Source organism: Alteromonas sp. AO-Serp (assembly GCF_017849675.1).
GTDB lineage: Bacteria > Pseudomonadota > Gammaproteobacteria > Enterobacterales > Alteromonadaceae > Alteromonas > Alteromonas macleodii.
In genome coordinates this window covers 1-57671 of the sequence record NZ_JAFLMX010000083.1, presented here as the reverse complement: position 1 = coordinate 57671, position 57671 = coordinate 1, and the positions used below count along the sequence as shown (strand labels likewise).

At 44.3% G+C, this 57671-nt stretch carries 47 protein-coding genes (1 of these 47 running past the window's edge); 32 read left to right on the top strand and 15 right to left on the bottom strand.

What is annotated here, in order from left to right; all coding sequences use genetic code 11:
- Both fadJ and QVA83_RS06865 read left to right on the top strand, forming a co-directional pair.
- Window positions 1-1771: the 3' portion of a fatty acid oxidation complex subunit alpha FadJ gene (fadJ, locus tag QVA83_RS06870; protein ID WP_156078088.1), read on the top strand. The gene continues 371 nt to the left of window position 1, outside the view; only the last 1771 of its 2142 coding nucleotides appear in the window; its start codon lies beyond the left edge, outside the window; it ends in the stop codon at window positions 1769-1771.
- Window positions 1772-1978: 207 nt separating this feature from the next.
- Window positions 1979-2176 (top strand): hypothetical protein, encoded by a 198-nt coding sequence (locus QVA83_RS06865; RefSeq protein ID WP_136780893.1) that lies wholly within the window; start codon window positions 1979-1981, stop codon window positions 2174-2176.
- A 100-nt stretch (window positions 2177-2276) separates the two neighbouring features.
- Here the strand turns inward: QVA83_RS06865 and QVA83_RS06860 are convergent, their stop codons facing one another.
- The 3 genes from QVA83_RS06860 to QVA83_RS06850 all read right to left on the bottom strand — a co-directional run bounded on the left by QVA83_RS06860 (window position 2277) and on the right by QVA83_RS06850 (window position 10270).
- A complete protein-coding gene (locus tag QVA83_RS06860; RefSeq protein WP_168532690.1) occupies window positions 2277-2444 on the bottom strand; it encodes a hypothetical protein in 168 nt (55 codons plus the stop codon).
- A gap of 299 nt (window positions 2445-2743) precedes the next feature.
- Window positions 2744-7297 carry an EAL domain-containing protein gene (locus QVA83_RS06855; RefSeq protein ID WP_156078089.1) on the bottom strand — a complete coding sequence of 1518 codons (4554 nt, stop codon included), beginning with the start codon at window positions 7295-7297 and terminating at the stop codon, window positions 2744-2746.
- Window positions 7298-7522: 225 nt separating this feature from the next.
- Window positions 7523-10270 (bottom strand): insulinase family protein, encoded by a 2748-nt coding sequence (locus QVA83_RS06850; protein WP_156078090.1) that lies wholly within the window; start codon window positions 10268-10270, stop codon window positions 7523-7525.
- 171 nt (window positions 10271-10441) lie between these two features.
- Here QVA83_RS06850 and sixA point away from each other — a divergent pair, with 171 nt between their 5' ends.
- Both sixA and QVA83_RS06840 read left to right on the top strand, forming a co-directional pair.
- Entirely contained in the window at window positions 10442-10957 is a 516-nt protein-coding gene (sixA, locus tag QVA83_RS06845) for a phosphohistidine phosphatase SixA (RefSeq protein ID WP_014976012.1), read from the top strand.
- Between the two features lie 121 nt (window positions 10958-11078).
- A complete protein-coding gene (locus tag QVA83_RS06840) occupies window positions 11079-11273 on the top strand; it encodes a hypothetical protein (RefSeq protein WP_014978722.1) in 195 nt (64 codons plus the stop codon).
- 37 nt (window positions 11274-11310) lie between these two features.
- Here the strand turns inward: QVA83_RS06840 and QVA83_RS06835 are convergent, their stop codons facing one another.
- Entirely contained in the window at window positions 11311-12606 is a 1296-nt protein-coding gene (locus QVA83_RS06835; protein WP_014948817.1) for an HlyC/CorC family transporter, read from the bottom strand.
- Window positions 12607-12781: 175 nt separating this feature from the next.
- Window positions 12782-13573 carry a cytochrome C assembly family protein gene (locus QVA83_RS06830; protein WP_014948818.1) on the bottom strand — a complete coding sequence of 264 codons (792 nt, stop codon included), beginning with the start codon at window positions 13571-13573 and terminating at the stop codon, window positions 12782-12784.
- Between the two features lie 298 nt (window positions 13574-13871).
- On the opposite strand from QVA83_RS06830, the gene ffh reads away from it, so the two are divergent.
- From ffh to QVA83_RS06795, 7 genes are all read left to right on the top strand, one after another.
- Window positions 13872-15311 (top strand): signal recognition particle protein, encoded by a 1440-nt coding sequence (gene ffh, locus QVA83_RS06825; protein WP_014948819.1) that lies wholly within the window; start codon window positions 13872-13874, stop codon window positions 15309-15311.
- Window positions 15312-15498: 187 nt separating this feature from the next.
- Window positions 15499-17565, top strand: a complete 2067-nt coding sequence (locus QVA83_RS06820; RefSeq protein ID WP_156078091.1) for a YncE family protein — start codon at window positions 15499-15501, stop codon at window positions 17563-17565.
- A 351-nt stretch (window positions 17566-17916) separates the two neighbouring features.
- The gene (locus tag QVA83_RS06815) at window positions 17917-21633 is read left to right on the top strand and encodes an ATP-binding protein (RefSeq protein WP_287498269.1); all 3717 of its coding nucleotides are present in this window, start codon (window positions 17917-17919) and stop codon (window positions 21631-21633) included.
- On the top strand, window positions 21630-22265 hold the full coding sequence (locus QVA83_RS06810) for a condensin complex protein MksE (RefSeq protein WP_014978725.1): 636 nt from the start codon (window positions 21630-21632) through the stop codon (window positions 22263-22265). Before QVA83_RS06815 ends, QVA83_RS06810 begins: the two co-directional genes overlap by 4 nt.
- Window positions 22262-23479: a phosphoenolpyruvate carboxylase gene (locus QVA83_RS06805; RefSeq protein WP_156078093.1), complete on the top strand. Its 1218-nt coding sequence runs from the start codon at window positions 22262-22264 to the stop codon at window positions 23477-23479. Before QVA83_RS06810 ends, QVA83_RS06805 begins: the two co-directional genes overlap by 4 nt.
- Before the next feature lie 468 nt (window positions 23480-23947).
- The gene (locus QVA83_RS06800; RefSeq protein WP_039227263.1) at window positions 23948-24340 is read left to right on the top strand and encodes a TerB family tellurite resistance protein; all 393 of its coding nucleotides are present in this window, start codon (window positions 23948-23950) and stop codon (window positions 24338-24340) included.
- Between the two features lie 34 nt (window positions 24341-24374).
- On the top strand, window positions 24375-25631 hold the full coding sequence (locus QVA83_RS06795) for an alpha/beta hydrolase (RefSeq protein ID WP_061094604.1): 1257 nt from the start codon (window positions 24375-24377) through the stop codon (window positions 25629-25631).
- 206 nt (window positions 25632-25837) lie between these two features.
- On the opposite strand, the gene QVA83_RS06790 is transcribed toward QVA83_RS06795, so the two are convergent.
- The 3 genes from QVA83_RS06790 to QVA83_RS06780 form a co-directional block, all read right to left on the bottom strand.
- On the bottom strand, window positions 25838-28954 hold the full coding sequence (locus QVA83_RS06790) for an efflux RND transporter permease subunit (protein ID WP_061094605.1): 3117 nt from the start codon (window positions 28952-28954) through the stop codon (window positions 25838-25840).
- A complete protein-coding gene (locus tag QVA83_RS06785; RefSeq protein WP_156078095.1) occupies window positions 28947-30005 on the bottom strand; it encodes an efflux RND transporter periplasmic adaptor subunit in 1059 nt (352 codons plus the stop codon). Before QVA83_RS06785 ends, QVA83_RS06790 begins: the two co-directional genes overlap by 8 nt.
- A 131-nt stretch (window positions 30006-30136) precedes the next feature.
- Window positions 30137-31945, bottom strand: a complete 1809-nt coding sequence (locus QVA83_RS06780; protein WP_156078096.1) for an ABC transporter transmembrane domain-containing protein — start codon at window positions 31943-31945, stop codon at window positions 30137-30139.
- 191 nt (window positions 31946-32136) lie between these two features.
- On the opposite strand from QVA83_RS06780, the gene QVA83_RS06775 reads away from it, so the two are divergent.
- Window positions 32137-32811, top strand: a complete 675-nt coding sequence (locus QVA83_RS06775) for a DsbA family protein (protein WP_156078097.1) — start codon at window positions 32137-32139, stop codon at window positions 32809-32811.
- Between the two features lie 25 nt (window positions 32812-32836).
- Here QVA83_RS06775 and QVA83_RS06770 read toward each other — a convergent pair whose 3' ends face one another.
- Window positions 32837-33331 (bottom strand): hypothetical protein, encoded by a 495-nt coding sequence (locus tag QVA83_RS06770; protein WP_039227272.1) that lies wholly within the window; start codon window positions 33329-33331, stop codon window positions 32837-32839.
- Window positions 33332-33719: 388 nt separating this feature from the next.
- Between QVA83_RS06770 and rpsP the strand changes: the two genes are divergently transcribed.
- From rpsP to QVA83_RS06745, 5 genes are all read left to right on the top strand, one after another.
- A complete protein-coding gene (rpsP, locus tag QVA83_RS06765) occupies window positions 33720-33971 on the top strand; it encodes a 30S ribosomal protein S16 (RefSeq protein ID WP_014948832.1) in 252 nt (83 codons plus the stop codon).
- Between the two features lie 23 nt (window positions 33972-33994).
- Complete coding sequence (rimM, locus tag QVA83_RS06760; RefSeq protein ID WP_014948833.1) at window positions 33995-34516, top strand: ribosome maturation factor RimM; 522 nt, start codon at window positions 33995-33997, stop codon at window positions 34514-34516.
- Window positions 34517-35278: a tRNA (guanosine(37)-N1)-methyltransferase TrmD gene (gene trmD, locus QVA83_RS06755; RefSeq protein ID WP_156078098.1), complete on the top strand. Its 762-nt coding sequence runs from the start codon at window positions 34517-34519 to the stop codon at window positions 35276-35278.
- An 18-nt stretch (window positions 35279-35296) separates the two neighbouring features.
- On the top strand, window positions 35297-35656 hold the full coding sequence (gene rplS, locus QVA83_RS06750) for a 50S ribosomal protein L19 (RefSeq protein WP_024015986.1): 360 nt from the start codon (window positions 35297-35299) through the stop codon (window positions 35654-35656).
- Window positions 35657-35785: 129 nt separating this feature from the next.
- The gene (locus QVA83_RS06745) at window positions 35786-36415 is read left to right on the top strand and encodes a trimeric intracellular cation channel family protein (protein ID WP_014948836.1); all 630 of its coding nucleotides are present in this window, start codon (window positions 35786-35788) and stop codon (window positions 36413-36415) included.
- Between the two features lie 97 nt (window positions 36416-36512).
- Here the strand turns inward: QVA83_RS06745 and QVA83_RS06740 are convergent, their stop codons facing one another.
- Complete coding sequence (locus QVA83_RS06740) at window positions 36513-37229, bottom strand: enoyl-CoA hydratase/isomerase family protein (RefSeq protein ID WP_156078099.1); 717 nt, start codon at window positions 37227-37229, stop codon at window positions 36513-36515.
- A 429-nt stretch (window positions 37230-37658) separates the two neighbouring features.
- On the opposite strand from QVA83_RS06740, the gene QVA83_RS06735 reads away from it, so the two are divergent.
- The 7 genes from QVA83_RS06735 to QVA83_RS06705 all read left to right on the top strand — a co-directional run bounded on the left by QVA83_RS06735 (window position 37659) and on the right by QVA83_RS06705 (window position 44777).
- Complete coding sequence (locus QVA83_RS06735) at window positions 37659-38747, top strand: 3-deoxy-7-phosphoheptulonate synthase (RefSeq protein WP_014948838.1); 1089 nt, start codon at window positions 37659-37661, stop codon at window positions 38745-38747.
- 76 nt (window positions 38748-38823) lie between these two features.
- Window positions 38824-39978: a bifunctional chorismate mutase/prephenate dehydrogenase gene (tyrA, locus tag QVA83_RS06730; protein ID WP_014976023.1), complete on the top strand. Its 1155-nt coding sequence runs from the start codon at window positions 38824-38826 to the stop codon at window positions 39976-39978.
- Window positions 39979-40023: 45 nt separating this feature from the next.
- A complete protein-coding gene (locus QVA83_RS06725) occupies window positions 40024-41316 on the top strand; it encodes a pepsin-like aspartic protease (protein WP_156078100.1) in 1293 nt (430 codons plus the stop codon).
- A gap of 25 nt (window positions 41317-41341) precedes the next feature.
- Window positions 41342-42112, top strand: coding sequence for an SAM-dependent methyltransferase (locus QVA83_RS06720; protein WP_156078101.1), 771 nt, complete (start codon window positions 41342-41344; stop codon window positions 42110-42112).
- Window positions 42112-42615 (top strand): GNAT family N-acetyltransferase, encoded by a 504-nt coding sequence (locus tag QVA83_RS06715; RefSeq protein ID WP_014948842.1) that lies wholly within the window; start codon window positions 42112-42114, stop codon window positions 42613-42615. Before QVA83_RS06720 ends, QVA83_RS06715 begins: the two co-directional genes overlap by 1 nt.
- 171 nt (window positions 42616-42786) lie before the next feature.
- Window positions 42787-42999, top strand: a complete 213-nt coding sequence (locus tag QVA83_RS06710) for a hypothetical protein (RefSeq protein WP_014978742.1) — start codon at window positions 42787-42789, stop codon at window positions 42997-42999.
- A 17-nt stretch (window positions 43000-43016) separates the two neighbouring features.
- Window positions 43017-44777 carry a GGDEF domain-containing protein gene (locus QVA83_RS06705; protein ID WP_014976026.1) on the top strand — a complete coding sequence of 587 codons (1761 nt, stop codon included), beginning with the start codon at window positions 43017-43019 and terminating at the stop codon, window positions 44775-44777.
- 42 nt (window positions 44778-44819) lie between these two features.
- On the opposite strand, the gene pheA is transcribed toward QVA83_RS06705, so the two are convergent.
- The 3 genes from pheA to yciH form a co-directional block, all read right to left on the bottom strand.
- On the bottom strand, window positions 44820-46073 hold the full coding sequence (pheA, locus tag QVA83_RS06700) for a prephenate dehydratase (protein ID WP_170870493.1): 1254 nt from the start codon (window positions 46071-46073) through the stop codon (window positions 44820-44822).
- 283 nt (window positions 46074-46356) lie between these two features.
- Window positions 46357-47157 carry a response regulator gene (locus QVA83_RS06695; protein ID WP_014948846.1) on the bottom strand — a complete coding sequence of 267 codons (801 nt, stop codon included), beginning with the start codon at window positions 47155-47157 and terminating at the stop codon, window positions 46357-46359.
- Window positions 47158-47220: 63 nt separating this feature from the next.
- Window positions 47221-47553: a stress response translation initiation inhibitor YciH gene (yciH, locus tag QVA83_RS06690; RefSeq protein ID WP_014948847.1), complete on the bottom strand. Its 333-nt coding sequence runs from the start codon at window positions 47551-47553 to the stop codon at window positions 47221-47223.
- A 171-nt stretch (window positions 47554-47724) separates the two neighbouring features.
- Between yciH and QVA83_RS06685 the strand changes: the two genes are divergently transcribed.
- The 8 genes from QVA83_RS06685 to QVA83_RS06650 all read left to right on the top strand — a co-directional run bounded on the left by QVA83_RS06685 (window position 47725) and on the right by QVA83_RS06650 (window position 56657).
- Window positions 47725-48030 (top strand): STAS domain-containing protein, encoded by a 306-nt coding sequence (locus tag QVA83_RS06685; protein WP_014948848.1) that lies wholly within the window; start codon window positions 47725-47727, stop codon window positions 48028-48030.
- Between the two features lie 43 nt (window positions 48031-48073).
- Entirely contained in the window at window positions 48074-49750 is a 1677-nt protein-coding gene (locus QVA83_RS06680) for a fused response regulator/phosphatase (protein ID WP_014976030.1), read from the top strand.
- Window positions 49751-50001: 251 nt separating this feature from the next.
- Complete coding sequence (locus QVA83_RS06675) at window positions 50002-50442, top strand: tellurite resistance TerB family protein (protein WP_156078102.1); 441 nt, start codon at window positions 50002-50004, stop codon at window positions 50440-50442.
- A gap of 181 nt (window positions 50443-50623) precedes the next feature.
- Window positions 50624-52696 (top strand): putative bifunctional diguanylate cyclase/phosphodiesterase, encoded by a 2073-nt coding sequence (locus QVA83_RS06670; protein WP_156078103.1) that lies wholly within the window; start codon window positions 50624-50626, stop codon window positions 52694-52696.
- A 298-nt stretch (window positions 52697-52994) separates the two neighbouring features.
- Entirely contained in the window at window positions 52995-53276 is a 282-nt protein-coding gene (locus tag QVA83_RS06665; protein ID WP_223866688.1) for an EF-hand domain-containing protein, read from the top strand.
- Window positions 53277-53336: 60 nt separating this feature from the next.
- A complete protein-coding gene (locus QVA83_RS06660) occupies window positions 53337-54734 on the top strand; it encodes a sensor histidine kinase (protein WP_061485238.1) in 1398 nt (465 codons plus the stop codon).
- Between the two features lies 1 nt (window position 54735).
- Window positions 54736-55320: a hypothetical protein gene (locus QVA83_RS06655; RefSeq protein WP_156078104.1), complete on the top strand. Its 585-nt coding sequence runs from the start codon at window positions 54736-54738 to the stop codon at window positions 55318-55320.
- Window positions 55317-56657, top strand: coding sequence for a sigma 54-interacting transcriptional regulator (locus QVA83_RS06650; RefSeq protein ID WP_014948857.1), 1341 nt, complete (start codon window positions 55317-55319; stop codon window positions 56655-56657). Before QVA83_RS06655 ends, QVA83_RS06650 begins: the two co-directional genes overlap by 4 nt.
- Window positions 56658-56740: 83 nt before the next feature.
- Here the strand turns inward: QVA83_RS06650 and QVA83_RS06645 are convergent, their stop codons facing one another.
- Window positions 56741-57226, bottom strand: a complete 486-nt coding sequence (locus QVA83_RS06645; protein ID WP_156078105.1) for a GAF domain-containing protein — start codon at window positions 57224-57226, stop codon at window positions 56741-56743.
- Between the two features lie 124 nt (window positions 57227-57350).
- A partial coding sequence (locus QVA83_RS06640) for a DUF72 domain-containing protein (protein WP_287498268.1) occupies window positions 57351-57671 on the bottom strand: 321 nt, incomplete at its 5' end.

The window sequence follows — 57671 nt, the reverse complement described above, 5'->3', positions numbered from 1 at the left end:
AGCATTAGCGTGTCACTACCGTGTATGTACCGATTCACCTAGTACTCAGGTAGGTCTACCGGAAGTGCAGCTTGGCTTGTTGCCAGGCAGTGGTGGTACTCAGCGCCTTCCTCGCCTAATTGGCATTCAGCAAGCGATGAAAATGATGCTTACTGGGTCTCCAGCACGCGCTAAGCAAGCTAAAAAGTACGGTATCGTAGATGATGTGGTACCTCACAGTGTTTTGCTAAAGGTAGCTGAACAGTTTGCGCTTAAACGCAAACCAGAAAGAGAAGCGCCGCAAAAGAGTGTGATGGACAAAGTGTTAGAGAAAACCGGCCCGGGCCGTAACATGATGTTCAAAAAAGCGCGCGAAGCGACATTTGCCAAAACCAAAGGTAATTATCCAGCGCCAGGTTACATTATTGATGTAATTGAAACGGGCATGAACGAAGGGATGAAAGCGGGGCTTAAAGCCGAAGCTGAAGCCTTTGGTAAGCTTGTTATGACGCCGGAATCTTTCCAGTTACGTCAGATTTTCTTCGCTACGACAGAAATGAAGAAAGAAAACGGCGTTGAAGGTGTTAAACCTGAAAAAATGAAGAAAGTCGGTGTGCTTGGCGGTGGTTTAATGGGTGGTGGTATCGCCTATGTAACGTCGACCAAAGCCGGTGTACCTGTCCGTATTAAAGACGTGCGTGCTGAAGGCATAGCCAATGCAATGAAATATAGCTATGACATCTTAAACAAAAAGGTGAAGAAGCGTTTCATGCGCAATAGTGAAATGCAGAAACAGTTGGCGCTTCTTACCGGTACGCTAGATTATAGTGGCTACCAAGATGCTGATATCGTGGTTGAGGCGGTTTTTGAAGATTTAGATCTTAAGCAAAAAATGGTGGCGGATATTGAAGAGAACTGCAAAGAAAGCACGATCTTCGCGTCTAATACGTCGTCTATTCCAATTACACAAATTGCAGCTAAAGCAGCACGACCTGAAAACGTGATTGGTCTACATTACTTCTCGCCAGTAGACAAAATGCCGTTGGCCGAAGTTATTGCTCACGATAAAACGTCTGACCAAGTCATTTCATCTACGGTAGAGTTTGCTAAAAAGCAAGGCAAAACGCCGGTAGTTGTTAAAGACGGTGCGGGCTTCTACGTAAACCGTATTTTAGCGCCGTACATGAATGAAGCGGCAAACCTCATTCTTGACGGTGAGCCTATTGAGCACATCGATAAGTCATTGGTTAAGTTTGGCTTCCCTGTAGGCCCTGTGAAACTACTCGATGAAGTGGGCATTGATGTTGGTACTAAGATTATCCCATTCCTTGTAGAGGCGTTCGGCGAGCGCTTCACTGCGCCAAGTGCTTTCGATAAAGTACTTGCAGACGGCAGAAAGGGTAAGAAAAACCAAAAAGGGTTTTATTCTTATGAAGGCAAAAAACCAGGTAAAGAAGTGGATGAATCAATCTACGAACTACTAGGTCTTTCACCTTCTGCTAAGTTAAGCGAAAAAGAAGTAGCGGAACGCTGTGTATTAATGATGCTTAATGAAGCAGCGCGCTGTTTAGACGAAGGCGTTATCCGTAATGCGCGCGACGGCGACATTGGCGCTATCTTCGGTATTGGTTTCCCTCCATTCTTAGGCGGCCCGTTCCGCTATATGGATACACTGGGAATTAAACACGTTGTTGCTCGTTTAAACCATTATGCTACTGCTGTAGGTGATAAATTTGCACCTGCTGAAGTGTTAGTAAAAATGGCAGAAAACGATCAAAAGTTTTACAGCTAAGTTTATAAAATGTTAAAAGCCGGGCGTTGCCCGGTTTTTTTATGTCTAATGGGTATTTTTGCTGGTTTATTGTTCTATTTTGGGTAGAATTCCTGCGGTTAAAAAATGAACGTGTCAAATTGTTGGCGTCAATTATCAGTAAGTTAAATTGAATAATTGATGGGGACAAGTAACCCCACGTAACTAGGTCAAACAGGCGGAGGCAGTGTGATTTCACTCGTAGTATTAAGCGTTATCTTTTCTCTATATTTTTATGTAGAAGCGTTTAAATGGGGAATGAGCGCGAAAAAGTGGGCGATAGCTGGTTTTGTGTTAGGTCCAATCTTACTACCCATGTTTTCCATCTCTCGCCATATACATTGGCGCAATGCGGTGGGGTTTAATAACCTTTACATTGCGGCGTAGTCTTTCCTAGCGGTCTGCTGAAATAAGTAAGTGTGGCGTAAAATACAGGTATAAAAAAAGAGAGCGTTGCTCTCTTTTTTTGGAAATTCTAAGGTATCTCTTAAAGACCAATACCGTAACCGCCACCACCCGTCTTAGGGCGAACTGTTTGTGGTTGAGTTACTGTCTCTTTTTGCGACTCAGGAGCTTGTTTAGCGCCTTCTTGCTTGTCGGCAGCAACTGGGGTAGCGGTAGAAAGTACTAGTGCAACTGCGTACTCTTTTAACATGTTAATTTCCTCTGATTATTTTGAACGAACAAACAAAACCGATTTTTTATATTTGTCATCGGTATCTAATACTTAGCTAAATGTGTGCCAAAAATAATATTTTTTAAAATATCCAATATAATCAGGTGGTTAGCTTTTCGTTTTAATGCGGAGGATTGTCGATGTTCACAAGCGCCATTTTAATGGCACTAAAGTCTAATAAACTAAGGTTGAATAGGCATGACTTTGCCTAAAGCTGCAATGAGTGGCATGAGGCAGGGGAAAGTACGCGCCTAAACGCGAATAAAAGGTAAGGGCTATTAAAAGTTAGAGTGGCCAAGCAGTGTATGAAGCTTTTGATTCTCGGTAAGAAGCTTCTCGAAGCGCTCTGCATTTAATGGTCGGCTGTACAAGAAGCCTTGCAACATTTCGCAATCGTAGCGACGTAAAATATCTAGCTGAGCTTCTTCTTCAACGCCTTCCGCTACAACTTTTAAGCCTAGATTGTGGGCGATATTTATAATGGCAGCCGCCATATGACGATCTACATTACTTTTTGCAATATCGTCAATAAATGCTTTGTCAATTTTTAGCGTGTTTAGCGGGAAACGCTTTAAGTAGGCTAGAGACGAGTAACCTGTACCGAAATCGTCTAGCGCTAGGTGAATACCTCTTTCGCGAAGGCGAGTCATCATTTGAAGGCCGTTTTCAGGACTTTCCATTAGCGTACCTTCAGTTATTTCGCACTCTAAATGTAGTGGTGACAAACCGATATCGCTTAAAATCTTGTTTATTCTGTCGTCTAAGTCAGGTAATTCGAACTGCTTCGCAGATATATTCACAGCTACACGACCACTAAACAAACCTTGGTTTACCCAGCGTTTGGTATCTGCACAAGCCTTTCTTAGCACTTGTTCACCAATTTCTATAATCTGGCCTGTTTGCTCTGCCAGAGGGATAAATTGCCCAGGGCTTACTATGCCTTTTTGTGGGTGCTCAAAGCGCACCAAAGCTTCCATGCTAACTAGCTTACCTGAGGCTATATCAACTTTCGGCTGGTAGTAAACCGTAAACAAGTCATCTTTAATACCTTGTCTTATAAGGTTTTCGATTTGCAGTTGCCTAACGGCGTTTTGATTCATCTCTCCGCTAAAGAACTGGTAGCTGTTACCGCCATTGTTTTTAGCGAAATACATGGCTGTGTCGGCGTTTTTCAGCATTTCTTGGGGAGAAGTGCCGTCGTCAGGGAAGAACGCGATACCAATACTGGCACCCAATACAAACTCTTGCTTATTAATGATAAAGGGGCGAGATAATGTGTCTAATAGATTCTGTGCGTAATGCGTTACCGTGTGGATATCGGCATTGTCTTCCATTAACACGCTAAACTCATCACCACCTAAGCGATAGCAGGTCGCACTCTTACCCGTAATTCTCTGTAGGCGCTTTGCTATTTGTTTAATTAATATATCGCCCGTTTGGTGACCTAAAGAGTCGTTTATTTTCTTAAAGTTATCCATATCCAAACAGAGTAGGGTATGTTGTGCCCCTTTCCGCACCAAGTTCTGGTGGCTAGCTTGGAAGAACGAACGATTCGGAAGCTCTGTGAGCGGGTCAGTATTAGCTAGTTTCAATAGTTCTTTTTCAGTACTTTTTCTTGACGTGATATCACTAAATACGCCTACAAAATGGCTTATTTTTCCGTCATCGTCATGGACGGCGTCTATATTTAATTCCATTTCATAGCGCTCGCCGTTCACTCGCACACTTTCTACTTCACCTGACCAGTTACCTTTTGCTTTTAGCGTTTTCTTAATTTCTTCGGTAAACGCGTCTGGATATAGATGGAAGTGCATATAGCTTGCTAACGCTTGATCGCGGGTCTCGCCGGTGTAACCGCAATATGCATTGTTTACACTTATGAATTTAAATTGGGTATTAGTTATGAATACACCTTCAGAAATATTCTCAATTGAACGCTTAAATAGATTCAGCTGCTCTTCAGCTTCTTTTAAGTGATGAATATTCTTAAGCGTACCAGTCATTCGTACCGGCTGAGCATTGTGGTCTCTTTCAACCACTTTTCCGCGGTCAAGTATCCAAATCCACTGATTCTTAAATGTCTTTGCGCGGTATGCAAGCTCGTAGAAGTCGCTATTACCTTCAAGATGGTCTCTTAGGGCAGTTTTAACACGGTTTACGTCGTTAGGATGAATGTTTGCATCGTAAGCGCCTGTAGTGCGTATATCATCTTGTGGAAAATCAAGTGTGCCCCACGTATTTGCACGGTAAACTTGGCCTCTGTATACGTCCCAGTCCCACAGCTCATCTCCAGAACTCCATAGCGTCAGTTTAAGGCGTTCTTCGGACTCTTTAATGGCAAGCTGGTTTGCCTTCCTTATCTGATATTGGCGAACGATGAATGCAAAAATAGCGAATGCGACAATACAATAAAAAACAATAGCAACAGTATGAAGCCAAGGTGGTCTTGCGATTTGAACTGAAAGATTTCTGCTGTCAGACCACAACCTTCCTGGCGCTTTTGCTTGTACCTCGAAAACGTAGTTTCCAAAGCTTATATTATTAAATTGAGCAACTCTGTCGTCTCCATTATCAATCCAGTTGTCGTCAAAACCGATTAACCGATATCGGTAAACCACGTGTTGCGGGTAAACAGAGTTGAGTAAATTGAAAGATATGCTGAATCTAGACTCATTGTAATCTAGCGCAATCGACTTTTTAGTTCCTATATTTTGTGCCGATGAGAAATAACTTGTTTCGCCACTGCTTTCCCTCTGAATTACATTTGACCTATTGTTAGATACCCCAAAAACTTTTAATTCAGAAAGCTCTGGGATAAGTGTTTTCGTCAAATCATCTTTTGAGCTAGTTTTCTTACTCGTTATTATGTTGTAACCAGTCATCCCACCAAAATAGATAGTTTTTTCTGAGGATGCGAAAGCTGAGCTCTCGCCTAAAGAATTGTAGTTAAGCTCTGAATTTGGAACCGAACTTACTTCTTCAAGTTCGGGAAGTTTGATTTGGTGAACTCCCGTAGTATCTGCATACCAAATACTGTTATCGATACCTACGGATGATATTATTAGCCCAGAGTTTTCTGTACGAACTTGCCTTTTGACAAATTCAAGAGAATGCTTGTCGACCTGCAAAATTCCTTTCGAGCGAGTAGTTAACCAGTATGAGTCTGGTGTTTCGTAAACGCCGTAAACGAGTGAATCGAAACCATTGCTCTGATCTAAGTTTTTGATCAACTCCCTGTTCTTCAGCGAGTATATACTTACACCTGACTCGCTTCTCAGCCAAAGTCGATTATCATTATCTTTATAGATCGGAACTAAACGAGATGAGTCTATCTCTATTTTTATTGGCTCAACAGATGCTTTAGACGAATCATAACCAAGAGATAGTTTTACCGGTCCCTGTGTATCCTCCCAGATCCAAACTTCGTCCCCTTTGGTATAGAGAAAATCGATAAATAACCCTTCGAACACATGATCTATTAATTGAAGCTTTCCTTCCACCTGCCTCAAAACATAGATGCCATTAGAGGATGCAACCCAGAATGTACCTTTAGTATCTATTTCAACATCCCAGTAAGTTATTGAGTTCGCAAAATCAGAGAAGGTTTCTGAGAACTTTACTTCTCCGCTAGAGCTATTAATAACGCCAAGTCCTCTTTGTTGAGAAACAACATATATGTCGTTGGCGGAGTCTTCTGCAAAGCCCCATATTGAGGAGTAGTCATCCTCGGATAAGTTCGAAGAATTAAAAACAGATTTATACCTAGTTGTAGCGTAGTCTGGGTGATACCTAAACGCCCCGCTCTTTATTGTCGTAACCCAGATACCACCGACTCTATCTGTTACTAGGTTCATGATTGTTGCTGTAGGCAAGCCTGTCAGCTCTTGATTGTCGTGATCAAGGTAGATGACCCTCGGTTGAAAGCTGCTATTTATCTCTGACGTTGCTGCATCACTAAATATGAATAGGCCTGCTTGAGTGCCAATCCAGATGTCGTCATCTTTCTCATAGATTGTTAGGGTATTAAGCGCTTCATCAGACTTAGAAGTGAATGCGTCTTTAAAATGTTGAAGTATTTTACCCGAAGCAGCTATGACATAGATGCCCTCATTGGTTGCAAGCCAATAGTTACCGTTGATTACTTTGATGTCGTGAAGAGAACGAACATCCAAGTTGATTCCCCATGGATTTACTTTTGTTGCGGAATAAAGTGACTCGTCAGCCTTGTCTATAAGCGAAAGCCCAAACTCATTTGAACCTAACCAGGTGCGGTTCGCTTCATCATAAATGACCTTTATAAAACTCTGGTCTTTGTGTATCTGTTTTACAACCTCAATTTGATGACTCTCTTTCGATAACTTGTAAAGAAACTTCAGATCAGCGAATAGAATGTCACCATCGTACGATTCACCGATGCCAGTAATAAAATCAACTTTAATTACACTATTTTCTCTATTGAAAACTTTGAAGTTGTCGCTTTCAGGTTGATACTTGGCAAGACCTGCTTGTGTTCCTACCCATAACTCGCCATGAGAATCTAAGAATAGATTTTGAGTATAACCGGACGGAAGTGAATTGTGGTCAACATCTGAAGGGTGGTATTGCTTCACCTCATAACCAGAGTAGCGATTTAAACCATTGGAGGTCGCAATCCAAATATATCCTTTATTGTCTTCAACGATATCCAATACCGCAGTGTCAGAGAGTCCTTGCTGTTTATTTAGCTCATTGAAATGAAGATCAGAAACCTCTATCGCCTTTGCAGAAGAAAAAAGAATTTCTGACAAAGCCAACAAAAGAAGAGAAATTGAATAAATTAGGGTTGAGCGCACCTACACACCTTTGGCATACGCCATTTATTATTTTTTTAATTCACTGGCGGCATCCCTAACAGCCAGAATAATAAATATGCCGAATTAACTAAGCCTCTACAAGGACTTTTTAGTAATAACAAGAATGATGGTTTACTTATTAACCAACCTTGTCTGCGAATACCACTGGGTATCGGCAGATTGATTAAAATCTTAACGACCGTGGCACGTGTCTATCATGCAGCTTTAGTAGTAAGGAATTTCTTTTTTGAATTCAGAAATACTATTAATCGTTCGTTTTTCTTGCGTGGGAATACTCTCAAATTTTCCACGAGAGAACAGCACCAATTCCCCGCAGCGCTCTCGTTTAGCGAGCTGATGCGCGAAGTCTTGAATCTCTTCGAAACTCAAGCCTTTGATCCTTTCAGCAAGCTTTGCATTTCTATTAAACTCTAAATCTTGCGTACCCAAACTTACCCATAAACGCTGTGACTTCATCGAAAGAGTAAGGTCTCTCTCTTCTAACTGCTTAATGAGGTTTTGTTGGATAGTCGGCCAATAAAAACGATAGAACTCTATTTCATTGAGTTGCTGGAACAAAAAGGCGGTCATTGCATCTAGCAACTGCTTTGGACTGCATTGCGGGCTTTGTATGTAAAATGCCATTCCGGGGTGTTGATTATGTGGTACATAGCCTGTACCGACTATGTATCCCAATTGCTGTTCTGTTCTTAACGAATTGAAGAACGGTGCTGCCAGCATCTGTTCAAGAACCATACATAATGCGGTGTCGGTGAGGCTAGGAGAAGGTGCTTGTAAATAAAGTACGACCGCTGAGTCATCGTGATTACACAACACCTCGTGATAAAGAGTTCCGCCCACAGGCAGCTTAGATACGGCACGAGAAAGGGGAGCTCCCCCTGCATTTTTGCAATGGCTATGAAGCGACGTCGAAAATGCCTTTGCTTCTTCGCTTGCCCAGTTGCCATGCATAAATGCCTCTACAAAATAATGCTCAAAGGCTGCACTGCGACAGCCTAGCATCTCGTTATAAGAGATGTTTTCTATCACGTCTAACAATTCAACTGGCGCTTGCGTGTTGCGTTGAATAAGAACACTTAAACGAGAGAATAAACGGTTAGTCGGCTTATTTAAAAGTGAATTATGAAGGCTTTGAATTTGAAGTGCTTTGTGATGTTCAAAGGCTCTTTCGTCAGGAATAAAACCGAGAACGGCGTCAAGAAGTTGACTTGCTAATAATGTCTGCTGATTCGTAAAACCACGGGTGTGTAGGGTAAACCCAGCTTGATGCCCATAAATCCGATAGTGAAGTCCTGCTATTTCAGCTCGGTAGTATTTAGCTTGGAGATGATCGTTAAGTGCGCCGAGCCAAATTCGCTTGGCCGCAACAGAGGTCAAAGAGTCTGAAAACTGAGCTGCGTCGAAAGAGATATAAATATCGCCTTTGGGGCTATGGAATTGTTGGTCCTGAGCGAACCAAAATCGATAGCCACCATTATCTACCAACCTATTTGGAACATTAAACCCCGTTTCAGGGAGGATAAGCGTGTATTCGCTCGCCAAATAAGGGTTGGGTGGGGGAAGACACAATTCTGGAATTTTCTTTGCGCTTTCAAGTGAATGTATTAGCGCATCGTCGATGTCTTCAACGCTATATTCAGCCTCATAAAATGCGCAAACCTGAGTGGTTTTAACATCTTTTGATATGACCTTTAAACGAAGGTTCTTGGGCGTGAAAAAAGATAGTGCATGCTCAATTATGCTTCTGTCATAACTACCAATAGTAGAGCGAAGTCTATTTAATTCGTCAGGTTCGAATATAAATTGATGCTGTGCATACTCAGTTATGATCCCAAGCGGCTTCACATTTTCTTCGTACTCTAAGGCCAGCGCATTTAGCTGAGACTTTTCGTGAAAGCGCCATTCTTCAGTCGATGCTTCTCTAATTAATTCGATGTAGCTAAATAGTGCCTCTAGCACCTGCGCTTTGTGTTTAAGGCCTTCCTGGGTAAGCTGAAAGCTCACGTTAAAATCTTTAAATTTATCGCCTTCTATGCCAGAGCCTGCTATCAGGTTTAACGCCCAATCTTTTTCTTTTAAATAGGCAAGTAGGCTTCCTTCACCTTCGTCACCAATCAAATGGCTGATGTAGTTCAGCGGTTTGGTTTTGTAGTCGTTCTGTAAAGCGGGAAGGGCAAATGTCACTATCATACGTCTAGCAGATTGCAGCGGATGAATGTTGATTTGAATGCCCAGTTCATTTTCTGTGTAAAGCGAAGGCCAGTCGTCAGAGGCTAACTGTCCACTTGGCAATGTCCCAAAACACTGATTCACTAACGCCTCTAGTTGACGTATTGGCATAGGACTGGCTATGCACAAGCGCATATTAAGCGCACAGTAATACGATTGGTGCAGTGCCTTTAGGCGCCGTTTAAGCTCTGTACATTCGTGTTGAGAAAAAGTATCGCAATTGCCTACAGAAAATTTTGCAAAAGGATGTTCTGGATTACATGTCTCTTTATGAATTTGATAAAGGCGGCGAAGGTCGTCTTTTTTCTTAAACTCAAATTCAGCATGAATGTTCTTTATTTCGTTGGTTAGTGCGTCTTCTTCAAATAAGGGTTGCCTAAGCATATCTGCAAATGCAGGCAATGTTTGCGCAATAGCGTCACCGCTGCAATTAAAATGGTAATTTGTGTACTCGGTACCTGTCCACGCGTTGATTGTGCCGCCGTGTTGCTCAATGAATCCATTTATAGCATTGGGTTTGGGCAAATGACGGCTACCCATAAAAAGCATGTGTTCAAGAAGATGGGCTAACCCTTGGCAATCGTTTGGGTCATAAAAGTGTCCGGCTCTTACCGCCATTGAAACAAAAGATTCACTCGCTTCTGGCGTGTGACATAACATGGCACGCAACCCATTAGGTAAAGTAACGTGATGTGCGTTTTCTAAATTTATGGTGTTGTTCACATTGTCTCGTTTTTGGTCAAGAGCACCTTACTGCTGGAGCGTCTATAAAGAGAAACTTCACAAAACGTTAAATAATGTACGAAAATTCTCACTATTCGCGGTTTAGCGCTAGGCGTAGTATCAGCTCTCTGATATCGTTAGCATACTTTCATTAATACTATGCGCAATGTTATGTCAGGTCAAAGTAGCAACGACGACATTTATCTTTTCATTATGCGTCACGGTGAAGCAGAAGCGCCCAGACTCGATGATAAAAGCAGGCAACTTACACCATTAGGTAGAGAGCAAGCCAAAACAGCAGCTTTATGGTTAAAAGATCAGTATTGCCAGAAAGGCATTGTGGACTTAGCGCTTGTGAGCCCTTATCGTCGAGCCAAACAGACCCATGATATGGTATCGCTTGATATCATTGCGAACAAAGTTGAAAATAATGAAGATATTGTTCCGGAAGGCTCGCCAAGACTGGTGAGTGATTATATTGATGGACTTCTTCACGCCGCGGTCAATTCCAAAAAACCAATCAAAAAACTTCTTGTTGTTAGTCACATGCCGCTAGTTAGCTATCTCGTTGATGAACTGTGCCAGTCTTACACCACAAGTTTGTTTTCTACGGCCTCAATTGCTGTTATCAAGTATTCTTTAAAAGAGCACAAAGGCACGCTGGTAACGCATTATCAAGGACTGTAAACGCCTTGCTCCTTCTTAGCGATTAATTTCGGAAATTGAACAATTAATCGTTAAGTATATTCCCACATGGTCGATAGACTCTTTGAGAGTGTCAAAGTTTATTCTATTGAAGGGTTGGGAAATGGACAGCAAATCTATTCCTGAGCTCCTTAAACGTTCATTGCAATCGCATATGGCGGAGGCTGATTTACGTGAAGATAAGGAGACGCAGGATATTATTGCCAAATTATCTGAATTGTCAGATAAGGTCGCTGCTGCGAAAGCTAGAGCGCTGGCAAATAGAGCACAGCGTCTAGCTGACGAATCAAAAGGTTAGTTGATAAGGCCGAAAGGCAGGTTAACCACCAAAACGCTTAGTGGTCGTTATTCGACTCTTTAGGTGCAACATAGTATTCCGGCATGATTCTGACGGTTTTTATCATGCTTTCTGAAATGTCTACAATTTCTAACGGATAACCCGCCAAACGCACGCTTACTTTGTTCTCAGGAATATCTTCAAGATACTCAAGTAATAAACCATTAAGGGTTTTAGGGCCTTCCGTAGGCAGGTTCCAATCCATTTCTCTGTTCAATTCTCGGACGTTGGCACTACCATCAACCAATACTGAACCATCCTGTTGTACGTGTGCTTCTTTACTGTGGTCTGGAACCATACTGGTGGTAAAGTCACCGATAATCTCTTCAAGAATATCTTCAAGAGTGACTAGACCCATAATGTCGCCATACTCATCAACAACCAGAGCAATGCGCTCTTTTTCCGCTTGAAACTTATACATCAGCGTGTGCAGCGGGGTAGATTCAGGCGTGTAGTAAATCTCACGAACAGCGCGAAGCAAGCTTGATTTAGTAAACTGGTCTTTTGATAGTAGGCGCAGGGCGTCACGCACATGCACAAAGCCTACCGCATCGTCGACACTGTCTCGGTATAATAAAACACGGGTGTGCTGAGCATGGGTCAATGCTTTTTGAATTTTTTTCCAGTCGTCGTTTATGTCGATGGCAAAAATTTCGGCGCGCGGCACCATGATATCTTCGGCCGTTACGCTTTCTAAGTCCAAAATGCTAACTAGCATATCTTGGTGTCGTTTTGGGATCATGGCCCCAGCTTCGAAAACCACGGTTCTTAACTCTTCTCGACTTAACGAGTCGTCACTTCCACTTGCAGGACTAATTCTTAGCAAAGCGAGAATGCCGTTTGTAATACCGTTAATCGCTGCCACAAAAGGGTACAACAAGGTAAGTAGTGGAAGCAGAATGATGGAGCTTGGGAATGCCACTTTTTCTGGATAGAGAGCCGCCAACGTTTTAGGTGTTACTTCTGCAAAGATAAGTAAAACTAACGTTAGGCCAAACGTAGCAGCGAAGAGCCCCCAGTAGTCGCCGAATAAACGAATACAAAGTATGGTTGCAAGCGAGGACGCTGCAATATTAACTAAGTTGTTTCCTATAAGGATAAGGCCGATAAGGCGATCGGGGCGTTCTAAAAGTTTAGCAACACGTATAGCTGAGCGGTTGCCTTCGCCTTGCAAGTGCTTAAGTCGATAACGGTTTATCGACATCATGCCGGTTTCTGAACTAGAGAAATACGCAGATAGTAATATGAGTACGCCGAGCGCGATAAACAGCGTACTCGTTGATATGTCGTCCAATTAATGGGTTCCTGTCTTAACTTAGGCTTCAAATGTATTGATTTGAGGTGCGAGTTTCAAGGGAAAATTGTTGATATGCCCCTAATTAACTAGATAACACCAAAAAGTGACAAGCGCCGCCGAGCCGACTAAAAAGCAAGCCCGGCAGCGAGCTCAGCAATAAATACAGGGAGTCTTAAAGAAGAAATTCGCGAACTAGTTTGCTACCAAAATAGGCAAGGGACAGTAGCGTCACACCCAAGACTGTCATCACAATAACTTGTCGCCCGCGCCAACCTCGAAGTTTCTGGCCTATTAAAAGAATGAGAAAAACAACGAGAGCGGCCGCTGATAGCACCGTTTTATGCGCGTAAGTTTTGTTAAACATATCTTCTAAGAAAACAAACCCGCTAATTAGTGAAACGGTTAGTAAACAAGTTCCCGCAAGCAACAGCTTGAACAAAATGTTTTCTACAAGCATTAGAGGCGGTAGTGATGAATGTAGTAACGCAGCACCTTTTTGCTTTAACCGGTAGGTAATGTAGGACATTTGCAGTGCGTACAAGAATGCAATGACCAAAGTGCAGTAAGCAAACAATGACAAGCTAATATGGATAACTAAGCCCGGCTGCAGCTCTATGTGCATGATGTACGATACGGGAATAAACTGCGAGGCGAGTACCGTAAGACTTGCAAAGCCGAAGACAACAGGAAGTAAAATAAGATTAGGAATGGCCCGGGCAAATATAAGCATGGATACGGTGATTATCCACGACACTAATGAAAGCACGTTGGTTACACTCATGTCTTGCCCAGGCGCGACAATAATAACGTTGGTGAGAAAAGCGATATGTGCAATTGCCCCAACACTAGCGATGGATAGCCCTAATCGCTTATTCGGGCCGTCTTGGTGTACGAATTTGCCAATAAGTACTGCCGCAGCTAATGCGTAGAGTAAAGCAGCAGATATGGCGAAAAGGGTGTTCATGATGCGTCCTGTAATAGGTAGGTGACGTCTTCACCGACTGAGTCGGTATTGATACTGCAACTTGCAAGTAAATTCAACCATCTCCTTGATTTTGTTTGTTTCACACCCACTTTTAGTGTGGGTATAGGATCATGGAAGGACAATTTTTACTCCATATCGACTTCGAAATTCGTACATCAAATTTCGACAACCCTTGACGCAAAAGTTTAAAAATTTAACCGCAATTGTGGGTACGTTACCGTTCGCTTTTACGTTACAATGCGGGCATTACGTCTGAAATAAAAAGAAGTTTCATACTATGTTTGAGAATTTATCAGAACGCTTAGGCCAGACATTACGAAATGTCAGCGGTAAAGGGCGTCTTACTGAAGACAATATTAAAGAAACGCTACGCGAAGTGCGTATGGCGCTACTTGAAGCCGACGTTGCGCTACCCGTAGTAAAAGCGTTTGTTGCACAGGTAAAAGAGCGTGCAGTTGGTACTGAAGTTACCAAGAGCCTTAAGCCTGGCCAAGTATTTATTAAAATCGTTCAGTCTGAACTAGAGTCGGTGATGGGGGAAGCGAACGAAAAGCTTAACCTCGCAACTCAACCTCCGGCTGTTGTGCTTATGGCGGGCTTACAAGGTGCGGGTAAAACTACGTCTGTAGGTAAACTTGCGAAATACCTAACTGAGCGCGAGAAAAAGAAAGTGATGGTAGTGAGTGCCGACGTTTATCGTCCGGCCGCTATCAAGCAGCTTGAAACCCTTGCCGGTGAAGTGAATGTAGCTTTTCACCCGTCAACGATTTTACAAAAGCCCATTGATATCGTTAACGATGCCATTGTTGAAGCGAAGAAGAATTTCTTCGATGTACTACTAGTGGATACAGCAGGTCGTTTGCATGTCGACAACGACATGATGGACGAAATTAAAGAGCTTCACGCTGCCGTTAAGCCAATTGAAACTCTGTTCGTGGTTGATGCCATGACCGGTCAGGATGCTGCGAATACGGCAAAGGCGTTTAACGACGCGCTACCGCTAACCGGTGTAATACTGACCAAAGCAGATGGTGATGCACGAGGTGGTGCTGCACTGTCGGTTCGTCACATCACGGGTAAACCTATCAAGTTTATCGGTATGGGCGAAAAGGTTGATGCACTCGAGCCTTTCCACCCTGAGCGTATTGCGTCTCGTATCTTGGGCATGGGCGACGTACTTAGCCTTATCGAAGAGGTTGAGCGTAAAGTCGATAAGTCGAAAGCGGAAAAGCTGGCCAAGAAGGTACAGAAAGGAAAAGGCTTCGACCTGCAAGACTTTAAAGATCAGCTTGAGCAAATGAAGAACATGGGCGGCATGATGGGAATGCTTGATAAGCTTCCTGGCATGGGCGGTATGTCTGATAAAATCAAAGATCAGGCAAACGACAAGCAGTTTAACCAAATGGAAGCCATCATTAATTCAATGACACCGGCCGAACGCGCACGTCCAGATATGATTAAAGGGTCGCGTAAGCGCCGTATTGCGGCAGGCTCAGGTACGCAAATTCAAGACGTAAACCGTTTACTTAAGCAGTTTACGCAAATGCAGAAAATGATGAAGAAAATGTCTGGCGGCGGCATGAAGAAGATGATGCGTCAGATGAAAGGCATGATGCCTCCGGGTGGCGGTTTTGGAGGCCCTGGTGGCCCAGGCGGCCCGGGTGGATTCGGCGGTCCTGGCGGGTTTGGCGGAGGCGGTGGCTTCCCACCTCGTTAAAAGGCTGTCGCATTACTTAGCAATGCTTAAAAACCTCAATCGCAGCAATGCATTGAGGTTTTTTTATTTTTTTGCATCCAGTATCACTCATCAATCGTTTGGCTTGTTGAACAGGACGTGAGCAGTACTAATCGCATCGCGCGTTTAAGTGACGTCTCTTCACGAATCAACAAGTACGGAGATGAAGATGGAATTCAATAAAACATCACAGCAAAAATTAAAACTGTCACTGTTGGCGACGGCAATGGTTCTCGCGCTAAGTGCCTGCGACGGTGACGACGGAACAAATGGTGTCGATGGGACTGATGGCGCGCCTGGCCAAGATGGTGCACCCGGTCAGGATGGAGCCCCAGGCTTTGCGTCAGCGACTTTCTTGGTCGCAAACAATGGCGATGACAACCGCAATACTGTTACCTCGATTGACCAAAACGCGAACGTCTTATCCACGGTAACCACAGGAGCCAATGAGGGGATTGTATTCACGCAAAGCGGAAGCTTAGTACAAGCTGGCGACAGTGATTTACCGTTATTAAGAACGCTTTGTAATTTTGAAGCTCAAGCCGACTACATGATGAGTGCAGGGCACGAGATAACGGGCGCAGCTACGGGCCTTGTTAACCCGAAAGGTATTGCCTTTGCTGAAAATGCAGGTTTAGTTATGGTGGCTGACTTTAACGGTCAAAAGGTTAGCGTATTCGGTAGCCAAGCAGTAGGCAATGTTGCACCGATTGCAGAAATAATGACCTCAGCAAAACCATGGGATGTGGCCTATGACGAACAAAGCGATAGATTGTTTGTTGCACTGACCGATGGGACACTTGCGGTTTACGATAATGTCGCTGGTTCTGATTTTGCGCCCGCAGTTATGCGTTCAGTGGTGCCTTCAGATGCAGACGGAAATCAAATATCGATTAATCTGCACGGTATCGCTTACGAGCCTATGTCTAATCGTATGGTATTGTCAGACGTTGGCGATGCTGCAATTGCTGATGATGGTCAAATTTTTGTTTTAGAAAATGTTTCATCAGCTGATGGCGCTGTCGTACCAAGCAGAGTTATTGGCGGCGCATCGACCCAGCTTGGTAATCCGGTAGACATTGTTTTAACCGGTTCTGATCTTCGCGTGGCGGAAAAATCCAATGACGCCATTTTGGTGTTCTCAAACATATTTAACGGTGCGAGCGGCGACGTTGCACCAACGCTATCAACGCCTTCAGTAAAACCAGAGTCGTTGGCCGAGTTAACTCAGCTGAACGAGATGACAGACGCATCGGACGATGGCATAACTACCATGCCTATTATGGGCCTTTCGGTATCAAGTAACCCTGCAAGCGAAGGTCCAACCACGGGGCAAGTAGCGCAATACAGCGCTGTACTTTCCAGTGAGCTAAGCACTTTTGACGCTGGTATGAGCATTGAGAGTGCCGCTTTCACGGCTAGCGGTGATGGCGTCATTACCTTCGATGATGTTGAAACCTCAACGGGTGGTTTACTCGTGATTAATCGCCTCAAAACCATGCGAGACGGTATGATGTATAGCGATAGTTTCGACCACATGATTGCGGGTAGCGATACAGGCTTGATTGCACCTAAAGGGTTAGACATTGCCTCAGAAGCAGGTGTGGTATTTGTGGCAGATGTTAACGAAGCTACTCCTGCCGTTCGCGTATTCTCGCCTTGTGCGTCAGGCAATGTTGCGCCTCTATTAACACTTGAAGCGGCCAACGGGGCGCGCCCTTGGGATGTGGATTACGACCCATCAACTGATAGCGCGTATCTGGCGTTAACTAACGGTTCGGTTGCCGTGTTTGAAGAAGTGATGCGCAAAATGGAAAGCGGTGAAACCGTAATTACGGGTGAAGACAGGCTGATTGTCCCTGCAAGTGGTGGGGCAGCATTTGCCGCGCCAACCAACATCCATGGCATAGACTATGATAGCCAAAGCGATAGTTTGGTCATTTCTGATGTAGGCAGCGCAGCGGATGCTACTGACGGTAAATTGTACGTGATTCCTGGCGCAGGCAGTGCCGATGGCATAACGGATGTATCCGTCAATATTGCAGGACCGAGCTCAATGTTGGGTAATCCGGTAGACTTGATGCTCAGCAATGGTCATGTATATGTTGCTGAAAAATCAAATGGCATGATCCTGCGCTTTGACAATATTCTAAATGCAGCCTCGGGTGATATTACGCCCAGCTTTAGCATGATGTATCCCGCACCAGAGTCGGTAAATGTATTGTCAGTGAAGTAAAACAACTGATGAACAGCCTTGTAGAAACCGATCATTTCATCGCTGTTCTATGAAAGCTCAATGCTTTCGCTAAAGCGGCACGTACCTAATCAGTACGTGCCGCTTTATATTTATTTGGCGTTATTGGGATATTCAAAAGCTTTGCCAACTAACTTTTGAACAATAGCATGCTTTATAACCAACAAATCATCGCGCATCTGTGCAAATTCGTGAATTCATAATACACTGACGGGCTACATCGTGCGCATGTGCTCGCTTTCTTTCAGGTATGCAACTTTTACCCTATCAAAGCAGGTACAGTTTTGTGCTGTGTGAGCGTTCACGCGGCAGAGTTATTGATACAGGAACACTATGGCAGGCTTAAAACGTATTATTCTTATCGACACGCATTTACCAGGCGTGGTCGAGCTAAAGCTTGATGGACACACCAATATTTGTGGTACCAATGCGTCGGGTAAAACCACGCTTCAACGACTTATTCCCGTTTTTTACGGCGAGTACCCAAGTCGCGTGGTACCGGCAACCCGTGACAGCTTTGAACGCTGGTATTTGCCTCGTTTATCTAGCTTTATTATTTATGAATACACGCGTGCTGAAGGTGACCTGTGCCAAGCAGTGTTAAGCTCAAACGGAACCGGCGTCAATTATCGTTTAATCGGCAAGCCATTTGAAATCAGTGATTATTTGATAGAGCAAAAGAACGGCAAACACGCTAGTGTAAGCAGCGCCGAGCTTGCACGCGCCATGAAGCGTAACAACATATTGGTTACGAGCTTACTTAATACGAAAGACTTCCGTGCAATCATTCAAAACGACCACGGGGTGCTTAACCAGAGTAACAATGCCCGTGAGCTATTAGGCTACGCCAAAATCTTTAGCCTTTGCGAACCGTCGAAACACATGCGCCACATTGAGAAGTTGGCTAAAGCGGTTCACTCTAAAGAAGGCAAGATGGAAACTATCAAGGCCATGATTGCCGCCATTTTAGAAGAGGATGGTGTTACGCCACCTACTTCAGGCCTAAGCCGCCACCGCGTCGATGACTGGATTAAAGAATGTCACTTAATTAAACAGTTCGACAAAATTCGCCCTGAATTTTCTAAACTCGAACAAGCTGACATGGCGCTAACCACAACAGAGCAAGTGCTTGCTAACCTTAAGCATAGCTTCGAGCTTGATAAGACCTACTTGGCTGCGCGCGTTGAAACAACAAAGAATGAACTGGATGAGAATAGCTTCCAGCGCAAACAAACGGACAGCGAGTGGGGTGATACCCGTGATCACCTAAACCAGGTAATTTCATCTGCTCGCGCTGATGTTGAGAAGTTCACCAGTGAACTTGATACGGTAGAGAGTGAATTCGATAAATGGCAAGACGAAAATATTGAGCAGCTTAAAGAAGACGTGGCAAATCTAGCGCAGTGGCAAAATGAAAAGGCCATGGCCGATAGTCGCTATGTACTGCTTACTGAAAAACACCAAGATATTGAGTCGGCCTACAACAAGCGCTTGGCTGAGCTAGGTGAAAAGCTGTCAATTACCCTGGAAGAAATGTCAGCCGCACGCCAAGAAGCCGCAGAAAATAAAGCTGAGCAGCAGCAGAGCGAGCGTGAAGCATTAAGTCGCATTCAGAGCGACTACAATAGCCAGCTAAGCGCGCTTCAGAACGATTACCAAAATAGTTTGAACGAGCTAAAAGTTGCTGAAGCTGAACTTAAAGCGTCACTTAGCAATGCAGGCTACAACGAGTTTGAACAATCTCAGCTGGATATTCTTGATGCGGCCATTAAAGAAGCATCTATCAATGAAGATGCAGCGCGCGGTGAGCTGCGACAAGCGCAGCAGGCGCACAGTAAATCAGTTGAGTTTCGCAAAGAATGTTCAAATGCGTTAGATAAAGCAAGCAACGCCTTTCAACAAGAAGAAAAAGCGGTTAACAAGATTAATGCGCTTCTTTACCCTGGCGAAGGCTCGCTACTTGAGTTCTTGCGCGCCAATGTAGATGACTGGGAGTTATCCTTAGGTAAAGTTGTGCGCCCTGAGCTACTAGAGCGCACTGATTTAGCGCCTGCTATGGCAAAGGATGCACAAAGCCATACCTTTATGGGCGTTCAGTTAGCACTTACTGAACTTGATACCCCAGACTATGCCTTTACCGAGCAAGCGCTTAAGCAGCAACTGCAAGAAGCTGAAATTCGTCAAGCCGCTGCCCTTGCTGCGCAAAACGAATGCGAACAGCGCTTGGCGAAAGCGAACGAAGATGTGCGCAACGCCGAGCTTGTGGTTACCCAAAAAGACAACGCCGTTAAAAGTGCCGAAGCAAGCCGTAAACGTGCACAGCAAGACCGCGATACGGTACTTAGCGAATATCAGCAGGCGCTTTCTGCACGTAAGCAAAAAGCCAAAACTAAGCTTGAAGCGAATCAGCAGTCGCAAAAGCAAGCGAAGGCGCAGTTTGAGCTTAGTCGTGACGAAATCAAAGATCAGCAGCGAGAAGCGGAAACCGAACACAAATTCCATTGGCAGCAGCTTATTGCTGACAGTGAGGCACGTATATCTCAGCTTGATAGCGACATGCGTAAGGCGAAAGACAATGCTGCCCAAGACCGCAAAGATATGCAGGATTGGCTAGAAAGCGAATTGAGCAATCGCGGTGTGGATGTTGATGAAATAGGTCAGCTTAAAAAGCAAATCAATAAGCTTAAAGAAGACATTACGCGCACTGAAACCCACCGTCATAAAGTAGCCGACTACGAGCGTTGGTACACTAACGTGTTTACCAAGCAAAAAGTGGTATGGCAGGAAGGCTTGTCTAAGTCGCGTAAGTTATTGGGCGAATCTGAGCGTAATTTAGCCAGCAAACAAGCAACCTATAAAGCTAACCGCGAACAGCTTCAAGAGCAGCACGGACAGCTTGAAACTACGCTTAAAACTGCCAGTGAGCACCTAGAACAGGTTAAAACCTTAAGTAAATCTCTTGCCAAGCTTACGCTTCAGGCAGGTGATGAAACGGCTGAAATTAAGCACGACGATGTAAGTATTGGCCAGCGTATTTCAGAAGTGCAAAGCCAGCTTCAAGAGCGCGAAAACTTACTAAGCGATATTCGCGCCTATGTAGAGCGGTTCGATCAGCTTATTGCCGCGCAAGCGGGCACAGGGCTATCTGATACGTGGGAGCGCGCCCGTGAAGAGTGTGCAACGCTGAACGCCCACGGCGTGAAGAGCTTTGATCATCGCCGTATGGTGTCGCATCTAGCACAGCTTCTAAACGTGATTGTTCCGCAGAAGCTACAGGGCTTGCGTGAGCAAGGTCGTATCTTTGGTGCCGATCTTTCGCAATACTACTTTGTACTTGCCGATATCGACAAACGCATTGTGTCGCAAAGCCGCCGTATTACCCAAGAGGTCGACGGCGACCTTTCTCTTGATGGTGTATCAGACTCGGCTGTTAAAATTCGCTCACGTATTAGTGAACTTGAATTCTGGCCCGAACTTGAGCAATTCAGAAAGCTCTATGAGCACTGGATGGAAGAGGGGGCTAACGAGTTACCAGAGGAAGAGTACGGTCAAAGTATGCGCCGGGTTCTTGATATTCTTGGCCGTGCAGCGCTTACGGGCGGCATTAGCAAGCTACTTGATATCGAGCTACACCTTCGTGAGGGTAAAAGTGACCTTGTCATTCGTACTGATCGCCAGCTTAACGAGTCATCAAGCCACGGTATGGCCTACCTTATTCTGTGTAAATTCTTACTCGCTTTCACCCGTCTGCTGCGCGGCGATGCCGACGCCACAGTGCATTGGCCGATCGATGAACTAGGTACACTTCACCAAAACAACGTGAAGAAAATCTTTGAAGCGTGTCAAAACAATAACATTAGTGTAGTCGGCGCATTCCCTAACCCAGAGTCAGAAGTATTGACGTTGTTTGAAAACCGCTACTTGATAGATAAGGTAACCCGCCAACTGCAGGTGGTTCAGCCAAAAGCAAGTTCTATAGGGGCGCGCATTAAACAGAAAAAAGAAGCAGAAAAGAACGGTGAAGTAGCAGGTGAGGAGGCATCAGCATGATGACAGAACAAGGCCGTGTACTAAGTGCACTTCTACAAGGCGCGTTTATTTGTCAGGTGACCGATGAAGAAGCATGGCGTTTTCTTAAATCAAGAGACAACGCTGCGCAGTTAGAACCTCATTTAGCGTTATTAAATCGTACATTATCGACCACCGCTGAGGGGGACGTATTCTTTGCCAGCTTCCTCACCATTGGTGAGAACGAGCGCAAAGTGCTTACACAGCAGTTCCAAGATACAGCATCTAACCTAGTGCCTCTGGTAGAGTGGTTATTGCTAGTTCAGCAAGCTAATGAATCTGATATGCCCATTACCATGGGTAGCGCTATTCGATTAAACGAGCTGCAAACTACCATTGAAGATACGCCCGCCTATGCTGAGCAGTTAGAGAAAATATCGCGCTATCGCATGTTTGGTTCTACCAGTGTGAATTTGGATGGTCAGCTAAAGCAGGTGTTTAAACGCTTAACTGAAATGGGTTATCTGATTAAGCCAAACCCAGATAAACAGATTTATTTGGGCACTGGCAAAATTGAACACCTTTACGAAATGCTACGTTTCATTGATGAAACCGAAGCGCTGAGTTTATCTGAGCAGGCGGAGGCCGCTATTTCGCAAGGTAGCTTGATATGAGTCAGGTGTTAATTCAGGCAGGAACTAAACTATTAAACGCATTGGGTCGTCACAGCGACCTTATCATGCAGGCGTACATTAATGGTTCAGTAAAAGAGCGCGATCACAGCCCTAAGGTATTAGACCAGCTTGTTCAACTAGGCGTATTGTGGCGCCCGGAAGCGCAAAGCGAACTGCGTTTGAAAAGCGCGGTGAGAACCCTTTTAGAGGGGAGCTTACAAGACGAGCGCAACCGGACTATCAACGCTAATATCGGTGCGTCGCTGGCAAGCCTTAAAACCCTAACCGAGCACTATAAAGAAGCCCTTCATTACAACAAGTACAATGAAGCGGCAGCCCACATGGGCGATTTAACCGAGCATGTCTATCAACTTTCAGAATCATTGAGTAATAGCGTACGTGTCATGTTTGGCCGTATTAACAATGAGTTTGGCTACGTGTCTTCGGTTGAAGCTAAAATTCGCGAAAATGAATTAGCGCAAGGACAGGTAACCGACTTACTTGCTCAGCTTGAGTGTTTCCGCTTTGATGAGTTAAGTGAACTGGCGGGTTCTAACCGTGAACTTCGTCACTTGCTGGTGGTGTCGCTACAGCAGCGCTTTGCCAAGGCCGCACAGGAGTTATCAGTAGTACAAGCACGCTTATTAGATTTGTTAGGCCGGTTTAGAGAGTTCCAAGGCCGTACACGCTTGCTTAAAGGCTTCTTGCTACACATGGAGCAGCAGCCTGATTTTGTGCCAGGCAACTACGCTAACCTGACTAATGTGCCTGTGTTGTTTAACCAATCGGACGCGATTATTGCTAACGCTGCTCCAGACGTGAACAACGTTGAGCATGAAGCCGATTACCAAAATATAGTGGCGTCGTTAACCCACGTACACAAACGTCAGACTAAGCACGAAGACACGAAACCAGTCGACATTGATGTGACTGAGCAATCGACCTTGTCACTTGAAAAAGATCCATTGCAGCAAGCGGTAGAAGCGTATTTCTGTGAAGTCATCGATTCTGGTCAGCCTAAAACGGCGCTGGATTACTTTGAAGAACAGGCTTTAGACTTTGACCCTGAAGTGTGGATTTATCAGGTGATCGGGGGGTATCAAGCCCTAAACGATGAAGATAAGCAGTTTTTTGCATTAGAATCCCACGGTAATAACGATAAAGTCTATACGGGTAATTTCTATATTAACGATATTACATTGGGCTTGCGTTAACGTCATTTCTTAATTTTACCCATCGCCTGTAAAAGTAAGTCTGGCCCACGTTTATCAAGGGTGTGCCAGACTTTCATACAACGTCAACGGTTCAAATTTAAACGTAAGTTAACAATGTTGATTAACTTCGTTCTTTTCTTTTTCACGCCAGTTTTTGCGATGTGTGACACTTGGAACCTGTCAAAAAACACCTATAATGCAATAGGTATTTACACTTATTTAACATTGTGAACTAAAAGCTTCATCGCGGCGTAACACTATCGTCAATTCAGCGGTCTACATTATTAGCCCTGTTAAACCTTGGAACCAAGTTAAAGGTTTATAGGTCCTATCGTAGTTCAACAACGACGCGTTATTGATGCTTTGGGTGTTAAATAGCTCGGTGTAGACACAAAAAAATTATCGCTACTGCTAGGACGCAGAGCATGTTGTGGTACTGCCGCGTACAGTACGAAGAGGAAGAGTGTTATGCAATTATCAGAAGAACAAAGTTTTAACCAAGCCCTTATCAAGCTTTCAGTATTACTTTATCAAGTCGACGGAATGGTCACACTGTCGGAACAAGACTACCTGAATGCAATGGTTGAGTCTTTAGACTGGCAAAGCCCAATCTGTCGCGAAGCATTTCTAAACGACACGATATACCAAACGCGAAAGGCCATTGACACCGGCGATGCCATGACGTTTTTACGCAGTTTGAAGCACGACCTATCGTTTGATGCCGAGAAAACGTTAGAGGTTGCAATGGCGATCACGGGCGTTGATGGCGAGCGAAGCGAGGAAGAAACCGAACTTCTATCATTACTTACCCATAAATTACTCGCCAAAGCTTTAGTTTCGGGTAAAGATACACTGCAATAATCGCTTTTTATTGCCACAGACCTAAACGTTAACAATGCCAAATTTTACCGTTAAAGCAGCACACGCATGTGCTGCTTCTCTCGCGCTGTTCTTATTGAGCGGCTGCCATTCGTCGCACAGTTCTCAGTTCAGCGCCAGTGCACAGGCCTTCCCGGTTGGTGTGCAGCCTTTCGATAATTACCTAAATGAAGTTGAACGTTACTTGCTTGAACATAGGGCATTTATTTCTGACGACAAAGCACAAGAAATGTCCATGAATATGCCATTTGAATGCGGCACACAATACCGCAATATTGGCGTCTTGTTAGTTCATGGATTGGGCGATTCACCTTACTTTTTTCGTGATGTTGCCAACGCCATGTGCAGTGAGGGCATTCACGTTAGAACCATCTTGTTGCCGGGACACGGCTCAAAACCCGGAGACATGCTAAATGTTAGCTATCAGCAGTGGCAGACAGAAACTAATCATCACATACGACTATTTTCCGAAGAAGTAGACAACCTCTACATTGGTGGCTTTTCGACGGGCGCTAACTTGACCACAATAGCAAGTTTTTCGATGGCTGAAGAGCTTGATATAAAAGGGCTAATGCATTTTTCACCAGCCTTTAAATCACGCTTCTTTGTGTCCCGTTTAGCGCCTTATATTGACTCATTATTTCCCTGGCCTAATGTTGAAGAAGAAGATAACCCAAGCCGCTATAACTCCACTGCAATGCCAGGGTTCGCTGCCTATCAAGAAAGCGTAAATGTGCTTCAAGATTTATTCTCTAAATCGGAAAAAGAAAAGCGTGCGTTGAATTTACCTGTGCTTATGGTGGTGGCAGAAAAAGACAGTGTGGTTGACACAAAAAAAGTAGCTGAACAGTTTAGAGATAATTTTACTCATCCACACAAGTGTTTATTGTGGCAGGGTGAGGACGAACCCGATGTACCTGAAAATACACTCATCATGCAAACCATGAAAGTCCCGGAGCAGCGTATTAGCGCAGCCTCTCATATGAGTACACTTTTTTCAGATAAGAACCCGCTATATGGTACTGCGAGTGACTTTCGCATATGTGATAACGGTCAAGGTAGTGACGCTGAAGCGCGCTGCAAAGCCGGCGAAGAAGTGTGGTATGGGCCGTGGGGATTTGAGCCCGATAACGCTGATGAAGAGTTAGCAACTAATAAGAAAGACAAGGTGTATGCAAGGCTAACCTACAACCCTTACTTTGATAGGATGGTCGATCAACTACTCGCCTTTACAGGTAAAGCCAAAGTCAAAGCGTTCTGTAAAACCTACTAGGGCAGTAGGTTCTTAATCCATTTGAAAGCTCTAGCATCAGCCGTTTTTTAATAAAAAAACGCCCAAGCCTTAACGCGAGTAGTAACACTTGTTGTTACAACACACGTAGCTTGGGCGTCTCTCTTAATTCTCAAAGCAAATCTAGCGCACAGTCGCCGTTTAGGTGCCGCTTAAATAGGCATAGCGCCTACTTAAGCGGGTAAATCCTAGGAATGCTGTGCGTTGGCTTCTTCCATTTCCTTCTCAAGCTTAGCGCTTTCGTCTGCACGTGGCTTGGTAAATCGGGCAAGTGCAAGATACAAAACCGGTGTCAGGTAAAGGGTAAATACTACGGCAATACCCAATCCACCAAATACGACCCAGCCAATAGCATTACGAGCTTCTGCGCCAGCGCCTGTGGACAGAATGAGCGGCAGGCCACCTAGGATTGTTGAAACCAGCGTCATCATAATAGGGCGTAATCGCACTCTACCAGCCTCAACGATAGCATCGTAAATATCATAACCCTTATCGCGAAGCTGGTCGGCAAATTCAATCAAAAGAATCGCGTTTTTGGCGAGAAGACCTATCAACATTACCAAGCCAATTTGCGAGTAAATATTAATGCTGGTGCCGGTTAAAAACAGGGCATAGACCGCGGCTGCAATACCAAAAGGAACGGTAAGCATAACCACAACCGCACTGTTCACACTTTCAAATTGTGCAGCCAATACAAGCAGTACAATGACAAAAGCCAACACATAGGTGAGCGCTACTTGCTTAGACGTTTCTTCATAAGTTTGTGCTTCGCCAAGAAACACAAGCCCGATACCGTTCGGTAATGATTCTGCTGCTAGATTGCGAATATTTTCCACTACATTGCTAAGCGCTACGTCTTCGGGCAATTCCATTTCCAGCTTAATTGCGCGGCGCTGTGCCTGACGCTCTAATTCAGCGGCAACACCTTCTTCACTGATGAAAGCTACGCTAGAAAGAGGCACCAAGTTTCCGTCGGTACTTTTCACATATAAGCTAGTAAGCTCAGATGGATCTAATGTACTGCGATTATTAGTTTGCAGCATGATAGGGATAGATTGGTCGCCCACATTCAAATCTGCGATATCATCGCCGTTCACTGCGGCGCGCAGGGTACTTGCTATATCGGTAAGCGGCACGCCCAGTTCTTCAGCACGGCGTCTGTCAATATTTACTCTCATCTGAGGTTGGGTAGGGTCGTAGCTTATTCTCGGTCTACCTAGTTCAGGTAGTGCATCTTCAATCTGACGAGAGAACGCTTGTGAAGCTTCGAAAATGTTTTCATAAGTGTCGCCAGTTAAAGCTATTTCAAGCCCGCCGCTTTGACCGCGAAGGTTCAAACTATTGCCGCCAAAGGCACTGCCTGGCGCGCCAGGAATTTGCTGAAGCTTAGGGCGTATTTCATTTACTACTTCTTGTAAAGATTTGTCTCGGTCATCCCAATGCTTCAAAGGCGCTGTGATAAAGACGATGTTGGGATCCCACGAACCGACTACCGTGTAAATGGAATCTATGGTGCCGTTATCCACATAGGGAAGCAGCAGTTCTTCCATCTTTTCAGCTTGTCTGTCCATAAAGTTTAGGCCAGCACCGTCTGGACCCCGTGCAAAAATACGAATTGTTCCTCTGTCTTCGCTTGGCAGTAATTCATTATCGATATTTTGCGATAAAATATAAGCGCCACCGCCAGCTGCTAAGCTTAACACACCAACTACCCAGCCATATTTGAGCGCTTTTAATAATGACGCCTGATACAGGCGCAAACAAGCGTTGCCAAAACGGCCAAAGGTCCTGCTAAACAAACCGCTTTCTTTCGCTTCTTTCACCTTAAGTCGGGCGGTAAGTGCAGGAACCAAGGAAAGGGCGACGAAAGATGAGATTATAACAGCGCCAGCTAATACGCCTCCAAACTCCCTGAATAAAAGCCCTGCAGTAGAAGGAAGGAATGCGATGGGAATAAATACTGAGGCGAGTACAGCGGTTGTTGCTACCACTGCGAAGAATACTTCTCGTGTGCCCACCACGGCAGCCGCACGGGCACCTAGACCCATACTTCTACGACGCTGTATATTTTCAGAAACCACAATAGCGTCGTCTACTATCATACCCGTGGCCAATACAAGAGCGAGGAGGGTAAGAATATTAATGGAAAAGCCCATGCCCCAAATAATAGCCAGTGCACCCGCTAGCGAAACGGGTATCGACAGGGCAGGGACGATGGTGGCACGCCATGAACCAATAAACACTAAGAGTGTGACCACGACTAACGCCACGGTCAAGCTGAGAGAGACGACCACTTCTTTAACCGAGTCGCGGATAAACTCTGCATCATCGGACGTTACTACGATATGCATATCAGTAAAACGCTTGTCGAGGTCTGCGACCATGGCCAGCACTTCATCCGAAATCTCAATAGTATTAGAGCTTGCTTGACGTATTACGCCAACGCCTATGACTGGCGTTCCATCCAAACGAACTACGCTGGTGGTGTCGGCAGGGCCGAAGTACACACTGGCAACATCATTAATTCGAATGTCACCGCTTACAACAATGTTACCCACATCTTCTGCCGATACCGAAGTTGCATCAGCTCGGACGATTAACGCTTGTTCGGCAGATTGAATACTGCCAGCGGGTACATCAAAAGGCGCAAGCGATAATGCATTAGCAATGTCACTCATCGATAGGCCAAAACTGGTTAATCGTAGAGGATCCACAGAAACGCGCAGCACACGCTCTCTTTCTCCATCTAACATAACGTCGGCAACGCCAGGAATGCTTAAAAACAACGGTGCTACATCGGTGTCTACACGTTCGGTGAGCGTCTCCATGTCCAAGGTATCACTTGAAATAGCAAGGCTTACAACTGCCTGAGCGTCGCTGTCGGCCCGAATGATCGATACTTGTTCGACATCTTCCGGAAGCTGTCGCTGAATTCGACTGACCGATTCACGTACTTCGTTAGCCGCGTCTTCCAAGTTAACGCCGGGGCGAAACTCAACCCGAACACGGGCCGAGTTTTCTTCACTTTGCGCATAGATGTCTTTGACGCCACTCACACGCGCAACCGCACCTTCAAGGCGACCAGTTACTTCGGCATCTACTGTTTCAGGAGATGCGCCGGGAAATTCTGCTGTAACGGTTACCTGAGGTGTATCTACATCGGGCAGTTCGCGCACTTCAAGACCGCTCAATGCAGCAAACCCAGCGATAGCAATAAGTAGATTTAGTACAACAATAAGAACCGGGCGTCGAATAGATAGCGATGGTAAGTCGCTAACTGACGAAGATAGGTTTGGATCACTCACCTTGAGGCCCTCCGGCCAGTTCGGTAGTAATCTCTTGTCCGGTACGTAAGCGTTGTACACCTTCAGAAATTAGTGTGTCACCTTCTTCAATGTCGCCCGAAACAAGGATAGTTCCTCTAAGACGCTGATGAACACTCACGTCAACACGTTTAGCCTTACCGTCTTCGGCAAGCCATATGTAAGCGCCAGTAGCTCCCCACAAAAGTGCGGCTTCTGGAATGGCAGCAAAGCGATCGCCTTCAATGCTTAAATTAACCCGAAAGCTCATGCCAGGGCGAAATTGATCAGAAGAGTTGTCGAGTAATGCTCTAGCGCGAAGCGTTCTATCTGCCTCATTGATACGAGAATCAACCTGAGCTATTTCGGCTCTTACTAGTTTCTCTCTGTCACTCCATGGCTCAAGCGTTACGTTTGGCGCATCCAGTAAAACGGGCAATGCTGCTTCAGGCGCTCTGAAGTTAATAAAGAGTTTGCTTCTGTTATCCAGTGTAGCGATCACAGTCTGCTCGTTAATGCGATCGCCTACTTCAACGTCAGTTATGCCCACCACACCGTCAAAAGGCGCAACGATGTGTCTGTCTTGTAAATCGGCTTGAGCTTCTTCCAATGCAACTTCTGCAAGGTCACGTTGAGTGCGTGCTAAGTCCAATTCACTGACCGGCACAGCGCCTTGCTTATAGCTTGATGCTAATCGTTCTACGGTGCGCTGTGCGTCTTCCAAAGTGAGTTTGGCGCGTTTTAATGCCGTTTGCTGACGTCTATCATCAAGACGAACAAGCACCTTTCCTTTTTCTACTGTTTGCCCAGGGACAAAGTTAATTTCTGTTACTTCATCAGCGACGGCAGGATACAACACAATTGAACGAACGGCTTCAGCACTACCTACTGCTTCCACTTTTCGCGTTTCGTTCATAAATTCAATGGGCTTGGTTACTACAAGCTTTGCTTGCCTGTCTCCCATAAACTGCGCATTTGCAGTTGGCACCATCATTAAAAAAAGAGCGCAAAGACCTGTCCATGTCTTCATTGCACCATAGAATGAATTTTTCATTTTAAACCCGTAGCGTTATTGGAACCTGTGCAGAAAAAGCTTCTGGCCCTTTATTTTTGTATTACCAAAACGTATGTTTTGTAGTCGATTGGTCGACCTCGTTGTTTGTACCGTATAGCACCACAGGCGGTTCAGCTAAGCAATTGCAGTTCGGCGTATTCCCTGTACAGGGTATCGCTTTTCATTAACGATGCATGGTCGCCGCTTCCTACGACCTGACCTTTATCCATAACTAATATGCGATCGGCGTGCTGCACCGTCGCAAGTCGGTGAGCAATCACAATGCTGGTTTTACCTACCATTAATCTATCTATCGCTTGTTGAACCATACGCTCACTCATCGCATCAAGCGCACTTGTTGCTTCATCGAGGAGTAAAATTGGGCGGTCGGCCAAAATAGCGCGAGCAATAGCAATACGTTGTTTTTGACCGCCAGAAAGTTTTACGCCTCGTTCGCCTAACTGTGTGTTGTAGCGCTCATCTAGGTTATCGATAAATTCGTGGGCAAATGCCTGCTTCGCTGCATTTATCACGGCGTCGTCACTTGCATGTGGGCTGCCGTAGCGAATATTTTCCAACACGGTATCAGCAAAGACCACGGGCTCTTGGGTAACTATCGCAATATGTTGGCGCAGAACGTCTACAGGCATTTTGTTGATAGGCGCACCATTGAACAGTATTTGTCCGGCACTTGGGTCGTAGAAGCGCATTAATAATTGAAATAGCGTTGTTTTGCCTGCGCCACTTGCTCCTACCAGAGCAAGACGTTCTCCTGCTTGAATGTTAATGTTTAAATTATCAAACAAAGGTTTGCTGTTGGGGTAAGCAAAGCTGACATTTTCCAATTCTATTTTTGGTGCCGCTTTGGAGATTATCGGTGTAGCGCTTGCTCCTTTTAATGCTGAGTACGTTGAAGAAGCAGAGGCTTCAGCTGTGTCACCATTCAAAGATCGAATAGAAGGCTCAGTGGTAAATAGCTCGTACAAACGCTCACTTGCACCAACACCTCGCTGTACTTCACCAATGACTTCGCTGATTGTGGCCACACTGCCGCCAGCCATTACGGCATAGAAAAGGAAAGCGGAGAGTTCACCTACGGTCATAGTGCCGTCTAATACTTGTCTTGCCCCCACCCAAGCAATAAAGATGATGGCCGTCATACTGATACACATGATGCAGCCAATAAGTAGTGAGCGATAGTGAATACGCTTTTTAGCTACGTCCATGGCAAGCTCTACCTTTTTAGAGAAATGCAGTCGTTCGGCATTTTCAGCGGTATAGGCCTGTACGGTCATAATTTCATGGAGGCTTTCATCAATGCGTGCACCCAAGTCTGCCACTTTGTCCTGGCTTTCTTTGGCATAACGGCGCACTTGAGGCGCCAGTACCTTGATAGGGACCAGCACCGCGGGTACTGCAACAATTACACAGAAGGTAAGAAGGGGACTAGAAAACGTCATAAGTGCCAGTGCACCAACGAAAGTCACGACCGAGCGAAGGGTCATCGACAAACTCATTCCCACTACAGTCTGGATAATTGTAGTGTCGCTGGTAAATCGAGAAATGACCTCGCCAGTTCTAAGTTCCGCGAAAAATGAAGGCGGAAGAGACAGCAAGTGCGCATATACCTGGTTTCTGATATCAGCACTAACGCGCTCGCCAAGCCAAGTCATTAAGTAAAAGCGCGCATATGTTGCTAAACAGGCCACGATAGTAATGGCTAGCACTAATACTGTGGCTTTGTTTAACGTATCCGCTGCGTTTTCTATGAAGCCGCTGTCGATAGCGTACTTAATGCCTTGCCCAAGTAAAAGCCATGCAACTGCGGCCGTGAAAAGTGCTATAACTGCACCTACAACGCGCGCTTTGTAGCGAAGTAAATGTGAGCCAATCCACTGTAAGACTTGTTTGGTTGATACACTAGCGAGTGGTGTTGTCAAAATTACCTCTTCATGCGCATAGCTAATTCATAGCGTTGATTTCGCTACGCTTATTAAAATTCATTATTTGGATTATACGGCAAAGCATGTACATTGGACGTAGGCAATGCGATTACAGTGGCAGTATTTACGCTGGGATGAAAGTTAACGTCGCAGAAGCAAAGCAAAATAGTTAAAACGGGAAAATAACGATGAGTGAAACACGTACTTTGTATTATGTTCATGATCCAATGTGCAGTTGGTGTTGGGCATTCGTTCCTACTTGGGAGCAAATACAGCGTGAGTTACCCAACGACATTGAGGTTGTCTACTTGCTTGGCGGGCTCGCACCGGATAGTGATTTACCTATGCCGGAACAAATGAAATTTACTATTGCAGGCTATTGGCAAACTATTCAAGATCGTGTGCCTGGAACACAATTCAACTATGATTTTTGGACAAAGTGTCAGCCTCGTCGTTCGACCTATCCTTCATGTCGAGCAGTTCTTGCAGCAAAAGCGCAGGCTAGAGATAGCGATGAAGCAAAAGCATTAGAGAAGGCAATGATCAAGGCAATTCAAGAAGGGTATTACCTGAATGCGAAAAACCCGTCGGATTTTGATACCTTGATAGCATTTGCTGAAGAAATAGGGCTTGATGTCGAGCGCTTTGAAATAGCACTCAATAGTGAAAGTACAATTGAGAAATTAAACGAAGAAATGCATATGGCGCGTAGTATAGGCGCCCAAGGCTTTCCCAGCTTAATACTCAAATCAAACAAATTTGCCGAGGCAGAAGAGACAAAATCACAAGCGCTTAAAAAGCCACAGTGGCAAAACGTTCCCTACGACTATAACGACGCAAGTGTAACCCTGCGTCGTCTATAATCGTTATTGAAAAAAGCGAGTACTTTTAAACTGTGCCTTCCTTGCATTGTTCAAGGCGTAAATCTCCCACCGATTTTGGGTATTCAACACGGGTTGTAACGATTTCAGAAACAGGGACGCCAGAATCCGTTTCTTGGAGCCATACTTTCATATCGTGATGGTCACGAGATTGGTTGAGCGAGTAACGCTTGCCGCCTTCTAAGTTTACATCTAGCCTAACTATCGCCTCGCGAGTGGTACCATCAGGCAGGTCAGTGTTTACGACACTGGCTTGAACAAATAGAACATGCTCTCCCGGCTCAACATCCCGAAGAACTAACGCACCGTTAGGGCGTTGGTTAAAACACATCAACTTTACGTACTCTCGCTTATTGTCAAAGGCTTCTCCGCGGTTAGCGAAAAAGTCTATACGAGCTTCATTGGGTTGGACTTCTGCTTGTTGTGTGACCATATCTGTAGCGGATGAACACGCGAAAAGTGGAGCAATTGATGTAGCGAGTATGAGTGATGATAATTTCATTCGAATAATCCTTCTTCGTGATCCATTTACTGAAGCCTTTGATTAACAAATGCGCCAGAGAAAAACTAAAATCCAGTTAACTGCCATCCTTTAAACTGCATATGGCTTAAGTTTTTTATCCACACTAAATCCTAGTGCTACGTTAACAATACACCACCAGATGATATTTTAAAGAAATTTGCGAAAGATCATGCATGTGTATTTGCGTTCTTAGGCCATCACCTACTTACGGGAGCGATATTGAACTAAACAAAGGATAAATCAGGTTTTTACTTGCATTGAGTGGTGATATCCGTATAATTCGGCGGCCTTCTAATTGGTGTCTAATTTTTAGACGTTGGTTGAAGGCTTAAGTTAACGGTAACGCTACAACGAGTTTGAGGCATTTATGGTTACTATTCGTTTACAGCGTGGTGGCGCGAAAAAGCGTCCATTTTATCAACTAGTGGTGGCTGATAGCCGTCGTGCAAGAAACGGTCGTTTCATTGAAAACATCGGTTTCTTCAACCCAACTGCACAAGGTCAAGCGGAACGTCTTCGCGTAGATCTAGAGCGTGTTGAATACTGGGTTGGTGTAGGCGCGAGCTTATCAGATCGCGTTTCTAGCTTGGTAAAAGAAGCGAAAAAATCTGCAGCGTAAGCTGTTATTAACTGGTGGTATAGATGAGTCTAGCGTCTGACAAAGTGATTGTTGGCAAAATTGGCGCACCGTACGGTGTTAAAGGTTGGGTCAAAATCAACAGCTATACAGAAACGCCAGAAGGTATTTTTGATTACGCGCCATGGTTTCTTGGCGATGAAAAAGAATACCAAATTGACCAGTGGCGACCGCACGGTAAAAGCCTCGTTGCAAAAATTGTGGGCGTTGATAGTCGAGATGATGCTGAGCGCATCAAAAACTTGGATATCAACATAAATGCTTCACAGCTGCCTGATTTAGGCGACGAAGGGGTTTATTGGCGTGAGCTCACCGGCATGAAAGTAGTAACAACGCAAGGTTACGACTTGGGTGTGGTGAAAGAAGTGTTTAATACAGGTGCTAACGACGTGATTCACGTTAAAGCGAATGTAGGCGATGCTTTTGGTCAAAAAGAAAGACTATTACCTTTTGTGTTCGACGAAGTCGTACAAGAGGTGGATAAGGAAGCGAAGGTCATTAAAGTTGACTGGGACCCGGGGTTTTAAGTGACACCGGAAAAGTGGTTCGGCGTTGTTAGCCTGTTTCCAGATATGTTCGCCCCTTTTACCCAACAGGGTGTTATAGGTCGAGCAGTTAAGTCTGGAACGTTATCGGTTGACACCTTCAACCCCCGTGACTTTACACATGATCGCCATCGTACAGTAGACGATCGCCCCTACGGAGGCGGACCCGGTATGCTGATGATGGTAAAACCGCTAACCGACGCAATACAAGCCGCCAAGAAAGTGGGTGGCGAAAAAAGTAAGGTGATCTACTTATCACCACAAGGGAAACCCCTTGACCAAGCAGGCGTACAGCGCCTTGCTAACATTGACCGCACAATTTTAATTTGCGGCCGATATGAAGGCATCGACGAGCGAGTAATCGAAAGCCATGTAGATGAAGAAGTCTCTATTGGTGATTACGTGCTAAGCGGCGGTGAACTGCCAGCAATGGTCCTTATGGACTCGGTTGCTCGATTAGTTCCTGGCGTGTTGGGGCATAAAGCCTCAGCAGTTGAAGATTCTTTCACTGACGGTCTTTTGGATTGTCCGCACTATACGCGGCCCGAAATACTCGATGGTCAAAAGGTACCTGATGTGTTGTTAAGTGGGGACCATGAAAAAATTAGGCAGTGGCGATTGATGCAATCATTAGGTAGAACCTGGCAGCGTCGCCCTGAATTGTTAAATCACCTAGCTCTGACTGAGGAGCAGCAGCGTTTGCTTGAATTATTCCAAGCGCAACTGCAGCAAGATGACAGTTAACTAGGACGAGAGGATATGATGAGCAAAGTCAGTCAAGATATCATCAAAAAAATCGAAGAAGCACAGCTAAAGACTGATGTTCCTGCGTTTGGTCCAGGTGACACAGTAGTTGTTAAAGTTCGCGTTACCGAAGGTGACAAAGAGCGTCTTCAGGCTTATGAAGGTGTTGTTATCGCTAAACGTAACCGTGGTCTGCACTCGTCTTTTACCGTGCGTAAAATTTCTAGCGGCGAAGGCGTTGAGCGTGTGTTCCAAACACACAGCCCGGCAGTTTCTTCAATTGAAGTGAAACGTCGCGGTGCGGTTCGTCGTGCTAAGCTTTACTATCTACGTGAGCGTTCAGGTAAATCTGCACGTATCAAAGAGAAGCTTAACTAAGATTACTAATCCTTGCGTTATTGTTAACTTCGAAAAAGCCCGCTTTAAGCGGGCTTTTTTGTGCCTGAAATTCGATCCATTCAACCTGTTTTTTAATACAAACATTAAGGTTTCTTAATAGAGAGATGGATGAGTACAGAATACTTTATCGTGTTAGGCGTTGTTGGCGTCGCATTTTTTGCTGTATCGGGAGCATTGCTGGGGCATGACAAAAGTATCAATGGGTTTGGCATCGTCGTTGTCGGCGTGATGACAGCCCTTGGCGGAGGTACTTTAAGAGACCTCCTATTAGGAAAACCTATTTTCTGGGTAGAAACCTCAGAGTATCTACTAGCAACCTACTCAGCTATATTCGCGACAGTCTTATTCATTCGCTATATGCCTTCTCCTTCCAATTTTTACTTTATACTTATCGACACCATAGGGCTTGCTATTTTTAATGTCATAGGCATCGAGAAAGCACTTATTAGTGGAACCGGAATGATTGTCGCTTTAACGATGGGTATGACAACCGGTATCTTCGGGGGCTTGATGCGCGATGTGGTTTGCAGAGAAGTACCTTACGTTATGCGTGGAGATGTTTACGCGAGTGCATGTTTTGCCGGTGGTCTCACTTACGCCGCCTTGTTTGCCCTAGACATCCCTTACATTTGGTGCATTTTAGGTTCTATCTCTGTAACAGTTTTAATGAGAATTGCATCGTTGCATTGGGGGGTTAAAGTCGATCTTTTTAGGAAGAGAACACCAAGGCCTAACTAACAGTGTAGAGCCCAACATCGATATGCCCATGAAAAGACTTATTAGCAAATATCGGTGAAGCGTCTTAAGTGACGCTTCACCATAGTGCCTATTATTGTTATGCCATGAGTGAAAGCGATTCTATTAACGGTTTGTTCTCGTTATCGATAGTGTGGATGATATGTTTGTGTAGACGCTTTTTGTGTTCGCCAAAAATGCCACGCTTTTTATCAAAGGTCTTAGCGTAATTCAGCGCACCTTCCATCAAGCTTTCTTGTGTATCGTACGCCTTTTCTACCACGTGATCTTGCTCTAATTCTTTACCAGATACACGCCTTCCGGAAAGCTTCATTTCATTAAATCTGTAATACGGCATCACTTTTTTAACAAACTCAATCATACCGGGCAGAAAGGGGATTGATAAATCTACTTCAGGGAAACAGAAGAAGCCTTTGTCTGCGCGCATAAATCTGAAGTCACAAGCGCACGCCAAAATTGCTCCGTTTCCGAAGGCGTGTCCGTTGATTGCAGCAATAACCGGAAGAGGGAACAGAAGCAGCGCTTTAAACACGTCATCCATACCGTACATAAATTGCTTTATTTCCTCAGTGCGAGCTGCTTTCATTGCTGGCATTAGCCAGTCTGTGTCTATACCTAGACTAAAGCATTTCTCATCATTTGATGTGATCACTAGCGCTTTACAGCTTTCATTACTTTTAATGGTATTTAACGCTGAAAGCATCTCCTTTGCGAAGAGAGGATTGTGGCGGTTCTCTCCATTTTGCATGGTTAGAATGGCGACGTCGCCAGTGTAGGTTAGGGCTAAATTTTGCATTGTGTTCTCATTATTATTCCGTTGTCGCAATGATACAAAATCCTGACAATAAATGAGAAATTTAGCTTATTTATGTTGGTCAATTACGCCATTAAATTCGTGGATCATTTGAAAACGTAAGGACGGGATGTCACTACAAAGCGTTTGACTAATGAGGTAATTCGGAACAAGCCTCACTGTCGATTAAAAAATGTTCTATCCCTATGCACTATTGCCATTCAGTCATGCTCATTCGCTTCGAATCTACCCTAGATTAAAGTATTATTCGTTATTACTTGCGCTATTACGCTTGAGTTGCTAAAAAGTCAATGACGTTAAAGAAATATAGAAAAAGCTGGTTGTACAATAAAGTTTACATGCAGATTGCACACTCTTTTGGCGTTTAATTTTCCGTTTTTTATTTGTAGTTAAGAGAGTAAGAGAGCTCCCATGATCAAGGACACCGTAAATAATGTTCACGTAAGTACCGAAGATGTACTTATAACTCCTGAAGCGCTTAGTGCTGAATTGCCTGTGTCAGACAAAGCGTTAGCGGCTATCTCTGAGTCTAGAAAGATTGTTTCAGATATCATTCATCGTCGCGACCATAGATTGCTTGTAGTGTGTGGACCATGTTCTATACACGACGTTGAAGCCGCGAAAGAGTACGCACTTAAGCTTAAAGAGCTTCATGAATCATGCAAAGACACACTATTTATCGTTATGCGTGTGTACTTCGAAAAGCCGCGTACCACAACAGGTTGGAAAGGTTTAATTAACGACCCGCATATCGACGGTACATTTGATATTGAAACCGGTCTTCGTAAGGCAAGAGAGTTGTTAATTTGGCTTGCAGAATTAGAGCTGCCTGTTGCAACAGAAGCACTGGATCCAATTAGTCCACAATATCTTGCTGAGCTGTTTAGCTGGGCTGCTATCGGTGCGCGTACCTCTGAATCGCAAACCCACCGTGAAATGGCCAGCGGCCTGTCTATGCCTGTAGGATTCAAAAATGGTACAGATGGAAGCCTAGATATTGCCATAAACGCCCTTAAATCGGCGGCATCGGGTCACCGCTTTATGGGAATCAATAAGCAAGGCCAGGTAAGTATTATCGGGACCAGCGGTAATCCAGATGGCCACATTATTTTGCGCGGTGGAAAGCAGCCTAACTACGACTCGGTTTGCGTATCAGAGTGCGAGATTGAGTTGCAGGATGCTGGTTTAACAGCGGGCTTAGTAGTAGATTGCAGCCATGCGAACTCTTCAAAAGATTATCGCCGTCAGCCATTGGTTGCACAGAACGTGGTCAATCAAATTCTAGAAGGCAATCAGTCTATCATTGGCGTTATGTTGGAAAGTCACTTGAAACCCGGTAATCAAAAAGCTGAAGGTAAAAAGCCAGAAGAACTTGAGTATGGTGTTTCAATCACAGACGGATGTATTGATTGGGAAACAACAGAGAACTTAATATCTCAAACCAGAGATAAGTTAATAACTGTGTTACCCTTACGCCAAAATAAGCGCACGGTGGCATAAATCCAAGCAACGCCTAATGTGGCAAGTAAAAATTTGCCAATAAGCCCCGTGCCATTTGATTCAAGGATAAGACAGAATGGCCGATTTATCGCAGCACTTAAAAAAGTTAGATACGCTGCGTGAAGGTATCGACGAGCTGGATACCCAGCTTGTCGAATTACTCGCAAAACGCAATCAAATTACAACCCAGGTCGGTCAAATTAAGGCTGAAGCTGGTATGCCCGTTTATGTACCAGAGCGTGAAAAAGCGTTGATAGCCTCCCGCCGTGCTCAGGCAGAAGCACTTGGGGTGTCGCCCGATCTCACCGAAGACTTATTACGTCGAGTAATGCGAGAGTCTTATCACACGCAAAACAACAAATATCGCTGTGTGAAACCTGATGTCGACAACGTTGTTGTAATTGGTGGAGCAGGGGCACTTGGCCGTGTGTTTGTGAGCTTGTTCGAACGAAGTAATTACAACGTTTCAGTTGTGGAAAAAGACGACTGGGAAAGTGGTAGAGCAACATCGTTATTGAGCTGTGCTTCACTGGTTGTTGTTGCAGTGCCTATTAATCTAACCGAAGCCGTGATTAGCAAGCTTACTATGCTGCCAGAGGATTGCGTGCTTGCAGATATAACCAGTATTAAAGCTAAGCCACTTGAGGCGATGCTTGCCGCACACAATGGTCCGGTTGTTGGACTGCACCCCATGTTTGGTCCTGACGCGCCTGGCATGATTAAACAGGTAGTGGTAGTGTGCGACGGACGTGGCAGTGAGAAATACAGTTGGCTCATTGAGCAAATGCGAATTTGGGGTGCTACCATTCACGACTCCAGCGCACAAGAACATGACCAAGCCATGGCTTATATTCAGGTAATGCGTCACTTCAACACGTTTGTGTACGGGCAACACTTAAAAGGTGAAGATCCTAATCTGGAATCACTCACCATGTTTAGCTCACCTATTTATCGTTTAGAACTCGCAATGGTAGGCAGGTTATTCGCTCAGTCACCACAACTTTATGCCGATATTATTTTCAATAACCCTGATAACTTTGCACTTCTACGTCGCTTTTACGAACGTTTTGGGATTGCATTGTCATTACTTGAGAATGGCGACAAAAAAGGCTTTGTAGAACAGTTCATGAAGGTCGGCGCGTGGTTCGGAGATTATGCGAAGAAGTGTTTAGTAGACAGCAAACAGATGTTGTTAAAAGCGGATGATGGTCAGCTTTTAAGAGACAAGTAGTTTTGACCGACTGTTTATAGCGATAGCTAATTTAAGGTAGCCAACGTGACTCGCTCTCTTCGTTTGCCAATTACCAATACTTTCGCTGATGGCGGCTATAGTGTGAGAGCACATATAGGCGCGCATCAGCAGACCGTTCATCTTATTTTAGATACGGGAAGCTCAACCTTAGTGCTAGGCGACATTCATTATCATGTTGAACGTGATGGTGATGTGAGGTTCACCTACTACTCTCAATCAATTAAATATGCTGCAGGAAGTTGGCATGGCCCTGTTGTTAAGACCACGGTGCGCCTGGGCATTTTCGGTCACAGCATTTCGTTGCCGCAAACTTATGTAGCAATAGCGAAAGAATCGCAAGAGACAAAAGAATCTTGTTTTAAAAAAGCTGACGGAATTATGGGGTTAGCTTATCAACCGCTAAATCACGCCTATCGTTGCACTGACAAAATTACGTGTGAAATGAGCGAGCAAGCGTTTTTTGAAAAAGCGTTGGCCGAGCCTAACGAGTCAGCAATTATTAACCTAAAGACAGCTGATTACGTTGCGACCACACTCCCTAGCTACTTTTCTGAGTTAGAGCAGCGTCAAATTAACGCCGATAAATTCGCTTTTTGGCTACATCGCTCAAGCGTCTATAACGTAGATGGAAATTGTGTTCGCGCTGCGCTTGCACATAGAAAAAATCATGGCCTTTTTGTAATAGGTGAGCCTATTTTTCATCGAGACTTATATGCTCCTCCTATTATGTCTGTGAAGGTACTCCACGATAAGTATTATAACGTCACGTTAAAAGCCGTAAAATGTGGAGAAAACGAAGGCATTAATGCGCCGGCTTTGGATAAATCGGACGAAGCACGCTGGTGTTCAAATGCGATAGTAGATTCAGGAGCAACGGTGATTGGTTTGCCAGAATCTTTGTATAACGAAGTGATCGAGCAGATTTTTTGCCGTGTTGATGACGCGAAAACATTGCTTGAGCCCTTCGCTGCTTTCTCTTTAGAGGAGCAAGGAATAGACTTGGAAAAGCTAGATTTGGCACAATGGCCTGAACTAACGTTTGTTCTTGAAGGCGATGAGGGTGAAGATATTTTACTTTCGCTACCGCCTGAAGCCTACTGGCAGGAGCACGCCCCCACATTTAACCAAGCTTCCTTTAAAATATTCCCACTAAAACACTGGCCGAATCAAAGCATCCTCGGTCTTCCGCTGATCTCTCAATACTATACAATTTTTGACAGAGAACAGGGCACTAATGGTGTTGTATCGTTTGCACGAAAAGTGACATTGAATGATACGGTTGACGCGCTTAAACATGTTTTTGATAAAAACAGCTAAAACCTAATAATAAAGGAACAGTTACATGCAACAAGGCAGCCTAGTATGTGTAGGAACCGGGATGATGGTTGGAGCGCATTTATCGCCTATTTGTCAAAGTCATATTGAGCAAGCCGACGTCGTTTTCGTATGTGTAGCTGAGCACTACATGGAGGCATGGATCACCTCTTTTAACAAAAACACAGTAAACCTACAAACTTTCTATGGTGAAGGCAAAGATCGCCACGATACCTATGCTCAAATGACTAGCGCAATGCTAGAGCGTGTGGAGAAAGGCGAAAAAGTAGTTGGCGCTTTTTATGGACACCCTGGGGTTTTTGCAAAGGTGCCTCATGACGCTATCGCAATCGCTAAAAGTCGAGGGTTTGATGCTTACATGTTGCCGGGGATCTCAGCTGAATCGTGCCTATACGCCGATTTGGGCATAGACCCAGGTGCTCTAGGTTGCCAACACTACGAGGCAAACCAGTTTCTACTATATAAACGAGAAGTAGATACGGCTGCGTATTTAGTTTTATGGCAGGTTGGGGTTGCAGGAGATTTCTCAAGTGCCGTTTTTACCTCCAGCTCTCTTCAACGAAAAAAGCTTACTGGTAAACTGTTATCTATTTACCAAGCGAATGACAGCGCTATTTTATATGAAGCTGCAACCTTGCCCATCGATGAGTTCAGAGCTACGACGATTGCTATTGGTGAACTGCATAATCACGAAATTAACCAGCACTCTACACTTGTCATACCACCAGTTAGTAAACCAGTGATAGATGATGTCGATTACTCCAAAGGTACTAACTAGTGCAGTTCGCTACACCTCGTTTTACCAGCGCTTTACTTTGCCAGCAGTGGAAAGAGGAAACAGCAAGCTTGTACCAAAATAGAAAAGTTATGCGATTAATAGGTGAGCCCCTTTCTGAGAAGGAAAGTGAAGTAGTCGCTAGTACTTTCATTGAAGCAAACAAAAGGCCTTGGCCAGCACAGAAGGTCTGGTCGATAACGTGTAATCAAACGCAGGCATTTTGTGGAATTCAGATGCTTTGTAAAAGCGTTTTACAAGACACTGCAGAGATTGGAATTATATTAGCGCCTTCAATGAACGGAAAAGGCGCGGCACGAGAAGCGATGGGCGCGCTAGTCGAATTTGGCTTGGAAAATCTAAATCTTCACCAAATTGTTGCCCAATTTGAAAAGCGTCACCTCGCTACAAAACGTCTAGTTACCCAATTAAACTTCAAACAGTCAAAGGACAGCCGTTTTCAGCCAAGTAAAACCAACTTGGTCACATATACCTTTAATCGCTAGAATATTTAGTTACATCATACCTAATAAACCAGTAAGTATTTCTGTTTTCAAAGGTAATTGATGCAAATAGTAACTGGTATAATATGTCTAAAATTCTATATATTTGATTAACAACTCATCAAATAGTTGCTAACCTATTAAACATTAATAACTATAAAGTAGAACAAACTCATGAAAGCGCTAAAAGAACTTCTCGCTATTGCACAAGATGCATCTAAGCAACGTGACACTGATGTAATTGCACAATTTAAAGCTGACCACGCAGACGAACTTTCTCAAGAGAAAGAAAAAATGTGGTGTCTTTTGATGCCAGAAGATGAAGAGCAAGACGCGCCTGGTGATGCACAAGAGAGTGAAGAAAAGAACCAAGTGTCACTTCACTAACCCTGATAGTTTAAATTGTGGTTAGGTTTTTAATAGGGGCGTTACTTTGCCCCTTTTTCATATTTCCGCTTTCTGCTGACGAAATTGATCAGCAGTTGGTGCGCGCTGATGCACTTCGCAGTCAAGACGTGGAGGCGTTTCGTACGTCATTGTCGGCTCTCAGTAATAAATCAGCCTCCTTTTCACCGGCCCAAGTCCAATACTTTAACTATCTCAATGCTTATAGCTTATCGTATTCAGGAAAACTCATAGAGGCAGTTCCACTTTATGAAAGTGTGTTTCAAAGTGCTTCAGATAAATCGTTACAACTACGAGCCAAAAATTCAATTCTCAACAACTACGCGTTAGTTCGGGATTTTCCCAAAGCACTTCAGCAAATTCCTGATATTGTTCCTCTACTTTCGTTAGCGAAAGATAAAGATAAGCACCTTTCAATTTTGACGATTGCGCTTTTTTATAATCAGTTGGAAGAGTTTGAGCAGAGTTTGCAGTACAGTGCTCGCGTAATTGGACAAGAGCTTTCTTCCCGCAATGCGTGCCTGGCTCACAATCTGCGTAGTGAGTCGCTGCACAATTTAGGACGACTTGACCGAGAAACGCTAAATACAACTATTGAGGTATGTAATGCGAGTAAAGAGCCAATCGCTCTGAATCTAGCAAAATTATGGCTTGCTCAACTGATGTTAGCATCGCCAGACAGTATCGCAGGGGCGTTAGACGCCTTACTTGCTATCCAAGCAGATGTTGAAAGTACTAACTATCCACGATTAACGTCAGAGTACTATACAGCGCTAGCACAAGCCTATTTTGCCAATAAGCTCTTTCATAACGCACAGGAGAGTGCGCTTAAAGGCGCGGAGCTTGCAAAAGGCATGGGATATTCAAAACCCAGAAAAACGGCATATTATATACTGTACCAGTCGGCAATAGAGAAAGGGGATAATGCACAAGCATTAGATGCATTTATTCAATACGCTGAGGCTGATAAAGCGTACCTTGATGAGTACAACGTTAAGCAAATGGCGATTCAACAGGCTAAGTTCGATAACCTCGAGAAGAATATCGAAATTCAGCTACTGGACAAAGAGAATAGCCTACTGAAAGCACAAGCAGCCCTTTCCCGAGAAGAAAAGCAAAATCACAGGCTGTTGATAACATTGCTTGCTTCCACCACGATACTTGTCCTTATGTGGGCAATAATAAATCGTAAGTTACATGCAGCACTTAGGGAAAAGGCGCAAACTGACTCGTTAACAAAAGTGGCGAACCGTCACTATTTTACTGAGTTGGCATCGAAAGCGCTTGATCGAATGTCAGAGCAGCAGGACGTATTATCTTTTGTAATTTTCGACCTTGATCACTTTAAGTCAGTTAACGATAGTTACGGTCATCCAACAGGCGATTGGGTATTAAAGGCAGTAGTTAACGCGGTGAGGAAACACTGCAGAAAAGAAGATGTTTTCGGGCGCTTAGGTGGTGAGGAGTTCGGCCTACTATTACCAGGGTGTAATGAGAAAAAAGCAAAAGAAATAGCGGAAAGTATGCGCAATAGTATCCGTCAGATTGATACAGCTGAAAGCGGTTTTACCTTCGATATTTCAGCAAGCTTTGGTATCTCCAGCACTGCGTCATCAAAGTATCAATTCGAGGCGCTGTATGCCAATGCCGATGAAGCTTTGTATGGCAGTAAAAAGCATGGCCGCAACAGAGTTTCTGTCTTCCAGGTTAATGGTGAAAGTGACGTTGGTAATGTTGGGCAAGCCTTTCAGCCTGCCTAAACACTACAACGAAAGAAAGTAAACACTGGGGCGTGTGCTGGCTTAATCAGCCAGCGCACTCGCCGCGGCCACTTTGGTCGGGCTAATTTCTTCGCTTGGATAGCAGCCCAATACTTTGATGTAGCGGGTAATACCACGCAATGCATCAAGGGCATTTTGTACAGGGCCATCTTCTACATTGCCTTCTACATCAATGTAGAACATCTCTTCCCATGGATTACCTGGAATAGGACGCGATTCAAGCTTCGTCATATTGATGCTGTTCTCTCGTAGCACCAACAAGGCCTCTACAAGTGCACCTGGCTTTTGGATGGTAGACATAACAAGTGTTGTTTTAGCAGGAACTTGAAGTGGAACCACTACTGGGTTGCGCGCAACAACGATAAAACGGCTATGGTTTTCTTTTTGGTTTGCTAAGTTACTCTTTATTGCCATTAGGCCGTACAAGTTACCACCCGCTTCGCTGCCTATTGCGGCTACGTCATCGCGTTTAAGCTCACTAACTGTCAACATGGCAGACGAGGTGCTGTCCATGGTTTTCACTTCTACGTTCCCTAGTTCTGCTAAGAAATGGCTACACTGAGTGAACACTTGAGGGTGAGCGTAAAGCGTTTTGATTTTATCGATACTGGTGTTGGTTCCCACTAACAATGTATGGCGGATAGGGTGGGTGAGTTCACCAATAATACTAAGTTGGGTATGCTGTAGTTGGTCATACACTTCATTGATACTGCCAGACGTCGTGTTCTCAATAGGCAATACCGCGTAATCGGCTTCTGTACTTTCAACTTTGTGAATAATTTCAGCAAAGCTCTGACAGCCAATTTCCAGCAATTCGCCGGGGCGACGAGAGAAGTACTTTTGCGTTGCTAGATAAGAGTAAGAGCCCTTGTCGCCCAAGAATGCCACTCGGTTTAAGGGCAATGTACTGCCAGGGTTAGCGCGTTCAGCAAGCATAGCCTGCTGGTTTAAAACAGAGTCTTCAATAATAACGTGGAAAATTTGTGTCACATAATGAGGGTCTAAGCCGATGTTTTGGCCTTCTTTTATTAGGCGCACCAATAGCTGTTCTTCTCGCTTTTGATCTCTCACAGGAATGTGATGCTTTATTTTCGTCTCAGCCACTTCGTTGGTTAACTTTCTGCGTTCTGAGAGTAAAGTAAGTAATTCACTGTCTAAAGCGGTAATCCGCTCTCTAACAGTATCTAATGCATTGTCTGACATATCATTCCCGTGCTTATCGTATAAGAAAATTCTGCTAAAAAAAAACCTCCCAGTTGGGAGGTTTTCATGCATGTAGCCGCGCCTCCCTAGTTAAAGGATATAAACGCAAAAAAGAAAAGTGCTACGTGCATAGTATTCTGTTTCATAGGTTTGAATGTATGTTGAACGCCTATGTGTGTCAACCCATTTTTACAAATTGAATGGTTGTTTTTAATGTGGGGGACTTGAAAAAGTAATTAAAATGCGCTGTTGGCTTTATAAAAAGCCAAACGGTTAGGGCATGAAGCGTTGGCAGGTGCCGTAAATATACACCTGCCGGTGGGTAATTTGAGAACGCCGTTTAATATTTTAGCGCTTAGTTCCCTAATAGTGCTGAAAGCATTTGTCTTACTTCGTTGGGCTCAAAAGGCTTATCGCATAGCGCGTTCACACCTGTTTGCTGAATATTAGCCATATGTGCACTGTCAGCTGACTCTGACGTTACCATGATAATCGGTATATGTGTGGTTTCTGGATTAAAGCGGATAAATTCCGATAGTTCCCTGCCATCCATTTCGGGCATATTGTAGTCGGTAACCACGAGGTCAAAAGGTTCATCTTTTATATAAGTTAGCGCCATAGCGCCATTCTCCGCTTCTTTTATGCGTTGAAGCCCCATGCCTTCTAGTACGCGTCGAATATGATTACGCGCTAATTTACTGTCATCAACAAGAAGTACGCGAACATCATGTACGTCAAATAGTTCTAATTCTAGTTCATCGTGATTGATTAAATCTAAGCTTGCGTTTAACGCACGAGACAAATGAAGGGGTTCAAATGGTTTAGGAAGAATTGCCGCAACACCTGCCTGCTTAAATTCTTCTAGTTTGCTTAAACGATTTTCACTGGAAACCAACATGAAGGGGATTGTTTTAAATGCGTCGTCTTCTTTAATGAATTTAAGTAGTTCTAGTGCGGTTCCATCTTCGTAGTACATCGCGCTTACGATTAGGTCAGCACCGTGCGCTTTTACCGCTGAACGAGCTTCGGAAAGGGTACTGACGGGGTCAATTTCCTTTACGTGTTCTTTTAACAACAAAGTGGTGATGATCTTTCTTTGTGTGTCAGAAGGCTCAACTAAAATAATGTGTAGATCAGAAATTGACAGCTTTTCCATTTCAGACTCTTTTTGTTATATGTTTATGAAAAAGTGAGAGCTCGCTAGCTGGCTAGCGTTACATTAGCCCCCAGCAAGCTTAACTTTATACCCTTTATCGGTAAGTAGTGTGCGGAGCTTTTCCCTGTCATCGGTTTGTACTTCAATGACACCGTCTTTCACTGCGCCGCCGCAACCACATTTTTTCTTTAGCTCAGAGCCTAGCTTTTTCAGCTCATCAGACGCGAGGTCTAATCCCTTAATCAGAGACACCCCTTTTCCTTTGCGACCTTTAGTTTCCCTGTGAATACGAACAACGCCGTCAGAAGACACCGAACGCGCTTGCTCTTTTGGCTCAGGCTTTATTTTGCCGCTTTCAGTACTATAGACCAAAAGGGCGTCTTGCCAGTCTTGCATACATACCTCAATAAATTGCGTCTTTCCATCTAAATGGCGATAAAAAAAGCATTACCATACGAAAGTTTAAGATGACTTTCATGGCGATGTGTAAAAGTTCAACTAGTATAAGAATAGCAAAGTTAAAAGCATGTGATGAAGCATTTCTGCTTACATTTTTAAGGAGCGAATATGGAAATAACGTCGAGCTATCAAAATCAAGGAAAAGTACTAGTGGTAGATGTAGGCACTAAGTTTGACTTTAGTAAGGTAGAAGACTTCAGAAACGCCTATGGCGAACTGGGCGCCGATGTCTCTCACATCACCGTAGATTTATCGCGTACTGAATACATGGATAGCTCTGCCTTAGGTATGTTGTTAAACATGCAAAAGACACTCGCTGAAAGAGAATTAACCTACAGTATCGAAAATGCCCGTCCTCAGGTTGCTAAAATCCTGAAAATATCTCGATTCGATAAAAAGTTCGACATTAAGTAAGAAAAGCAAGTCGCTAAATTAACATTTTATCGAAGAGACATACGTGAAGATCCTCATTGTTGACGACGAGGCTATCAACCGTACATTGCTTACTAACATGCTTTATAACGCAGGCTATAAAGAGTGTATCGAAGCGGTGGATGGTGTTGAAGCTATCAAAAAATTTACGCACGAAAAACCCGACTTGGTTTTGTTGGATGTTGTGATGCCTGGGCTCAGTGGTTTTGACGTTGCACCCAAAATACGCAAGCTTGCGAAAGGGCCGTATCTACCTATTCTTTTTATCACCGCTTTAGAAGATAAAGAAAGCTTAGTGAGGTGTCTGGAAGTTGGCGGGAACGACTTTGCCACAAAGCCCTTCGACCGACACATTCTAATTGCCAAAATTCGAGCCCACTTAAAAATACGTGCTTTGAGTGAACACATAGAACAGCAAAATAAAGCACTTCGATTATTCAATCAAAGAGTGGCGAGAGAGCACGCCATTGTGGAACATATTTTTAGCCACGCTATTGTCAATCGACCCGAGGTAATGGCGCATTTCGACTGCTTCCTAAAGCCAGCTGAAACCTTTAATGGCGACCTCTTTCTATGCGAATCAAGCCCTAGTGGTGGTATTTATTTTGTGGTGGGAGATTTTACAGGTCATGGTTTGGCGTCAGCAATTGGTGCGTTGCCTGTAACCCGAGCCTTTCAGGAACTCAGCCAGCAAGGGGTATCTATTTCTGAGATTATTTCAGAATTAAATCGAATTTTAATTAAGTTTCTACCAAGTGACATGTTTATGGCCGCAGTGGTGGGCGAAATTAACGCGGGGGGCAATAGAATCAACTTATGGCAGGGTGGAATGCCGGCTGTCATTGTTCCTGCGAAAACTGATTTAGCGCTGCGCTGCATCCCCTCACGTCACATGGCATTAGGGATCCTAGACGAGCATGAACTCAACACCGATTGCGATACCATTCAATTAGGATGCAATGAACAGCTTGTAATTTGTAGCGACGGGCTAATTGAGAGTACTACTCAAGAGGGAGAAATGCTTCTTGAGGAAGGCTTGGTAAGAATAGTAAAAGAGCAAATGCAGACGCATGGGAAAATAGAATCCAATTCACTTTTTCTTAAGGCGAAAGAGCATTGCGCAGCCTCTTCATTTCACGATGATGTCACGCTAGTCGTGTTTACCTCTCAACCCATTAAAACGCCCGTATCACCAAAGATGGATTTTGGATTGCCATCGGTGCATGAAGTTGCGCTTGACGCACAACATTTGAAACAGCCTGACATTCTCCAACGCGTGCTACAGCTTGCGGGGCAATGTGAGGGCATTCAAGCGGTGCGTTCGATAATTTATACCGTGTTGTCGGAACTGTTTAATAATGCGTTAGAGCATGGGATCTTGAAACTCGACTCAAAACTCAAAGCTGATAGTACAGGGTTCCATCAATATTACGAAAACCGCGAGGCTTCTCTAAAAGCGCTTAGTCACGGGCGAATTAATATTAGGATAGAGTCTTTACCCCTTAAAGGTAAGGTGCTGATAGCGGTTGAAGATAGTGGTGAAGGCTTTGAGTGGAATAAGGCAAGTACGGTAGGCCGGCGTCATTCCGTTCATGACGAAAGCTTTGGGCGTGGGCTCCCTTTGCTTCACGCGCTGTGCGAACGAGTGTGGTTCGAAAATGGCGGGAGTAAAGTGATTTGCTTACTTGATACTAAAATTTAGGCGCCTTTAGAAAATATATTTACGAGCAAAATGTTCATATTCATGTTTCTCTGAGGGCTTTTAAACTCTCACTTTACAGCTCTAGTCGCTGAATACAGTTTACATAGACTTGCTTACTTGGTCATCGCTGTAAATCTGTCCATCTAATCCAGCAATTAATCGAATTTAGCTTTTACCGAGTAAAAGTTTTATCGATACTCAAATTTCATTAACCGCGGGTGTTTCTGCGGTGACACAAGAAGTAGGGCCCCATGCTGAAATCATTTCTTAAACTTTTCGAAGACACGCATAAGCGCACAGAGCCAACGTATACCGTTGAATTGGCGACTGCTGCATTACTTAGTGAAATTGTAAACGCTGATAATGAAGTAACGGATAGCGAGAGAAGTGAATACGAGAAACAGCTCAGAAAGCATGTAAACATAGATGAGGAAGCGATGTCGTTGTTGCTTGAAAGAGGGCAAGAGACGGCTGACGATTCAATTGACTTAGTGCGTTTTACTCAAGTACTAAATAAGCACTGCAGCGCTAATGAGAAAAGAGATGTGATAAAGAGCCTCTGGGCTATTGCATACGCGGATGAATCTTTAGCGCCTCTTGAAGAGAGTACTATTCGTCAAATAGCTGATTTATTGTACGTTCCCCATAGCCAATACATTAAAACTAAACTTGAAGTAGTTGAAAGAACATAGCGTTCATCATCACTCAGTTAGTCTTTTTTGTATTAGCTAAAAAAATGGATTCAAATTTAGCGACCTGTACCTTACTATTGTGAACAAATAATAATAAAAGCTTAGCGGTGACAGTGCTGTTTCAGAGCCTATGGCATCACTTGCTTACAACAGCTTGCAGTACTGAAGTAAGGGTAGTTGAGTGTTTAGAACGTTGAAAATCCCAATTGGGCTTGTCATTGCATTGACGATGTCGGTGCTGGCGCTCTCTGTGGTAATTGTTAATAAATTAGAACACAACGCTTCTGTGGTGGATGTGGTTAAAGGCAATACCGCGACGTTAAGTAACGCTTTGTCGCTGCAGTTATCGGTTGTCATGGAGCGAAGTCCCGGTGATAACGCATTATTTTCCTCTCTTTTTCAACCGATAAAAGAACACGATAATCTTATTTCCGCCACGCTATATGACAACGACTATCAAGTCATTTCCACCATTCAACCTAATTCCTTAAGCCAGCTTTCCAATCAATCTGTTCCACTTGATCCTGCAGAAATTCCATTTGGTGTTACGCAATACGACAATGTTATCACTGCCCATCAAATTGTAGGCAGTAGCCTATACCCACTTGGACATGTTGTTCTTTATGTGGACATTGAAGACACCATGGCGGCAAGTTCAGCCCGCCAGCTCATTAAGCAAGTGCCTATCGTTATCGCGGTTTGGCTGCTTTGCACTGGCACTTGTGTCTTTATTTTATACCGTTTGATTTCTCCTATTGGGTCGCTGAGGCAGTTTACTCAAGAAGTATTTGAGTCAAAAGATTATGCGCTGCGCAGTTCACTTAATACATCTAATGAAATTGGACAGTTATCGAATAACATTAATAGTTTATTGGATACCATTGAAGTTGAGTTACTTATCAACTTTGAGCAAAAGCAAACATTGGTTGATCAACAAGAAACCATGTCTCGTCTGGCAAACTTCGATAGTTTAACCGGTCTTCCCAATCGACAGTTTGTTCTCGATAACTTAAGACTTGAGCTAGCCAGAGCCAAAAGAAATGATGAAGACTTACTGCTCCTGTTTTTTGATTTAGATGGGTTTAAGGGCATCAATGATTCTTTAGGACATGAAACCGGGGATCTCATTCTCATAGAGGTTGCTGACAGAGTTCAGTGTTTGCTGCGCGACGGCGATTTATTCGCGCGACTGGGAGGGGATGAGTTCTTAGTACTGCCCGATAGAGATGTGACTACTGACCAAGCGCAAAGCTTGGCAACGCGACTTATTACCGCATTTGATGAGCCTTTTGAACTGCGTGGCTTATCACTAACGGTAGGTTTAAGCGTTGGAATCGCTACGGCTTCTGATGCGGGCTACGACCTAAGCGAACTGATGAGCAATGCAGACCTTGCAATGTATCGCTCAAAAGCGCGAGGGCGGGGCAGCTACACACTGTTTACACCTGATATGGTTGAGTCGCATAAGCGTAAACTCCACTTAGCTAACGGTATTGAGCAAGGAATCAGCAACGATGAGTTTGTTGTTTATTACCAGGTTAAAGTTAACAACGAAGGGAATGTAATCGGCGTAGAAGCGCTTATTCGTTGGCAACATCCTGAATTTGGCTTGGTCATGCCGAACGAGTTTATCCCCATTGCTGAGCAGGGCGGTAAGATCACTGCAATTACCCGTTGGGTAATTAAGCGCGTTTGTATTGATATGCCAGATTTAAAACAATGGGCCACGTCTCCGTTTAGAGCCTCAATCAATTTATCTGGACATGATTTGCGAAGCTCGCAGCTGTTTGACTACATCTACAATACTTTCAAGCTCTATGACATCAACCCAGAAAACATTGAATTTGAAGTGACAGAAAGTGCGTATCTAGAAAACTTTACTCTTTCAAACAAGTTCTTCAGACGCATCGGAAATATGGGGTGCGCCATAGCTCTAGATGATTTTGGAACGGGTTACTCCTCGTTAAGTTACCTGACGCAAATCAATATCGACACGCTAAAAGTTGACCGACAGTTTGTAATGGAAATTCAAACTTCAGAACGAAGCCGTCTTGTGACTGGGGCAATTATTGATTTGGCGAAAAGACTGTCACTCTCGGTATGTGCTGAGGGCATAGAAAACCTTGAACAGTGGAATTACCTTAGAGAGCATGGATGTGACAATGTGCAAGGATTTATGTTTAGCAAGCCCATCCCCTTGTCGGAGCTCACTTGTTCTCCCTCCCATTACAGCGATAGCAGTTTCTCTGTATAGCAAGGCATCGATAAAACCACTTTGACATACAGTGTTTCAAAGTGGTGTTTCTTTTTTGCAACATTTAACCTGTATGCTGAGTGGTTGATAGTACACTTATTTGCATATGCTGCTGTTTTTAATGTGCTTTTTCTTTTTGGTCTGAAAATCGCATAAGCAGTTTGAATGCAATTATGATAGTGGTTAATTGAAGACTAGTGGTAGTATCCATGAGCTTTAATAGCAGCATAACCTGATGACACAGGGCTGGTATCAAAGCGGATTGAGAAGGATTTTAAAAGCGTTTAGCGGAGGATTCATGATGAAACGTCTCGAAAAAGTTTTCTTAGCACTTTGTGCTGTTGCTGCAGTACAAGCCATTTCAGTAGCGGACGCGTACGCAAGTCCAGCGCGCTCGTTGATGCAGGAATTAGACACAGATAAAGATGGTCTGATATCACTTAAAGAAGCGGTTCGACACACAGGTCTACTGCGTAACTTTGGGCTGATTGATGACAACGAAGATGGCAAACTTTCCGAAGCCGAATTGGCAAAAAGCAAGTTGACGCCAGGCAATGAAAAGCTCACAGCAAGTGAGTAGATAAAATAATATATTTAAGAGGGTAAGGTTCTGATAAACAAGGTTTCGTTTGGTGAACGCTTGGTACAACTTGGTTCACTAAGGCAGTTGACGCTAGGTAGTTTTGTACTGGCCCTTATCCCTCTTATAGCCTTACTTTGGCAAAGTCAAAGCGACTTAGCCAAAGTGGGTCAAATGACAACACTTGAAACACGGTTTGTTGTCGATGTTGTTAGCGACATGCAAAGACTCGATAACGCGGTCGTTGACGTAGAGCGCAGCATTCGCCAATTTGCTGTGTTGAGAAATGATAGGGTGGCATCTCTTTCTGATAACGCCATCGATCAATTTGCCGTGGCCGCTGACAATCTATGTCAGGCTCTCTCGGTACCAACTACCTGCACACGACTTTCAGAACAGCTAAATCAATTAGCCGAATATCGAGCGATTGAAGACCAGCTTTTACTTAATGCTTACCTTGCATCAGTGGGCGATAGCGTCGACCAGCTTCGCGACGATGTAGAAGCCGCTATTACTGAACGTGTCAAAGTCCAGCAAGATGATTTAAATGCCATGCAAGCAAAACAAGCTTGGTCTACGGCCATGCTTGTAAGCGTTTCGTTATTGCTAATATTGATGGGGAGTCAGCTTATTGTGAACCCCGTCAACAACTTAAAAAAGATTATAAGGATCATGGCCCACAGCGATGGTCAGCTTCCACCCCTTTCAAGACAAGCGCCAAAAGAACTGATTGATGTAGAGAAAGATTTACATTGGCTTTATGATCGACTACAGCAGTTGGAGCATATTAGAACCGCCTTGCTGCGACACGCTGCTCACGAGCTCAAAACTCCGCTTGCCAGCATTAAAGAAGGCTGCAGCTTGTTGTCTGAAAACGTGGTGGGCGAGTTGAATAACAGTCAACGCGAAGTACTTTCGCTACTTACTGCTAGCACGCAAAGGCTCAACACGCTGGTGGAAAAGTTGCTCGACTACAACCTGCTGTTGCAACAAGCTCAGCCGAAAATGGTACAAAGTGACGTTAGTAAGTTAGTTTCTGCTTGTTTAGAAGATTACGCGCTCGCCATTCAGGATAGAGAAGTGGAAGTAAAGATAACTGCGTCCGAGGTGCGTATAGACGAGGAGCTGTTTAGAAGAATACTTGATAACTTGGTGTCCAATGCTGTCGCGCATGGCGCAGTGGGAAGACCGATAAATATTAGCCTTTATAAAGAAAACGATAATCTTGTACTCGATGTTGCCAATCGCGGTAAGCGTATTGCTCCAGAGTCAGTACATACTTTATTTGAACCTTTTATCCGAGGAACCGAGCCGAGAAACGACAATGTCATTGGGACGGGTTTAGGGTTATCAATTGTTGCCGATTGCGCTCGACTGATGCATGGTGATGTGCGTGTTGTAGATGTAGACTATGCCGATGTTTGCTTTAGAGTGACCATTGGGCAACAGGAAAAATAAAATGAGAATAAGTGGTTTAATTGTCGCCTTACTGGTGCTGACAGGATGTCAGAGTTTAACCAGGAACAACGACAACGCAGGTGAGCCAGAAAAGGTGACGCCTGTAGCTAAAATAGAACGTGGCCTTTGTTTATTTGTTGAGCCTCCACAGGGGTTCGAGCACAATTGCGATGCAACCTATTGGCTTAACGCGTGGATTGACGCGGCCAACCAACCTTGGTTAGAGCGTAAGCAAGCATTAAAAGCGTTAGGTGATACAGCATCTGACATACTTCACGCCTACGTTTTAACCCTACCAACAGATACACCTTATCAAGACAGGTTGCGCGCGCAGCTTGCCTTAAATGATATTGCTGGAACATTTACACCCACTGCGCAAGAAGTGGTGACTGTTATTGCTGCGTCGCACAACAATCAGATTATGCAGCTTGAATCTGCCATGGTGGTGTTGGAGCAAGAAAATACTTCTCGTGGCGAGAAAGTAAAAGCACTTGAAATTGAAGCAGTTAACCTGCGCAAAAAACTAGAAGAATTGTTGCAGATTGAAGCAACACTGATGGATAAAAACAGGAGTACACAACAGTGAGCGAAAAGGCGAGTAGTAACCCTAACTTATTGTTGGTAGATGACGATAAGAGCTTATTGCGCTTATTAACCATTCGTCTGGAAGGCGAAGGTTATGAGGTGACCGCAGTGGAAGACGGTCAATCAGCGTTAAGAAAGCTCCAAAACGACAACTACGATGTAGTATTAAGTGACTTGCGTATGCCGGGCTTAGATGGTCTGAGTTTGTTTGAAGAAATTATGGGAATTAGAAAAGATATTCCTGTAATTCTGATGACGGCTCACGGCACCATTGCTGATGCGGTAGCAGCCACTCAGCGTGGTGTATTTGGGTTTTTGCCTAAACCTGTAGATCACGATGAATTACGCGCGCTGCTGCAAAAAGCACTTAGCCAGTCTCAAGCTGCACAGCCTGGGGATTGGGCAAAGGACATCATCACCCGTTCTCCAGAAATGCTAAATGTACTAGACCAGGCGTTCCGTATAGCTCAGCGTGAAGTGTCTGTGCTTATTAGCGGCGCGAGCGGTACAGGTAAAGAGTTACTTGCTAATGCCATTCATAAAGCCAGTAACCGCAGCGACAAACCATTTGTGGCTATTAACTGTGGAGCATTACCTGAAAACTTGCTTGAGTCTGAGCTATTTGGTCATGCCAAAGGTGCGTTTACCGGTGCTGTAGCTGCTCACCCTGGTCTGTTTAGAGAAGCCGACGGCGGTACCTTGTTCTTGGATGAGATTGGCGATATGCCGATGACGCTGCAGGTAAAACTGCTGCGTGCATTACAAGAGCGTCAAATTCGTCCAGTAGGTAGTAGCAAGCACGTAGATATCGATGTGCGTATCATTTCTGCAACGCACAAAGACTTGCACAAAGAAATGGAAGAAGGCACCTTCCGCGAAGATTTATATTACCGTCTCAACGTGGTGAACCTAAAACTTCCGTCGCTAAAATCGCGAAGTGAAGATATTCCACTTCTGGCTCGCTCGCTGCTGCAGCAAAGCGCACAGCGTCATGGCGTGAATGTAAGCCAATTTTCTGATGACGCTATGCAACAGCTGGTAACCTCATCTTGGCCAGGTAACGTACGTCAGCTTGTGAATGTGGTCGAGCAGTGTGTTGCGTTAACGCAAACGCCTGTTATTCCGCTTCACTTAGTAGAGCAGGCCTTGTCTGCCACTAAACAAAGCTGGCCAACGCTTACAGAGGCTAGAGATGCGTTTGAACAGCAATACTTGCACAAGCTTCTAAAAATGACCGACGGGAATGTAACGCGCGCGGCAGAGCTTGCAGGTAGAAACCGTACAGACATGCATAAACTTATGAAAAAGCATGAATTAGACGCAGCTGATTTCAGATAGACATAGTGCTTAGAGAGTTATTAAACGCATCACTTTTTAGTGATGCGTTTTTGTTTTGCGATACGCAAAGCCTAGCGCTGGGGTTATGCTGGAAGGTGTTCTGAAAAAATAATAGTTTCAACTGTGCGGGCGTGGTTTTTTAAGCTTGCTATCTCAACGTCTAAAAAGTCACGTGGTTCATCAAATAGAAGGCATAACGTACCCAATTCATAGCCATCTTTGTTGCGCAAGATAGCACCAGCGTAACCTCTTATGTAAGGGCTGCCAGTAACCAGCGGGTTATTAGCGAATAGCTTATCGGCTTTAGCGTCGGGAACAATCAAGTATTCTTCTTCGGCTATCGCGTAGGTGCAAAACGAGATATTACGCGGTGTTTCGGTAGCATCCATACACTGGCGGGACTTAAACCATTGACGATCTTCTGCAACAAGGCTTACCAAGCAGGTTTTAGCATTAAACTCTTCTTGTACAGCTTTGGTGAGCTCGTCAAGTTGTTTGCTTGGGGAAGTATCTAAAATATCTAACGATTCAAGCGCAGCAATACGCGCTTTCTCATATTCATGGTTCATTGAGGTTATTTCACGGTAAATAATGGTGTAGTACCAAAATAGATAAGAGCAGTAGTTTACCGCTGAATTAGAAAAACGCTATCTATTAAAAAATATTGATAGGCTCAATGTCAGTTGCTCGTCATCAAAACAGTGAATTCTGCTCTGGTTGAGTTTTAATAGACAGGTTATTTAGCGCGAGTGATGGAGTAGTGTTGTTATACAAATCGATAAACTGCTGCGCTAACCAGGGAGCATCTTTGTTGTCTGGGCGGTGACAAAAAAAGTAAACGTCTTTTCCTTCACTTTGCCAAATCTTCACTTTTTTCACCCAAGGCAATAAACAGCGTTGGTTGTCATCATCTATATCGTTACCGACAAAGCGGACAATGGGAGTATGGCCTGTAGCGATAACATTTACTGGTACACGAGGCTTTTTCTCTCGCACTTCCTCTAGCATCGCACG

Excerpts from the sequence above, each read along its gene's own strand:
- QVA83_RS06860 (WP_168532690.1), bottom strand. The coding sequence starts at position 2,444 with ATGTTAAAAGAGTACGCAGTTGCACTAGTACTTTCTACCGCTACCCCA.
- sixA (WP_014976012.1), top strand. The coding sequence starts at position 10,442 with ATGTCAGGTCAAAGTAGCAACGACGACATTTATCTTTTCATTATGCGT.
- QVA83_RS06840 (WP_014978722.1), top strand. The coding sequence starts at position 11,079 with ATGGACAGCAAATCTATTCCTGAGCTCCTTAAACGTTCATTGCAATCG.
- QVA83_RS06830 (WP_014948818.1), bottom strand. The coding sequence starts at position 13,573 with ATGAACACCCTTTTCGCCATATCTGCTGCTTTACTCTACGCATTAGCT.
- ffh (WP_014948819.1), top strand. The coding sequence starts at position 13,872 with ATGTTTGAGAATTTATCAGAACGCTTAGGCCAGACATTACGAAATGTC.
- QVA83_RS06820 (WP_156078091.1), top strand. The coding sequence starts at position 15,499 with ATGGAATTCAATAAAACATCACAGCAAAAATTAAAACTGTCACTGTTG.
- QVA83_RS06815 (WP_287498269.1), top strand. The coding sequence starts at position 17,917 with ATGGCAGGCTTAAAACGTATTATTCTTATCGACACGCATTTACCAGGC.
- QVA83_RS06810 (WP_014978725.1), top strand. The coding sequence starts at position 21,630 with ATGATGACAGAACAAGGCCGTGTACTAAGTGCACTTCTACAAGGCGCG.
- QVA83_RS06805 (WP_156078093.1), top strand. The coding sequence starts at position 22,262 with ATGAGTCAGGTGTTAATTCAGGCAGGAACTAAACTATTAAACGCATTG.
- QVA83_RS06800 (WP_039227263.1), top strand. The coding sequence starts at position 23,948 with ATGCAATTATCAGAAGAACAAAGTTTTAACCAAGCCCTTATCAAGCTT.
- QVA83_RS06795 (WP_061094604.1), top strand. The coding sequence starts at position 24,375 with ATGCCAAATTTTACCGTTAAAGCAGCACACGCATGTGCTGCTTCTCTC.
- QVA83_RS06785 (WP_156078095.1), bottom strand. The coding sequence starts at position 30,005 with ATGAAAAATTCATTCTATGGTGCAATGAAGACATGGACAGGTCTTTGC.
- QVA83_RS06775 (WP_156078097.1), top strand. The coding sequence starts at position 32,137 with ATGAGTGAAACACGTACTTTGTATTATGTTCATGATCCAATGTGCAGT.
- QVA83_RS06770 (WP_039227272.1), bottom strand. The coding sequence starts at position 33,331 with ATGAAATTATCATCACTCATACTCGCTACATCAATTGCTCCACTTTTC.
- rpsP (WP_014948832.1), top strand. The coding sequence starts at position 33,720 with ATGGTTACTATTCGTTTACAGCGTGGTGGCGCGAAAAAGCGTCCATTT.
- rimM (WP_014948833.1), top strand. The coding sequence starts at position 33,995 with ATGAGTCTAGCGTCTGACAAAGTGATTGTTGGCAAAATTGGCGCACCG.
- rplS (WP_024015986.1), top strand. The coding sequence starts at position 35,297 with ATGAGCAAAGTCAGTCAAGATATCATCAAAAAAATCGAAGAAGCACAG.
- QVA83_RS06745 (WP_014948836.1), top strand. The coding sequence starts at position 35,786 with ATGAGTACAGAATACTTTATCGTGTTAGGCGTTGTTGGCGTCGCATTT.
- QVA83_RS06740 (WP_156078099.1), bottom strand. The coding sequence starts at position 37,229 with ATGCAAAATTTAGCCCTAACCTACACTGGCGACGTCGCCATTCTAACC.
- QVA83_RS06735 (WP_014948838.1), top strand. The coding sequence starts at position 37,659 with ATGATCAAGGACACCGTAAATAATGTTCACGTAAGTACCGAAGATGTA.
- tyrA (WP_014976023.1), top strand. The coding sequence starts at position 38,824 with ATGGCCGATTTATCGCAGCACTTAAAAAAGTTAGATACGCTGCGTGAA.
- QVA83_RS06720 (WP_156078101.1), top strand. The coding sequence starts at position 41,342 with ATGCAACAAGGCAGCCTAGTATGTGTAGGAACCGGGATGATGGTTGGA.
- QVA83_RS06710 (WP_014978742.1), top strand. The coding sequence starts at position 42,787 with ATGAAAGCGCTAAAAGAACTTCTCGCTATTGCACAAGATGCATCTAAG.
- pheA (WP_170870493.1), bottom strand. The coding sequence starts at position 46,073 with ATGCATGAAAACCTCCCAACTGGGAGGTTTTTTTTTAGCAGAATTTTC.
- QVA83_RS06695 (WP_014948846.1), bottom strand. The coding sequence starts at position 47,157 with ATGGAAAAGCTGTCAATTTCTGATCTACACATTATTTTAGTTGAGCCT.
- yciH (WP_014948847.1), bottom strand. The coding sequence starts at position 47,553 with ATGCAAGACTGGCAAGACGCCCTTTTGGTCTATAGTACTGAAAGCGGC.
- QVA83_RS06685 (WP_014948848.1), top strand. The coding sequence starts at position 47,725 with ATGGAAATAACGTCGAGCTATCAAAATCAAGGAAAAGTACTAGTGGTA.
- QVA83_RS06675 (WP_156078102.1), top strand. The coding sequence starts at position 50,002 with ATGCTGAAATCATTTCTTAAACTTTTCGAAGACACGCATAAGCGCACA.
- QVA83_RS06665 (WP_223866688.1), top strand. The coding sequence starts at position 52,995 with ATGATGAAACGTCTCGAAAAAGTTTTCTTAGCACTTTGTGCTGTTGCT.
- QVA83_RS06655 (WP_156078104.1), top strand. The coding sequence starts at position 54,736 with ATGAGAATAAGTGGTTTAATTGTCGCCTTACTGGTGCTGACAGGATGT.
- QVA83_RS06645 (WP_156078105.1), bottom strand. The coding sequence starts at position 57,226 with ATGAACCATGAATATGAGAAAGCGCGTATTGCTGCGCTTGAATCGTTA.